The organism is Xenorhabdus entomophaga, assembly GCF_037996725.1.
In the GTDB taxonomy this organism is placed as follows: domain Bacteria; phylum Pseudomonadota; class Gammaproteobacteria; order Enterobacterales; family Enterobacteriaceae; genus Xenorhabdus; species Xenorhabdus khoisanae.
Genome location: NZ_JBBMXH010000018.1, coordinates 1 through 57,671 on the forward strand (window position 1 = coordinate 1; position 57,671 = coordinate 57,671).

A 57,671-nucleotide genomic window follows, 5' to 3' on the forward strand; every position below is an offset into this window, starting at 1 on the left:
GATAAGCATAACTCAGTCCTCTTTTTTGCCTTTTTGTTTCTGGAAAATCAAAACTCGCAAAATTTGGACTGAGTTTCTTTGACACTCCTACCATTTTGAAAAGTTATATATTCGTTGCATAGACTGTAAGACCTGACGGTCATGTTCTTCAGAAAGGTGAACGTGATGATTGAAAGAAATAGGTAATTCTTTTTCAGAATACCCGATAGCATTAAAATCTTCAGGTAAATTATTTAATTCAATAAATACCTTATTTGTATATATAAAACGCAACTCCTTATCTTTTACAGACCATGAGTCATGACTCTTATTCCACATATTTGTTAACTGAGGGGTTATTTGACTCATATATAACCTTAAATAATTATTAATATTCCTGTTATTTTCCAAGCCTTTGCTTTGTTAGTTTCACCCGCCCAGTGACATGGTTATCTGTAAGTCTTGGGATAACTCCAGTTCGAATGGGTTGCTGTAGGCAGGGTAACGAATTTATTTAAGATGGAATGTGAGAGGTGTTTGCTATCCATGTAACCGGTTTCATGGGGTATGAAAATGTGATCTTTGTTGCAATTTTTGATATTGCTATTACTGAAAAAACAAGAATGGACTGTTACGAATAGGAGATTTGATTTTTGGTATTATGTTTTTAGTTATCCTCTTAATCGGTGCTGATTATTATATTTCTAACCATTACACTTTGCTTGCAGTAAATCGCCGGCTCCATACTAAGACCAGCACCAATACCGTCAGCGGCAATCCGTGGAATATCAGGATCACGATGGAAGGTGGCAGCCAGACGTAGAATGGGGCGACCAGTAGCATACCTATCCCAAAGCCTGTCATCTGCAACAGCGTCAGCAAACTAAAAATCGGCAGGCGTAAGTTTTCCGGCTCGCTTTGTGCCCGTGAAATCAGGCTGACTTCCGCGATCCCATCACCCATGCCTGCCCAGATTGTAAATGTCAGTAGCCAGAATACGCTGCTTTGTTGAAAGGTGAGGATAAATCCGGTCGACATCAGAGCGACACCGATAAAGAACAGTTTTTCCATTCTCAAGAGGTTGCGGCTACGCAGCAGATAGCTAGTTAATCTCGCGCCACTAAATTTCCCTATCGCCCATGTCGCCAGCAATAATCCCATTGTGGTACTGGCATTATCAGGTGTCAGGAGTTTCGAAATGATGGGGAAACCAACGTTATGGGCGGCGCTGCCCAGTGTGTCGGCCAGGCTGAGAAACAGCATTCCTGCCAGCATGGGAGCACTGCGCAAACCAAGACGCAACTCGCGCCATTCGTTACCCAGTTCTCTTGATATTTTCTGCTCCGGTAAGGAGAGAAAACGCAGGGGCATAATCAGGATAGCCGCCAGTAGATAAGTGATGATATTGACAATGAAAACCATTTCATAACCACTGCTTGCGACCAGCAGCCCCGAGACGAGGCTACCAAATACAGCTCCTGTAGCAGCGACAGAGGTTAACCAGGAATTAGTTGAAATGCGTTGGGAGGCGTGTACCCAATAGGGCAGTTGGCTGTTTAACCCGATAGCAAACATTGAGTTGCCTAAGCCAATGCCGAAGGCAATCATCGGTAAGATCAGTAATTGCTGTGATGTGGGGATCACCAATAGCAGAGACAGCAAAATGACACGTACCAGATCAAAAAAGACCAGTGGCCATCTTCCCGCAAATCGTCTGAAAAATGGTGTTCCGATCAGGCTGGCGATGATGCCGCCAGCAACACGACAGGCAAGAAAAATACTGACGTGCATGACGCTATTACTGAGCAGGTAAACGTAGGTGGATAGCGCCACCATATTCAGGAATGCACCAAAATCAGAAACAAACCGGGCACTGACGATCAATAAGGCATTAAGGCTTGACCAACGCAAATTCAAACTATTTTCCTGACTTGACATTATTATTAGCTCTCTTGTTATTCAGGGAGTTGCCGGAAAGTCACCAGCAAGAGATCCCGAAATGCCGCATTTGTAGGAGATACTTGTCGAACATTGCTTGCTCGATGATAAAGTTGTTTATCATTTATTGCGAGTGTTTCAAGAAAGTGTCCCATTGCGGTGTGTAATAAAGGAGGCGCTTCATGGGCGGTGGCGTGAACTTCGGAAATCACGGGTTCAGTATTGTGGCTTTGGATAAAGTGCATAAAGATCCAATCCTGACCATCCTGATGAATTCCGGAAGTCGTCGGGCTTTCTTTACCCGCCTGCGCTTTTACACGAAATTGGTGAATATCAATCGCATAGTGATGTGCCTTTGTTAGTCGATCACCTAAAATCGCAATATCCGTTGTCAGGATGCTCTGCATAATCGGGTGAGTGATAAACGCCTCTTCCGCATAGCTGAGTTGATTGGCCCCTTTTTTGTATTCAATGTCATAAGTGATGGATGAACGATATTCTGTGTCCCGATTGAGTTGAAGTGGGGTTCCTGTGTCGGGATGATAATAATAGCGCAGGATGCGCCTTTCTCTATAGGTGTAATCTTTAAAGTTCTGATCTAATACCAATTGATTCCAATGTTCTTTAAATGTTCTTATTTCTTTTGGATCACAGGAAATAAATTCACTGAAATGAGGAATGTGGCAATAATGTTCATTTATCAAACGTGCAGATATAGTTGCAATTTGCATCTCTTGGCTACCTTATGGAACAGGAACAATAATAGGGTTAACGTGCTCAATCATTTCTTGGTGTAGGGCATGGGCATCGGAAGTATCGTCTACTTTTGCCCAGCATCTGAGCAGGTAATGTTCTTCGGTTTCTGCATTGATGTAGCAGTCTGCGGGTTGCGGAATGCATTCGATCACGTTTGGATGGTTTTTCATATGCTCAATGTTATTGATGCCTTGAAAATATCCGCTCTTTTCAGGGTACATGGCTAACATCGAATAATGTTGTTTAGCTGTTGTAGCGCGTTGTTGGGCAAGATTTATCCGTGTATCAATATCCTCTTCTTGCAAAAGAATGGAGAGATATAGCTGGTATGGATCTAATTCGGCAATATCACGGAAAGATGAATTCACAAACAATCCACCGAGACGTGGATTAATCTCAATAACGACCGGGCCATCGTTAGTCATTCGGAATTCAAGATGCGCAATGGCATAGTTCAACCCGACAGCTTTTATACAGGCTATAGCGTAGTCTCTGATCTGTTCCTGCTGTGAAGGAGAAAACGATACTGGCGGGCAAATCAGCAAGTTTTCCAGTACGGTGTTCTCTTTCTCAGTAAGGATGAGTTTTTCATTGATTAAAACCGGATGTACCATGTGCTGGCTGATGGCACATTCGACTGTGCCTTCTACACCCTCAAGGTATTCTTCCAATAGCAGGCTTTTGCCCGGTATGCTGATATGTTTTTCACCCTCTAAGGTGAAACATTCCTGTTTATCCCCCATAAAATCGATGTAAACCGAGTGAGCATAGTAAGTTGTCAATGCGTGATAGTGTGCTTTAAGTTCAGGCCAATCACGGCATTTTTTGATAAAAACGGAAGCTGCCCCAAAAGGAGGTTTTGCAATTAAGGGATAGCCAACTTTCTTGGCTTGTGAATAGAGTTCTTCTTCACTGTGACACAGCGCATGACGTATTGACCTAACGCCGTGCTTTTGCAGAGCCTGACGCATTAAAAATTTATTGTTGCAAGCTGCAATTGCGGAGGCTGACGCATTTGGTACGCCAATGTCTTGACAAACCTCTGCAACAATACAGCCAACTTGACCGTGAGTAGATGCTTGGCCCGCGTAACATAAAATACCGCGCAGGGTATAGGTTTGCTGCAAGGTGGTGACAAGAGCCTGTAAGGCTTCCTGTGTCAGTGATTCCAGATAGAAAACATCATCGCTATCTATGTATAGACGTTCTGTATGCTGGCGTCCTTGCAGCGCGGCTGTCAGGCAAGCCATCCCCATCTTTTTGGCTGCGGCAAAATGGGTTTCCCGATATCTATAGCGTGGAATTTTGGCATCATCGATATCAACAAACAAAATTGCGTTTTGTTTCATTTGGCACCCTTAAAATAAATAGGTTTTATAATTTGCTGAAAAATAATGGATAATTTAGTTATCCAACCATTCACATTGCTCGTCCTGCCAGTTGATAAAACGGTAATAACGTTTGCCATCGATAGTTTCAAAATGAGGCATCTCGTCTGGGCTAGTAAATAAAGGCACGGTGAATTTTCCTTTCATATGTGGCAGGACATATTCTGGTAAGGCGATGTTGGAAACTCGACGCTTGAGTTTGTTCATGATGGCGATGGCATCGTTAATTGACGCTTTATATTCCGATGAGCCGGGAGAGAAAGGCATAAAGTGGTAGAGATAGTAAGGTTTTACTCCCATGCGATACAGATCGATAAACAGTTTGTGGAGGATTTCTTCACTGTCATTGATGCCGCGCAGGAAAGGCATGTTAGAAAAAACAATCGGCACGACACTTTGAATGCGGCGTATGGCGGACTGAAATTCTTGGCTCAACTCAAATGGATGGCAAACATGAACACCAAAGGCATTGACGCGGTGTTTTTTCAACGTATCAATGAGAGCATCAGTAATTCTGTAAGGATTGAATGTCAGAGCACGGGAATGCACACGGATCAGCAGATCCTCTCTAATCTCTCGAATGGCAGCTAACGATTCATCTAGTTTGTTATCTGTCAGCATTAATGGATCGCCACCGCTCAGGATGACTTCTTCCACTGAAGGCGTATTTTTAATGTATTCGAGCGATTGTTGGAAAGAGCTGCGTCCGGCATTCGATTTGCCTGAATCAACTTTCAATGTTCTCAGGGCTTCAAAACAGAATTGGCAGTAAGAATTACAGGCGTTTACCATCCGTAAAATGACGCGATTGTCATATTTATGCTGGCAGATAGAGGTTTTCATCTCATCATTGAGTTCCCAATTTTCAGATTCGCCATCGTAACCATTGAGTTTTTCTTCTTTCCAGAACGGAATGACTTGCCGCCAGAGAGGGTTTGTTGTGATATCGCCAGATTGGTTGGTGGCTAAGATCCTGCTGAGATAGTAGGGGGTGATTTGTATTTTCTGGCCTTGCAAATTTTGTTGAATACGTTGAGTGATTTCTTCATTCCATCCGCCACAGGCAGTACGTAAGGATGCTTCATCACGTAATGCGTTTTTTTGTTGCCAGCGCCAGTCGAGCCAATTTTTATCAGAATTAAACAAGAGCTGCTGTGAATGGGGAACGACATTGATACTATTCATTATATACAATCTCAATATTTATTAGTGTTTAGTTAGTTTCTATTGTGTTGCATAGATAACAGACATAATAACCATGCCAATTAAATGGTTATCATTGTGTCGATTTTTAGTCAAATGAATCTCTGTTATTTGAGAGCTACAGAAGAATTTAAGAGATTGGTGTATTAAATATTGATTCTTATAATGAGTTTTTTGAATGTGTTAGGGGATTAAATGAAATATCTCAATAGTAAAATTTGGTAGGGTGAATATTGATATGGGGAGAATAATGGATGAATGTTTTTATTAAATATTCATCCATTATTAGAGATTATTTAGCCAGATATTTCTCGATATTATTTTGAATACCTGTCGCATCCAGACCCAAATCAGCGTGAAGCTCTTGCTGTGTTCCCTGCGGTATAAAATAATCCGGTAAGCCAAGGTTTAATACGGGAATCGGCCGTTTTTCCTGCATCAGAAGTTCGTTAACGCCACTGCCTGCACCGCCCATAATGGCGTTTTCTTCCAAAGTCACCAGTAAATCATGGCTGTCCGCCATATCCAGTACCAGCTCTTTATCCAGCGGTTTGACGAAACGCATATCGACAACTGTTGCATTCAGGTTTTCAGCCGCTTGCAATGCGTAGGGCAACAATGTACCAAAATTAAGGATCGCAATTCGCTCTCCCTGACGACGGAGCACGCCTTTACCTATCGGCAATGTTTCCAGTGGCTGAAGTTCGGCTCCAGTTCCTGCGCCGCGAGGGTAACGGACGGCTGTAGGGCCTTCTTGATAGTGATGTCCGGTATGCAGCATCTGGCGGCATTCGTTTTCATCGCTGGGGGCCATGATCACCATATTTGGGAGGCAACGCAGAAAGGATAGGTCGAATGCCCCCTGATGGGTTTGCCCATCTGCACCAACAATGCCGCCACGGTCGATGGCAAACAGCACTGGCAAATTCTGGATGGCAACATCGTGGATCACCTGATCATAAGCGCGTTGCAGGAAGGTGGAATAAATGGCAACAATAGGTTTGTAGCCACCGATAGCCAAGCCCGCGGCAAATGTGACGGAATGTTGCTCGGCAATCGCGACATCAAAATACTGTTCAGGATATTCACGGGAGAAACGTACCATGCCGGAACCTTCCCGCATGGCCGGTGTGATCGCCATCAGTTTTTTGTCATGGACGGCTTCTTCACACAGCCAGTCACCGAAGATTTTGGAAAATGTCGGACGAGTGTCCACACTTTTGGGCAGGGAACCCGTCTTTGGATCGAATTTGGGAACCGCATGCCAACTGATTGGGTCTTTTTCCGCCGGCGCATAACCACGGCCTTTTTTGGTCATGATATGCAGGAATTGCGGCCCTTTCAGTTCACGCATATTTTTTAAGGTTTGGGTCAGCGCCAGTACGTCATGTCCATCCACAGGCCCGATGTAGTTAAACCCAAGCTCTTCAAACAGCGTTCCCGGAACGACCATACCTTTAAGATGTTCTTCGGTTTTTTTCAGCAACTCTTTGATGGGGGGAAGGTTGGAAAAGACTTTTTTACCGCCTTCACGCAGCGTTGTATACAACTTGCCCGACAGCAATTGTGCCAGATGGTTATTCAACGCCCCGACGTTTTCAGAGATAGACATTTCATTGTCATTGAGAATAACCAGCATATCAGGGTCAATATCCCCTGCATGGTTCATGGCTTCAAAAGCCATGCCCGCCGTGATGGCGCCATCCCCGATCACACAAACGGTTTTGCGGCCTTTGCCTTCGTGTTTCGCCGCGATTGCCATACCTAGGCCGGCGCTGATTGAAGTGGATGAGTGGCCCACACATAAGGTGTCATATTCACTTTCATCCCGCCACGGGAAAGGGTGCAGACCATTTTTCTGGCGAATAGTATCAATGCGATCACGACGTCCGGTTAAAATTTTATGTGGGTAGGCCTGATGGCCTACATCCCAGACCAAATTGTCAAAGGGTGTTTTATAAACATAGTGAAGTGCGACGGTGAACTCGATAGCGCCAAGGCCGGAAGCAAAGTGACCACTGGAGCGGCTGACACTGTTCAGCAAAAATTGACGCAGTTCATCGCATAACTTTGGCAAAGTGTCTTTGGGTAGCAGGCGAAGCTCTTCTGGAGTCTCCGCCAATGCCAATGTTGGATATTTCGCTATATCAATGCTCATGCTATGCCTGTATAAAATGCTATACCCGTTGAAAGTTGAATATTAAGAACCCTATATTATCTGTGTGTAATTGCCGGGTTCACTCCATAATACGTTCTTATTGATTATTGGGTCTTTATATAACTAATGGCCATATTAATTGATCATTAATATGGCCTGTTTTTTAGCTGTTTCTTTCAATGATAAAACCAGCCAGTTCTTTTAAGGTTGTGGTGTTATATGACTGTTTTTCCAGCTCTGCGAGTGCAGCGATCGCTTCTTCATACAGAGCCCGGGCTTTTTTCTGGGCTTGTTCCAGACCCAATAAGGCAGGATAGGTGCTTTTGCCAAGTTGTTGGTCATTGCCTTGACGCTTGCCGATAATTTCAGTATTGCCAATGACATCCAAAATATCATCATGTACCTGAAATGCGAGGCCAATGGATTGGGCATATTGATCCAACAAAGGCAATACTTCGTGACCACGTTGTCCTGCACTATAAGCCCCTATTCGGGCGGCAGAACGTATCAATGCACCTGTTTTATGTCGGTGGATCTGCTCCAGTGAGGCAAGGTCGATCTGTTTACCTTCTGCTTCTAAATCCAGTGATTGTCCACCACACATCCCGGCAAAACCACCGGCACTTGCCAGTTCAGCGATCATGGCAAGGCGGTCAGATAAGGCAACATCCGGCATATCTTGTTTTGCCAAAATTTCAAAGGCCAGTGACTGTAAGGCATCTCCCGCCAGAATGGCCTGACTTTCACCAAATTTGATATGGCAGGTGGGCTGACCACGGCGTAAATCGTCGTTATCCATGGCGGGTAAATCATCATGGATCAATGAATAAGCATGGATACATTCTAATGCGAGGGCAGCGGCATCAAGACTCTCTTTAGGCAGACCGAACATTTCGCCCACACTGTAAACTAAAAATGGGCGTAGCCGTTTTCCACCCAATACCGCCCCGTGTTGCATTGCTGTGCCTAACGGGCTGTTTAAAAAGGGTAATGAAGAAAATGTCGCTATCAGCCTGTCATTGACATGTTGCTGACAAGCACGCAATTTTTCCTCAAAAGAGTGCTCTTCAAAAGGAGTCTCGTATTGTTCAGACATAAATTTACTCAGCATCGGACGAAAATTCATCAAGTGGCGATTGTGCGTCATGATTCAATAAAATTTGCACTCGTTGCTCCGCCTGCTGAAGAGTTTTCTGCCCCTGTCTTGCAAGTTGAATTCCGCGTTCAAATTCATTCAACGCATCTTCTAATGGGAGTTCCCCGGATTCCAGCCGAATAACAATTTCTTCCAGCTCTTTCAACGAGCTTTCAAATACTGGAGTTTGTTCGGTTTCTGATGTTTGATTTGCTTTAGACATAATGACTTAACGTATGGTTATTTAACGAATTACAGCAAAGCAAGTTCGCTACAGAATTGCAGAGTACCCTACTACACCAAGAAAAATAAATCATGTGTTACCACTGTTTTTTTTACAGTCGATATCGCGAGATGGTGTTATACTCTGCACCCTATCCAACTGAACACTTAAGAACCATCATGGACATTGTTTGTGATAGTTCAACATTGAATGACTACTATATCTTACTATGAAGTTTATCATTAAATTATTCCCAGAAATCACGATCAAGAGCCAAACTGTCCGTTTACGCTTTATTAAAATTCTTGCCAGCAATATCCGTAATGTGCTGAAAACATTTGGAGAAGGCATTGCTGTTGTTCGTCATTGGGATAATATCGAAGTTCGGGTCAAAAATGATAATCTCGGTGCAGAAATTTGTGACGCACTAACACGTATTCCGGGCATTCATCATATCCTGCAAGTAGAAGAGAGAGATTTTCGTGACTTGCATCATATCTTTGAACAAACTTACGAAACATATGGCCATTTGTTGCCCGGTAAAACGTTTTGTGTTCGTGCCAAGCGTCGCGGCAAACACAGTTTTACTTCCAATGAAGTTGAACGCTATGTTGGTGGTGGTTTGAATCAGCATATTGAATCCGCCAAAGTTAAGTTGACCCATCCTGATGTGACCGTCAATTTAGAAATTGATCAGGACAAATTGATTCTGGTTAAAGCCCGTCATGAAGGCATCGGCGGCTTCCCTATCGGTACACAGGAAGATGTGCTGTCACTGATTTCTGGAGGGTTTGATTCCGGCGTTTCCAGTTATATGTTGATGCGTCGTGGCTGCCGTGTACATTACTGTTTCTTTAATCTTGGCGGCTCTGCCCATGAAATTGGCGTGAAGCAGGTTGCTCATTATTTGTGGAACCGATTTGGGCGTTCCCATAAAGTCCGTTTTGTTGCTGTCGATTTTGAGCCTGTTGTCGCAGAAATTCTGGAAAAGGTTGAAGACGGGCAAATGGGCGTTGTGCTGAAAAGAATGATGGTCAGGGCGGCCTCTAAAGTTGCTGAGCGCTACGGTGTGCAGGCGATCGTCACGGGGGAGGCGTTGGGACAGGTTTCCAGTCAGACTTTGACTAATTTAAGGCTGATTGATAATGCTTCAGATACGTTGATCCTCCGCCCTCTGATTTCTCATGATAAAGAACACATTATTAAATTGGCTCGTGAAATTGGTACAGAAGATTTCGCACGCACGATGCCAGAGTTTTGTGGTGTGATTTCAAAAAGCCCAACCGTGAAAGCGGTTAAAGCCAAAATTGAAGCAGAAGAAAACAATTTTGATTTCGAGGTCTTGGAGCGGGCAGTGAGTGAAGCTCAGAATCTGGATATCCGCCAGATTGCAGAGCAAACCAGCGAGCAGGTTGTGGAAGTGGAAATGGTGATGGAATTTTCCTCCAATGATGTGTTGCTGGATATCCGCTCTCCAGATGAGCAGGATGATCGTCCGTTAAGCATGAATGATATTGAAATTCAGTCATTACCTTTTTATAAGCTGAGTACCCAGTTTGGCGATTTGCCGAAGGAAAAAACGTATTTGCTCTATTGTGAACGTGGCGTGATGAGCCGTTTACAGGCACTTTACCTGCGTGAGCAAGGTTTTGAAAACGTGAAAGTGTATCGGCCTTGATTTGAACTTAAAAACATTAGGCTGCTTTTATAACGTGCTTTATAAAGCAGCCTATGTAATGAGCTAATTACTGGTAATTATTAATACCGGGCGGTAATACAAGTTGAGCGGCAACTTCTGCCGCCTTCTCTTTCCCTTTTAATAACTCAATCAGTTTTAAGGCGAAGTCAAAGGCGGTAGCTGGCCCTTGGCTGGTCAGCAAATTAACCCTTTCATCGAAATAAACCCGCTTATCAATCCATTTTTCTGGTGCAATTTTATCTTGCATACCGGGATAGCCGGTCATGTTACCGATGGGAAAAAGTTGATGATATTCCAGCACAATAGCGGGAGATGCACAGATTGCCGCAATGATTTTCCCCTGGCTTTGTGCTATTCGAATCTTTTCCACTACCAGTAAACTGTCTCGAAAACATTCTGCACCTTTTAACCCTCCGGGCAGAACAACGGCATCAAAATCTTCGTCCACGACATCAACTAAAGGAACATCAGCAACGATTTTGACACCACGTGAACAGGTTAGTATGAGAGTACCCTCTGTTTCGGTGCTGGCCACAGTAACATCGATTCCAGCTCGAACAAGTAAATCAATTGTTGTGACTGCTTCTATTTCTTCACTGCCATGAGCCAGGCAAATAAGGGCTGAGGCGCTCATATTCTCCCTCCTTGCGTTTAATGTAATGATAAACAGCCATATTTTCTGTGACAGGCAGGCCGTGTGTACGCGCCCTACGCAATAAGAAACCGGTAATGTAGTCTATTTCTGTATGTCGTTGTGCACGTATATCTTGCAGCATGGATGAATAATTTTCGGATGTCTGCTCAATCACATTCATGACGTAATCAACGAGTGTCTGTTTGGTTGTATGGATACCATCATGTTCCATGACCCGGTGAATTTCATCACACAGTAATTGAATATGTGTAACGTGATGTTGTAGCTCACCATTTTTGCAATCATGGATTACTGTGAGTGGATTAATGACACAATTAACGGCAAGTTTCATCCAACTGATGGCATGTATTTCATTATGCCATGCCACATCAGGGAGCGCACAGTGCAAGATATCAGCCAATTCACTGAGTTTACTGGCATTAGCAGTCACTGAGCCAATGTGGGTAATACCCTGTGATTTGTGATAAACAATGCCATTTTTCCGATAGGCACCATGAGTAGTCACGCCAAGTAAAATCGGATTGGGAAGAGGCAAAAACTCTTCCAAAGTCCCCATGCCATTGTGTAATAACAAAATTGGGCAATGGGGAGAAAGTTTATCTACAAGGTTATTAAGCGCGTCAGAGACCTGCCACGCTTTTAAACAGACCAGAAGTAGTTTGCTTTCAGCGAGGTGCTTTTCGTCATTAGCCGGAAGTTGTTGATTAAAAGCCTGACCATTGAAATTTTCGATATGGACGGAAACAAAAGGTTGTGGAACCCTTAACCATCCCTGAACACAGAAATTCTGTTTGGATAAGGCGGCAAGCCACAGTTTACCTATAGCGCCACAGCCAAGAATCGTTATTTTCATATTTCTTCCTTGAGGGACGCTTGCATAGGGAACCTCGATGTTTAATTTGACGCTAACTGACCTCAAAACAGGGTAAAATTCCTAAAGATCGCTAAACCTCCCGAGTATAGATCTTTTGCCAATAATGGAAAGCGGTTATCATGCCGATTTGTTGATTAGTAGGAGGTGACGGGTAATGCCATCATTCGATATTGTTTCAGAAGTTGATATGCAGGAAGTGCGTAACGCAGTAGAAAACGCACAAAGAGAGTTAACCAATCGCTGGGATTTTCGCAACGTCAACGCGAGCTTTGAGTTAAACGAAAAGAACGAATCAGTCAAAATTGCGAGCGAATCTGATTTTCAGGTGAACCAATTGGTCGATATTCTGCGTGAAAAATTTGCGAAACGCGGAATTGATGGCTCTGTGCTCAATATTTCTGAAAATATGGTTCACAGCGGTAAAATATACAGTGTGGAGGCTACGCTGCTGCAAGGTATCGATACACCGTTAGCGAAGAAAATTGTGAAGCTGATTAAAGACAGTAAGCTGAAAGTACAAGCTCAGATTCAGGGTGAACAAGTGCGGGTAACAGGAAAAGCACGTGATGATCTGCAAAGTGTCATTGCATTGATTCGTGGTGCAGAGTTAGGGCAGCCTTTCCAGTTTACGAATTTCCGTGACTAATTTCCGCTATAGATGAGTTTTGGGACGAATTGACGCAATTTTTAAGGCTGATTTTTTGAAACACGACAAGAAATTGTGAATTTGTCCAATGGGAGAGGGCTATTCAACCCTCTCTCAATGCGTTATTCCTGAAACAGGATACCAGCTTAATTGCTCACTAATAACCTTTTCAATAATTACTAATCTTTCAAATAAAATAGCACGGTGTCATCACACGCCGTACTTTCACCGTACTTTTAAGTATAAATCTTGTGAATCGTAAACCCCACTTTGTTACGGATATAGCAAAGTTACGAACACAGCAAGTTATTCATGGGATGATACAATTTGCTCTAATTGTGCACGGTTGGTCAGTTTGGTATCGACTTTGACGTAGGCACTCAGCTCTTCTGGTACGATGACGATATCTTTTACGCCAGCCTGCGCCAATATCTTTTTCTCCAGACTATCCGGGGTGGGCAATTGTTCAGGCAGAATAAGTCTGATGCTACTGACATACGGAGGTTGCCGTAATGTGAGGCTGATAATAAACCAGAGCGTAGTCAGCGCTATCCCGCCCATAAATACCAATGATGCACCTTGCAGTTCATAAAGCATTCCACCGAGAATTCCTCCTAAAGCAACCCCAAGAAATTGGCTGGTAGAGTAGACTCCCATAGCAGTGCCTTTATAGCCCGCAGGGGCTTCTTTGCTGATAAGTGAAGGCAAAATGGCTTCCATGATATTAAATGCCAGAAAGAAGATTTGAATGCCAGCAAAGATCCCCCAAAGGTGTGACCCTTGCGACCATAAAACGACTTCTGCAATGAATAGCATACCGATGCAAAGTAAAAATACTTGTTTCATGCGACGTTTGGTTTCTGCGTAAATAATGAAAGGCAGAACGGCAACGAAAGAAATAAGTGTGGTAATTAAATACACTTTCCAGTGCTGTTGCGGGGGAAACCCCACTTTTTCCATGATAAGGGGCAGGGCAACGAAACTCGACATCAGTAAAGTATGTAGGCTGAGAATACCAAAGTTGAGTTTTAGTAATTGGGGATCAGAGAGTACGCGTTTAAAATTACCCCGGGCAAACCCAGATTCACGATTCAGAACATGTTTATGTGTATTTGGAACAGCGAATAGTGTGATTAAGATTCCACAACTGGCAAGGACTGCAATTGCCCAAAACAGGCCATTTAAGCCGATGTGGTGGGTAATGATAGGGCCGACGACAATAGCGAAGGCGAATGTAATGCCAAAGCTAATGCCGATAAATGCCATGGCTTTTGTTCGGTTCTGTTCGCGGGTCAGGTCAGAAAGCAATGCCATGATTGCAGCGGATATTGCCCCTGTGCCTTGTAAGGCGCGCCCAATGATAATGCCCCAGATAGAGTCACTAAGTGCTGCAATAATACTGCCTAATACAAAAATGAGTAGTCCACCGATGATTAAGGGCTTTCTGCCAATTTTGTCTGAAAGTAACCCAAATGGGATTTGGAATATTGCTTGTGTTAATCCGTAGATACCAATAGCAATTCCAATAAGTGCCTCTGTCGAATCATGTAGTTCTAAGCCATAGGTCGTCAGAACGGGTAAGACCATGAACATACCTAACATTCGCAGAGAGAAAACGGAACCTAAACCCCATGTCGCCCGACATTCAAGCGGAGTCATTTTATTATCGTTCATGGATACCTCAAAAAATCTGATATGACATTTGACTTAATTGGATGGGGCAAACTGAAAAGATATGTTTGCAGCCAAATAATTCGTCATTGAGTAAAGAGATAAAGGAAAGGGAAAGATGACAGGGCAATCCCTGTCATCTTTGATATTACCAGACGTAAGTTAGCAGGCTTTCTGGAGATGCTGATGAATCTACAGACATCATGACGCTTAATGACATGATAGCGACAATAGAAAACAGGAATAACTTACGGGCCCAAATACGGTCATTGGAGGTTTTATAACCTGACAATGCCATACCCAGCCACCAGATACTCACTGCAGCAGCTACGACGAGATACTTATAGCCCGCATAGCCACTAATAGTTAGCATCAGAGTAGCAACCATAAAGGCCAGAATATACAGAGTGATGTGGTTTTTCGCGACTGCAATACCTTTAATCACTGGCAATACTGGGATGTTGGCTGCTTGATAATCCTTGAACCGAAAAATAGCAATGGCATAAGAGTGGGGCATTTGCCACAAGCTGAAGATCAACAATAAAATCAACGCGCCTGTATCAAAATGTCCCGCTACTGCACAGTAACCAATCACGGGCGGTGCTGCGCCTGATAAGCTACCAACCAGCGTGCCATAAACAGATTTTCTTTTCATGTAGAGGCTATAAACCCCAACATAAACGATAAACCCGATGAGAGCTAACTGCATTGCTAAGGCATTGGCTGCTACATAGAGCAGCACTATGCCAGCAATACCTAACACTGAGGCGTAAATCAGGCTGATTTTCGGATCGATAAGCCCTTTCACAAGGACCCTCTCTTTTGTTCTTTCCATGATACGGTCGATATCGCGGTCGATATAGTTGTTGAATACACAACCTGATGCTACCACCAGCGATACCCCGACCATCGTTGCAAAGAACAAGGGGTAATCTATTACGCCCTTGGAAGCGAGTAGAAAACCACCAATCGCAGAAATTAGATTCCCGAAAATAATTCCTGGCTTGGTCACTTGCAGGTATTGCTTAATCATTCAAATCAACCCTTAATCAACCATCATATTGATGTTCAGGTTGTACATGATCCACAGAGAGCCAACAACAACAATAGCGATGACCAGTAATGTGAATATTAAAGCAACGAGGTTCCAACGCTCTTCAGACGATGTATTCATGTGCAGGAAGCAGATGAAATGAACAAAGATCTGAATAACCGCCATAACGACTACTGTTATCAGGATTGAGCTGTGTGAAGCAGTACCATCCATCACCATCCAGAATGGGATCACGGTCAGTATGACTGACAGAACAAAACCAATCATATAGGTTTTGAAACTACCGTGGCTGGCGCCGGAATGAGAAGTATTTGGATGACTCATTACATAGCTCCCATCAGATAAACGACAGTAAATACACAGATCCATACGACGTCGAGGAAGTGCCAGAACAAGCTCAGGCAGTTCAGACGCGTACGGTTGACATCAGTCAGGCCACGGCGTGAAACCTGAATCATCAGAATAATGTTCCAAACCAGACCGAAGGTTACGTGTAGGCCGTGAGTAGAAACCAGTGCAAAGAAAGCAGACAGGAATGCACTTTTATCAGGGCCAAAGCCTTCTGTGATCAGTTTATGGAACTCATACACTTCCATTGAAACGAAGCCAAGGCCAAACAGGAAGGTAACAAATAGCCACAGGTTAACTTGACCAACTTTACCTTTGTTCATGCTCAGCATGGCGAAACCGTAGGTGATACTGCTGAACAACAGCAGGAAGGTTTCAACCAGCACAAATGGCAGTTCAAAAATCTGTTTACCTGTTGGGCCGTCCGCAGTGCCGTTAACCAGCACTGCATAGGTAGCGAACAGACTTGCAAACAGAATCAAGTCACTCATCAGGTAGATCCAGAAACCAAATACTTTGTTGGCTCCTGTATCGTGGTGCCCATGAGCGTCATGGGCGGCTGTGTTATTAAGGGTTTGAGTCGACATTATTTCACACCTGCCTTTCTCAGTTCTTCGTAACGCTGACTTTCAACTTTCTCGACTTCAGCTACAGGAACGTAATAATCAACGTCTTCATCAAAGCTTTTCACGATGCAACTGATGATAATGCCAGCGAAACTTGCAATAGCCATCCACCAGATATGCCAGATCATCGCGAAGCCGAAGACCAGACAGAATGCACTGATGATCACGCCAGCGCCTGTATTTCTAGGCATATGAATTTCTTCATATTTAGCAGGACGCTTATATTCAATGCCTTTTTCTTTCATATCCCACCATGCATCACGAGTTTGGATGTGTGGAACTTCAGCAAAGTTATAGAACGGTGGGGGAGATGAAGTTGACCATTCCAGAGTACGGCCACCCCATGGATCACCAGTCAGGTCGAGGTTTTGGTTGCGATCACGGATACTAACGTAGAACTGGATAACCTGACACAGAATACCCAAGGCGATTAAGACAACACCACCAGCGGCAACCACCAGCAAAGGGTGGAATGCTGGGTTGATGTCTTGGCTCAGACGACGAGTCATACCCATGAAGCCCAGTGCATACAGCGGCATAAAGGCAACAAAGAAACCCGTGATCCAGAACCAGAATGCACGGACACCCCATTTTTCATTCAGAGTGAAACCAAATGCTTTCGGGAACCAGTAAGTTGTACCTGCGAAGCAACCGAATACCACACCGCCGATGATAACGTTATGGAAGTGAGCAATCAGGAACAGACTGTTGTGCAGAACGAAGTTCGCACCCGGTACTGCCAGCAGAACGCCGGTCATACCACCAATGGAGAAGGTGACCAGGAAGCCAACAGTCCACAGCATTGGGGTTTTGAATTCAATGCGACCACGGTACATGGTGAACAGCCAGTTGAAGATCTTAACCCCGGTCGGGATGGAGATAATCATCGTGGCGATACCAAAGAAGGCGTTAACATTCGCGCCGGAACCCATGGTAAAGAAGTGGTGCAGCCATACAATGAACGACAGGACGGTAATAACGATTGTCGCCCACACCAGTGAGGTATAACCAAACAGGCGTTTTTTCGAGAAGGTTGCAGTGACTTCTGAGAAGATACCAAAGACAGGCAGAACCAGAATGTAAACTTCAGGATGACCCCAAGCCCAAATCAGGTTGATGTACATCATCATGTTGCCGCCCATATCGTTGGTAAAGAAATGGGTGCCCAGATAACGATCCAGAGTTAACAGTGCAATAGTGACTGTCAGGATTGGGAACGCAGCAATGATCAGTACGTTAGTACACAGTGAAGCCCAGGTAAATACAGGGAGTTTCATCATGGACATACCGGGTGCGCGCATGCGCAGGATGGTCACGAAGAAGTTAACACCTGTCAGCAATGTACCTACACCGGAGAGCTGCAGACTCCATATCCAGTAATCGACCCCAACTCCCGAGTTATATTCCAGACCCGATAGCGGTGGATATGCCAGCCAACCTGTTTGTGCAAACTCACCTACCCCCAGAGAGATGTTGATCAGTGCGACACCGACAACAAATAACCAGAAGCTCAAGGAGTTCAGGAATGGGAATGCAACGTCGCGAGCCCCGATTTGCAGAGGAACCACGATGTTCATCAGACCGACAACAAAAGGCATCGCCATGAAGAAAATCATGATAACGCCGTGAGCGGTAAAGATCTGATCATAATGGTGCGGGGGCAGGAAGCCTGCTTCACCAGCGGAAGCGAGGGCTTGCTGTCCACGCATCATGATAGCATCAGCGAAGCCACGAACCATCATTACCATAGCAACGACGATATACATGACACCAATTTTCTTATGGTCAACGCTGGTTAACCATTCACTCCAGAGCCATTTCCATTTACGGAAATAAGTCAGGGAACCAGCAACAGCCAACCCCCCAAGCAGGATCCCCAGCAATGTCACCACAATAATGGGTTCATGTAATGGGACCGCATCCAGTGTTAATTTTCCCCACATGCCTTTATTCCTCAACACCTGAATGAGCCGGCTGACTCATATTCATATTATGACCCGCAGCTTCACCATGTTCTGTTTTGCCATGATTTGCCATGCCATGCATACCACCATGACCCATGTCACCCATGAATTTAGCAATGGTTTCTTGGAACAGTTTTGGTTTCACGCTTGAGAAGTATTCAACTGGGTTGTTTTGGCTTTGTTTAGCCAACTCATTGAATGCTTGCACGGTATCCAGGGTTTTAGGTGATGCTTTAACTTTCTGCACCCACTCTTCAAAACCTGCACGATCATCAGTTGCTGTTGCAGTAAATTTCATGCCTGAGAAGCCATGACCACTGTAACTTGCTGAGAATCCATCGTATTTACCTGATTCGTTAGCAATTAAGTGCAGTTTTGTCTGCATACCTGCCATTGCATAAATCTGGCCACCTAACTGTGGGATGAAGAAAGAGTTCATCACAGAGTCAGAAGTAATTTTGAAGTTAATTGGAACATCTTTCGGGAATGCAATTTCGTTTACGGTTGCAATACCCTGTTCCGGATAGATAAACAGCCATTTCCAGTCAAGGGAAATAACTTCGATCGTCACCGGTTTTACATCACTGTCCAATGGCTTATATGGATCGAGTTCATGAGTCGTTTTCCATGTAATCGTTGCCAAAGTGATGATAATCAAGATAGGCACTGTCCAGACGACAAGCTCAATTTTATTTGAGTGTGCCCAGTTTGGACGATAAGTTGCAGATTTGTTGGCTTCCCGGTAACGTAGAGCAAAAATAATTGCCATTACGATAGCAGGAATAACAACGATCAGCATCAAGCCAAACGCTGTTAGTATCAGCGTTTTTTGCTCGGCGCCGATCGCCCCTTTGGGATTCATCAATACCATATCGCAACCACTTAGCATTAAAGTGGCTGCGAGTAGTGACGATAACCCAATAGTTTTTTTGTATTTCATAAGTCTCATTGAGCGACCCCAGATAACAAAAGCTTTATTGTCGTTTCATCAGTGGGGGCATTCTACGGTATGGTTACCGGAGTGTAAACAATTGTAATAGAAGCAGGTTAGCTTGTAGGCTTTTTATGTTAGAGGGATCACATGTAGTGTGAGATTTAACAAAAAGTTAACTTCGGGTCGTTATTTTAACCAAGAAATCAAAATAGACAGTTATTTTAGATTAACGTTCTCTTTTTTAAAAGAAAAGATTGATAGAAATCAAAGGAAAAATGCCTAAAAATACTTTCCGGATAATAGGATAACTACTATTTATTGGACTCAATGAGCAGCCAGAGGCTGCCCATGGGTTAAATTAATATCTAGAAGTTATATTTTACACTATAAACAATACCATCCTGCCAGAAATCTTCTCCCAATTTGTTATCTGCATAACGGTATTGAATGCCGGTTGTAAAAGAAGGATGCGGAGTCCACCACAATGCGATAGCGCCATTCACGCCTTCGCGTCCGCCGTTGCCGTAGCGCTGATTGCGGTTCAGTTCAATTTCATTCCAGTTTGTAACGCTGAATTTTTGTTCCCAAAGGCTGAAATCGTACCCGGCAACCCAACCTACAACATAACCGTTGTTTCCTGAGTAGAAAGTTTGGTCAACATAGTGCAGTGCGACGAAAGGCTTGAACCAAAGTCCTGCAAGATTAGCGTTGTAGCCCAATCCGTAAAGTGTGTTGACTTCATGGAAGTTTCCGCCATTCGCTTTGCCTGGTAATGAATAGGTTCCATAGACGTGACCATAAAGGTTGAAACCGGTATCCCCCAAATAGAAGCGACCTGTTGTTTTGAAGGTATAACGTTGGTTATCACCTGGTTGAGCATTTTTACTGTTAAATGGGTTTTCTAAATCAGCGAAACCATAGAGTTCGCCCCAGTTAAAGCCTGCTCCACCTTCTAGTTCCAGATAAGCGAAATCATCTTTATGCGAGGTTTGCCCGGTTTTTTGTGTGGTGTGCTTGTTCCAGTCAAGGTAGTTCATGCTGACATTAGCAAACCCCCACTGGTATTCCGCACAAGCTGAAGCAGAAACCAAGGCAGTAGCAACTGCGGAGAGTGTTAAAATATGTCTTTTCATAAATTCCCTTTATATGCTTTTAAGGTGGTTAAAGATATTTCGAATAGTTCGAAATAAAATACGTTCAAATAATAATATTTGTTAGTTCGAATATAAATAATTCCATCCTGAAAAAGATGTTTTTTGAGTCACATAATGGTAGTTTTTTATTTTACTTGTGAAGTTTGTCACTAAAAAAAGCAACAGAAGACTGAACTTTGTTAGCCTTCTGTTGTAAGAGATAGGTGTAATAGCGTTGACTAACGAAAATTTGCCAGCGTATTTACTTGAGGAACATCCTAAGCGAGGTTAGTTCTTCTCAACGCCAAATAATCCAGAATTCCCCCCAGAACCAGACCAAAAGCCCCAATAGCCACGCCCCATGACAACATAGGCGATATCACATCACTGATATGATTAATATTTAGGAGATAGGCCTGAAAAGCTAAAGGTAAATAAATAGCTATATGACTAACAAGGAATATTAGAATGTTTAATATTAGCCAAACGACAAAGAGAAGGGCGGCACATATCATGGCAATAAAAGCTAATCGGTAATGATTGCCAAATAATGTCCGGGAAATAAAACCATCATTTTCCTGAGTGTAAATTAACGTCTTACGGCAGATGAGCAACAGTGCAAGCCCCGGTAATCCAATCACAACAGAGAACAGATAAAACATCGGCCAACCGTGTGCTTCCGCAAACCACCCTGCTACGGGGCCAACATAAACCCGACCAACTGCTGCTAATGCAGAAAGCAAAGCGAATTGTGTTGCTGAAAATGATTTATTGCACAGTGTCATCAATAGTGCGACAAATGCCGCTGTTCCCATACCGCCGCAGATATTTTCCAGAAAAACAGCCGCACCCATTGTATAGATGTCTTTAGGCGTCACAGCAAGTATCCAATATCCGAAGTTTGAAACGGTTTGCAGAATGCCAAATATCATCAAGGCACGGAACAAGCTCAATTTATGCATCAAATAGCCGCCGTACAATGCGCCGACAATGGTAGCAGCAAGTCCGAGCGTTTTATTGATCATGCCAACTTCAGCAGCATTGAAACCAACACCACGAATGAGGAAGGTAGTACTAAGTGAAAGAGCGAAAGCATCAGCCAGTTTATACAGCACAATCAATAACAGGATAAGCCAGGCATTATTTCGGCTGAAAAAATCAGACAAGGGTTCGAATACTGCCTGATGTAATGTTTTTGGCGGTGCATTACTGATTTCTGGTTCTTTGGCTATCAGAGTGGCATAAACACCAATCAGCATCAGACCTGCCATAATCCAATACATATTTTGCCAGCCGATATAGACAGTCATCAATAAAGCGAGCCCACCGGATACCAGCATAGCCAGCCTATACCCCAACACAGAAACAGCGGCCCCTGAACCTCGTTCTTCCTGTTTTAGTAAATCTGTTTTGTAGGCATCAAAAATAATGTCTTGGGAAGCTGAAAAAAATGCAACAGTAACAGCTAATGCAGCGAGCCACCATAAATGCTGGGATGGCTGAAGAAATCCCATCGCAGCAATACTGACAACCAATAAAAGTTGAGTAATGAGCATCCATCCCCGCCGACGCCCTAAAAATGAAAGGGAATATCGATCCATTGCGGGTGCCCAGAGAAATTTAAAAACATAGGCTTGACCAACCAAAGTGAAAAAACCGATAGTTCGTATATCGATATTTTCGACAGTCATCCATGCTTGTAATGTTCCTGCTGTGAGTGCAAGAGGCAGACCTGAGGCAAAGCCCAGTAATAGAAGGGTCAGATATTTGCGTAATACAGATAGGTTTAAATAACTATGGTTAGTCATGAGCCTTCCAAAAACTTTCTGCATATTATCTGATTTTCCAGAGTCAGGCAGAAAGTCTATTTATTATACGGTTAGCGAACGTTTTGTTTAATGAAGGTGCTGACTGAGGAGTCCTGAGCCATGTCTGCGATCACATCAGATAAGACAGTATTTACGGCGTCAGCAATTTTTGCGTTTGTTGCACTCAATGGCCCTTGGACATTGTAGCTAGTACGATAGTTTTTAATCTGTTTACTACCGTCCTGAGCATAAACAACAATGGAGATCTCTGCTTTTGCTGAAATATCATGACGCAGGCTGCCTTCTTTTACGTTGGCATAGAGCTGATTTACAATGACTTGCAAATTGGCATTAGAGGGAGAGCCAATCATATAGCCGCGAGCTACCATTTGCTTTTCCAGTGCTTCTTGAAGTAAAAAGCGTAAGTCGCGGGAAGGGACTAACGTGACTAATCGTGCATCGCGATTAATTTGGGCCAGGGCTTGAGATTGACGATGGTCGACCCCACTAATATTGATTGTAATCGCTTTCATCGTTGGGTCTGCTGGTGGCAGGGTAATTTTAGGCTGAATAGCCAGTGTATTACCTGAGTCTGCACAGCCAGATAAACCAGTTAAAAAGAAAAGCGTAATCAATGGAATAAATATTTTCTTTAGCATTTAGGTTTTCTCAATTCAAGATTCGAGTATCCGACATATTAATACAGTAGTATAAACAGCCGTAATCATAGCATTGCCATTGGTGACGGCATATCCCTGATGATTGAAACTCAGGGAGAAATACCGCAAGACAATTCTGTTAAAGAGATTTGGTTATCCCCGAAGTTATAAATTATGGGAAATAAACTAGAATCAATGATGTGGTTGATAAATAACCTTTGGTGATTAAGGAGAATGAGATGGTTCGTCAGGAAATAGAAACAAAGTTACGGGCGGCATTTAAGCCTTCTCATCTGGAAGTGATCGATGAAAGTTATCGTCACAATGTGCCAGCAGGTTCTGAAAGCCATTTTAAAGTTATTGTGGTAAGCAATGAGTTTGTTGAACAAAGAATGCTCAGCCGCCACCGCTCGGTATATAGTATTTTGGTTAAAGAGCTGGAAGAAGGCGTACATGCTTTGGCACTTCATACTTATACGGAAAAGGAATGGGCAGAATTGGGAGATACAGTTTTGGTTTCCCCAGCGTGTCGTGGAGGAAGTACAACGACATCAAGCTTATGATTTTTATCGATAATCCAATAGCCTGTCTGGTTTTATTTTATTAATCTGGATTTAATTTTAGATGGCAGCCTTCGGGCTGTATTTTTGTTTATATAAATATTGCATAAACAGTATCGTGACGGAGTCATTGAGTAACGTTTATCACATAAGTCAACGAATCATGCATGCTTTTGTCTGCAATTCTCGACTCATACTGTCTGCGTCGCTATAATGCTGCGTCTAAATTTTTAGAATGGTTTCGGGACGCTTCTGATCACAGGGATTCTCGGTTATTAAATGCGACCGCCCCGGTTCTTAAAGAGTGCTGCAATCCGCTTTTTTAAGCATTGCAGTCATTCTGAAGTTGACCGAGCACTATGATTTTTTTGAGGTAACAAGATGCAAGTTTCTGTTGAAACCACTCAAGGCCTTGGGCGTCGTGTGTCAATCACCGTTCCTGCTGCCGATATCGAAAAAGCAGTTAGCAGTGAACTGGTTAATGTAGCAAAGAAAGTCCGTATTGATGGCTTCCGTAAAGGCAAAGTGCCAATGAAGATCGTTGAGCAGCGTTATGGCGCTTCTGTTCTTCAGGATGTTCTGGGTGATCTGATGCAAAGTAATTTCATCAATGCGATCATTGAGCAGAAAATTAATCCAGCAGGCGCTCCAAGCTACAAACCAGAACAGTTCAAAAATGGAGAAGACTTCACTTATGCAGTTGAGTTTGAAGTTTATCCAGAAATCGAACTGAAAGGTCTGGAAGAAATTGAAGTTGAAAAACCTGTCGTTGAAGTTAAAGACGCAGACGTTGACACCATGCTGGATACCCTGCGTAAGCAGCAGGCGAACTGGAAAGAAACTGATGAAGCAGCAACTGCGGAAGATCGCGTAACTGTTGATTTCACTGGTTCTATTGATGGTGAAGAGTTCGAAGGCGGTAAATCAGCTGATTTCGTTCTGGCAATGGGCCAGGGCCGTATGATTCTTGGTTTTGAAGATGGAGTCGTTGGTCACAAAGCAGGTGAAGAATTTACTATCGATGTGACTTTCCCAGAAGAGTACCATGCAGAAAACCTGAAAGGTAAAGCTGCGAAGTTTGCGATCAACTTGAAGAAAGTTGAACAACGTGAACTGCCAGAACTGACTGAAGAGTTCATCAATCGTTTTGGTATCGCGGATGGCACTGTTGAAGGTCTGCGTACTGAAGTTCGTAAGAACATGGAACGTGAACTGAAAAATGCTGTTCGTAACCGCATCAAAACTCAGGTTCTTGATGGTCTGGTTAAGGCTAACGAAATTGACGTTCCGGCGGCAGTTGTTGACGGTGAAATTGATGTACTTCGTCGTCAGGCAGCTCAGCGTTTTGGCGGCAATGAAACACAAGCACTGGAACTGCCACGTGAACTGTTCGAAGAGCAGGCAAAGCGTCGCGTTGTTGTTGGCTTGCTGTTAGGTGAAGTTATCAGCAGTAATGAGCTGAAAGTCGAAGAAGAGCGTGTTAACGCACTGATCGAAGAGATGGCTGCTGCTTATGAAGATCCAAAAGAAGTTGTTGAATACTACAGCAAAAACAAAGAAATGATGAACAACATTCGCAACATTGCTCTGGAAGAGCAGGCTGTTGAACTTGTTCTGAGTAAAGCTAAAATTTCTGAAAAAGAAACTGGCTTCAATGATCTTATGAACCAAAATCAACTGGCATAAGTTTCATTTATTGATTGCCTGAGATGATGAAATCTCACTCTCAATGAAGTAAACCCGCAGGCTTAGCTTGCGGGTTTTTTTTATTTTTCTTGAAAAAAACAGATTTAACCTCATATCCTTTCTTACTATTATGTAAGAGCTTACTACTTTTTAGAGGGGAAAAGCCCCTTGTTAGTTAACTTTGGATCATGGTCATCATCGCTTATCTCAAGTAGAATCAGTTATGAATGGCACCAGCGTGAGTTCTATTAGGAGACGGAAATGTCATACAGTGGCAAGCAAGATCAATATGCACCTAACATGTCTTTGGTGCCGATGGTGGTTGAACAAACAGCGCGTGGGGAGCGTGCATTTGATATTTACTCCCGCTTATTAAAAGACCGTATTATTTTTCTGACAGGGCCAGTTGAAGATCATATGGCGAACTTGGTTGCCGCCCAAATGTTATTCTTGGAAGCAGAAAACCCAGAAAAAGATATTCATTTATATATCAACTCGCCGGGTGGGGTTATTACTGCTGGTATGTCTATTTACGACACGATGCAATTTATCAAGCCAGATGTGAGTACCATTTGTATGGGACAGGCCTGCTCAATGGGGGCATTTCTGTTGACTGCTGGAGCAAAAGGCAAGCGTTTTTGTCTGCCGAACTCCAGGGTTATGATCCACCAGCCATTAGGTGGTTTCCAGGGGCAGGCAACTGATATTGAAATCCATGCACAAGAAATACTCAAGGTTAAAGCCCGTATGAATGAATTAATGGCAAAACATACAGGGCAACCACTTGATAAGATCGCTGTGGACACAGAACGTGACCGTTTCTTATCAGCTGCAGAGGCCGTAGAATACGGACTGGTTGATAGTATATTCACCCAGCGCAACTAATTTATTGACAATTACTTTATTACTCCGGCGCTAGTCTTTTCTGGGCGCTTCTTTATGTTGACGTTAAACTAGGCGGAGTAATGACAGCGTTTTTTCTGTTATGCCAGATAAGCTGGGATAACAGCTCATAAAGTGAGGTTGACTGATGACAGATAAGCGCAAAGACGGTTCAGGAAAGCTGCTGTATTGCTCTTTCTGCGGAAAAAGCCAACATGAAGTCCGGAAATTAATCGCCGGCCCGTCAGTGTATATCTGCGATGAATGTGTCGATTTATGTAATGATATCATTCGCGAAGAAATTAAAGAGCTAGTACCACATCGTGAGCGTAGCACATTGCCTACTCCTCATGAAATTCGTCAACATCTGGATGACTATGTCATTGGTCAGGAAGCGGCGAAAAAAGTATTAGCAGTGGCTGTTTATAACCATTACAAGAGGCTGCGTAATGGGGATAACAATAATGGTGTGGAATTAGGCAAAAGCAACATTTTGCTGGTTGGCCCGACAGGTAGCGGTAAAACTCTGCTGGCTGAGACACTTGCCCGCTATTTGGATGTACCATTTACTATGGCTGACGCCACGACATTGACTGAAGCAGGTTATGTCGGGGAAGACGTAGAAAATATTATCCAGAAACTTCTGCAAAAATGCGACTACGACGTGCAGAAAGCACAACGTGGTATCGTTTATATTGATGAAATAGATAAGATTTCTCGTAAATCTGACAATCCTTCAATTACTCGTGACGTATCCGGTGAAGGGGTTCAGCAGGCCTTATTGAAACTGATAGAAGGCACTGTCGCAGCGGTTCCGCCTCAAGGTGGCCGTAAGCATCCACAACAAGAATTTTTGCAGGTTGATACTTCCAAGATCTTGTTTATCTGCGGTGGTGCGTTTGCAGGTTTGGACAAAGTTGTCAGCCAGCGTTTGAATGTCAGTTCAGGTATTGGTTTTAGTGCTACAGTTAGAGGTGAATCGGAGAAAGCAACAGAAGGTGAGTTGCTGTCTCAGGTTCAGCCGGAAGATTTGATCAAGTTTGGTTTAATTCCTGAATTCATTGGTCGTTTGCCGGTTGTGGCGACACTGACTGAACTCAATGAAGAAGCACTGATTCAGATCCTGCAAGAGCCAAAAAATGCGCTGACTAAACAGTATCAGGCTCTGTTTAATCTGGAAGGTGTTGAACTGGAGTTCAGAAAAGAAGCACTGACTGCCATCGCGAAAAAGGCAATGGCGCGTAAAACGGGTGCTCGTGGTCTTCGTTCAATTGTTGAAAGTGTTTTGCTGGATACAATGTATGACCTGCCATCAATGGAACACGTAGATAAAGTGGTCGTTGATGAATCGGTTGTTGAAGAGAAATCCGCCCCATTATTGATATATAGCAAGCCGGATGCCCAAGTTTCTGGCGAGTGAAGAAAATAGGGTAGGGAATGCCGATTATCAATACGCATTGAAAAAACAAAAATGAGGGATTTTCCCTCATTTTGTTTTTTGCAGATATAGGCTATTGAATGTCAGATTCTTGTCCCCATATATTTTGTATTCTTTGAAGTGAAACTCGTGAAAACCGTGTTTCACGAGATTCCTAAAAACTGGCGAAAGCTGTACCCAATAGATTTTGAGTTGCACCGTGGTGGCAGGTAAATGAATCCCAGAGAGCATAACGAATTGTGTGACCGGGGTAAATGAACGCAGCTAGCAAAGAGACAGCTTGAAAGTGAAGGGTATAAATGAAGAGAGAGCTCTATGAATCCTGAGCGTTCCGAACGCATAGAAATCCCTGTATTGCCTTTGCGCGATGTAGTGGTTTACCCACATATGGTGATCCCTCTGTTTGTTGGGCGTGAGAAGTCGATTCATTGCCTGGAAGCAGCAATGGATCATGACAAACAGGTCATGCTGGTCGCGCAAAAAGAAGCATCTACTGATGAGCCGGGAGTCAATGATCTTTTCTCCGTAGGTACAGTGGCTTCTATTTTACAGATGTTAAAATTGCCAGACGGCACAGTAAAAGTTCTGGTTGAAGGTTTGCAGCGTGCTCGCATTACTACACTGACGGATAATAGCGAGTATTTTTATGCGAAAGTTGAATATCTTGAATCCCCTGACGTTGATGAACGTGAACAAGAAGTTCTGGTAAGAACCGCCATCAATCAGTTTGAAGGCTATGTCAAACTGAATAAAAAGATCCCGCCAGAAGTATTGACATCGTTGCACAGTATTGAAGATGCAGCAAAATTAGCAGATACCATCGCTGCGCATATGCCTTTGAAAATCAATGACAAACAGGCTGTTTTAGAAATGTCTGATGTTGTTGAGCGCATTGAGTATCTGATCGCAATGATGGAATCAGAAATCGATCTTCTACAGGTAGAAAAACGTATCCGCAATCGCGTTAAAAAACAGATGGAAAAAAGCCAGCGCGAGTACTACCTGAATGAGCAAATGAAAGCGATCCAGAAAGAATTAGGTGAGATGGACGATGCGCCTGATGAATATGAGACGCTAAAGCGCAAGATCGAAGATGCGAAAATGCCAAAAGAGGCGCGCGAAAAAGCAGAAGCTGAATTGCAGAAATTAAAAATTATGTCTCCAATGTCGGCAGAAGCAACGGTTATACGTAGTTATATTGACTGGATGGTGCAGGTTCCTTGGGTTGCACGCAGCAAGGTCAAAAAAGATTTAGTGAAAGCTCAGGAAGTACTAGATATAGACCATTATGGTCTTGAGCGCGTCAAAGAGCGTATTCTTGAATATCTCGCGGTACAAAGCCGTGTCAGCAAGATCAGGGGACCAATACTTTGTTTGGTTGGGCCTCCAGGTGTTGGTAAAACTTCATTGGGTCGTTCCATTGCACGGGCAATCGGACGCAAATATGTGCGTATGGCGTTAGGTGGCGTGCATGATGAAGCAGAGATCCGTGGGCATCGCCGCACCTATATTGGCTCCATGCCGGGCAAATTAATTCAGAAAATGTCCAAAATTGGAGTGAAAAACCCGCTGTTCTTATTGGATGAGATCGACAAAATGTCATCTGATGTGCGTGGTGATCCGGCTGCAGCCTTGTTGGAAGTGCTTGATCCTGAGCAGAATGTGACGTTTAACGATCATTACCTTGAAGTGGATTATGATCTGTCTGATGTTATGTTTGTGGCAACGTCTAACTCCATGAATATTCCGGCCCCATTGTTGGATCGTATGGAAGTCATTCGTCTGTCCGGTTATACAGAAGACGAAAAACTGAACATTGCCAAGCGCCATCTTCTGCCAAAACAGATCGAACGCAATGCTTTGAAAAAAGGCGAGTTAACCATTGATGATGGTGCAATCCTCGGCATTATCCGTTATTACACCCGTGAGGCTGGCGTTCGTAGTCTGGAGCGTGAAATCTCTAAATTGTGTCGTAAAGCCGTTAAAGCATTATTGATGGATAAGAAGATTAAGCACATTGAAATCAATGCAGATAACTTGAAAGATTATCTGGGCGTGCAGCGTGTTGATTACGGTCGTGCTGATACAGAAAACCGTGTTGGTCAGGTGACCGGTCTTGCATGGACAGAAGTCGGTGGTGATCTGCTGACGGTTGAAACAGCCAGTGTGCCGGGTAAAGGTAAATTGACCTATACCGGTTCATTAGGTGAAGTGATGCAGGAATCCATTCAGGCAGCATTAACAGTGGTTCGGGCTCGTGCAGATAAGCTGGGCATCAGTTCTGACTTCCATGAAAAACGGGATATTCACGTCCACGTACCTGAAGGTGCAACGCCAAAAGATGGCCCGAGTGCGGGTATTGCCATGTGCACAGCATTAGTGTCTTGCCTGACAGGTAATCCTGTTCGTGCTGCTGTGGCGATGACGGGTGAAATTACTTTACGCGGTTTAGTTCTGCCAATTGGTGGTTTGAAAGAGAAATTACTGGCAGCGCATCGTGGGGGAGTTAAAACCGTCATCATTCCAGATGAAAATAAACGGGATCTGGAAGAAATACCACAGAACGTGATCCAAGATTTGGAAATCCATCCAGTTAAACGTATAGAAGATGTTTTAGCTATCGCTTTGCAGGAACCTGCATTTGGTGCAGAAGTGGTATCACTAAAATAGTACAAAGATAGCGAACTAACTCAAGAACTGTATATAAAATATAGGCTGGCAAGTAAATTGAGACTTGCCAGCTTTTTTTGTGTCATTAAGTTAGTTTAGTCTAATTATCTGATTAAATATTTTGCTGTTCCATGATTTCTTGCTAATACTGGAAAGGATTGGTATGACGGCATGACTGTCGTGTTATCCGTTATAAATCGGTTTTTGTTACGTTAGTAAAACTAAATGGGGATGATAAGAGTGAATAAGTCACAATTGATCGATAAAATTGCTGCTGATGTGAATATTTCTAAGGCAGCAGCCGGACGTGTAGTAGATGCCTTCATTTCTTCAGTATCTGATGCATTGAAAGACGGTGATGATGTCGCTTTGATAGGGTTCGGAACGTTTACTGTGCGTGAGCGTGCCGCTCGTACGGGACGTAACCCTCAGACAGGCAAGGAAATCAAAATTGCAGCAGCAAAAGTACCTGCTTTCCGTTCCGGAAAGGGGCTGAAAGATGCTGTCAACGGCTAATGAGTGAGAAACTTGCTCCTCGCCTTTGCCATAGCAGTAAACTTAAACTGACTAGGCAATGTTGATAGGTTAGAATATAAGCGCATCAATCAATTGGTGCGCTTTTTTTCTCTTAGCGTTTGAATTGTCGTAATATGACAGTTTCTTTTTCACTAAAGCGGAGTTTTACGTCTTTATGATGGACAACCTACGCACGGCGGCAAATGGCCCTGTGCTTAAAATTGTGTTGGCTCTAATTATTTTGACCTTTCTGGTGACAGGGCTAACAGGCTACCTGTCAGGCGAAAATGGTAGCTATGCTGCCAAGGTGAATGGCCAAAGTATTAGTCGTGCTCAACTGGAGCAAGCATTCCAACAAGAAAAAAATGCTATGCAAGAGAGGCTGGGAGATGGATTCTCAACTTTGCTGAGTAATGAACAGGCCGTACAACAGCTTAGACGCGAATCATTAGATCGCCTCATCAATGCTACCTTGATTGAACAATACGCGCATAAGCTGGGTTTATCAGCAAGTGATGAGCAAGTCGCACAGGAGATACGTAACCTACCTTTTCTTCAAACTGACAGTAAATTTGATAACAATAAATATCAGGATTATTTGAATTGGCTGGCTCGTTCAAATATGAGTCCTGATGTCTTTGCTGAGCAGGTTCGTCAAGAGCTGATTAATCGCCAATTAGAGCAGGTGTTAATAGGTTCTGAAATTGCATTGCCGACAGAAGTCAAAGAAGAAATCGCGCTTCTTTTTCAAGAAAGAACAGTACGTTTTGCGACTCTTGAATTGAAATCAATTGAAGCACAGCAAAAAGTCACCGATGAAGAACTGAAAAACTACTATACTGCGAACAGCAAACATTTCACTGTGCCAGAAAAAGTAAAAGTCAGCTACATCAAGATGGATGCTGCGGATGAGCTGAAAAATATCACCGTATCTGATGCTGATATTGAAAAATATTATCAAAACAATCTGTCAAAATACACTAAGTCTGAACAGAAGAAGTTCAGTTTTATTCAATTGGCTTCAGACTCTGATGCTAAAGCGGTTTTGGATGAATTAAATAAAGGGGCTGATTTCAGTCAATTGGCATCCGAAAAATCGACAGATAAATTTTCTGCCCAAAAGGGTGGTGATCTCGGCTGGATGGAGGAAAGTTCTCTGCTTAATGAGATTAAGTCAGCCAATTTGACACAGAAAGGGCAACTTTCTGGTGTCGTTAAATTATCCAATGGATATGCGATCTTCCGTTTGGACGATATCAAGCCTCAGGTTGTCAAATCATTGGAAGATGTCCGTCCGGAAATAGAAAAAATCGTTAAGCAGGAAAAAGCGGTTGATGCATTTTATGCGTTACAGAGAAAAGTAAGTGATGCCGCAGCCAATGATAATGAATCTTTGGCAGCAGCAGAGAAAGCAGCAGGTTATCAGGCTGTAACCACTGACTGGTTTGATCGTGACCATATCCCGGCTGATATTAACTTCAGTCAAGTTGTTCAGGCTATTTTCTCTGGCAATTTGATTGATGATAAAGGGACAACAGGCATTAACTCTGATGTCATTTCTGTTGAGGGTGACAGAGCCTTTATTGTGCGTGTTGATGATGTGAAACCTGAAACTGTTCAGCCGTTCGATCAGGCTAAAACTGAAGTTGCTGAATTGGTAAAACGCCAAAAAGCAGAGAAACAACTTCAGGTTGATAGTGAAAAATTGCTGGCTGCGCTGAAAGAAGGTAAAGGTGAACAGGCATTGAAAGCAGCAGGAATTCAGTTTGCTGAACCTACTGTGATAAAACGCATATCACAAAACGATCAGGCTACTGATGTGGCATTCACTCTGCCTCACCCTAAAGATGGTAAGGCTGAATATGGATTAGCTCAAGATGGGCTTGGTAACACAGTATTTATCCAATTGGATAAAGTTGTTCCAGGGTCTATTACAGATGAGCAGATTAAACAATATATGCCAGCTTATCAGAGTCAAACAGGTAATATTATGCTGCAATCATTAATAATTAATTTGCGTGATGATGCAGATATTAAGCTGGGTCAACTCGAATAAAATTGCGAAGTTACTCACAACTGTTTTTGCAAAATAGCAATTGAAAAAGGCCACTTTCGTGGCCTTTCGCATATTTAAATCTTACCTATTGTCTGGAAATATTGTTATGGCAATCTCTCCTGCGTCAACAAAACATGGAGGGATTTATATGAAATATTTAAGGATATTATTCAGTTCGCTCGTTATGGCTTTGTGTATCAACATACCATTATCTCATGCCGGCACCGTGAATGAAGCTACCGATAAAGTAGCGAAACAACCCGTTAGTCAGCAGAAGGCGGCTATTAATAACAATGAATCGCAAGAGGAAGGAAAACAAGGCTCAAGCCAGCAAATACAAGGAAAAGGAACTCTTAACATCAATACGGCAAGTGCTGAAGAATTCGCGAAAGAACTCAACGGCGTTGGCGCTAAAAAAGCACAGGCGATTGTTGAATATCGTGAAAAATATGGCCCATTTACGGCAATAGAACAATTACAGGAAGTTCAAGGTATCGGACCTATGTTTATGGAAAAGAATAGAAGTAAATTAACTTACTGAGTGTTAAGCCCTCTTGTAAGGCCTTAATAATTTTATATTGTAAGTTTATCAAGAGGGCTGTGATGCTGATCAAGAATAATTCATCAAATACTATTGTAATTAAATTGTTTTGCTATTGTTAAGTTCTATCTGGTCGGATGAGTTTAAAGGAAAACATAGCAATGAGCACGATTATAAAAGTCAGGGGCTACCATATTGATATTTTCCAGCATGTTAACAACGCACGTTATTTGGAATTTATGGAAGCAGCACGTTGGGATTTGCTGACTGAAGATGACACACTGGAATGGCTAAACAGTAAGAATATTGGTTTTATTGTGGTAAATATCAATATTAATTATCGTCATCCAGCAGTGATTACAGATGAGCTGGAAGTAAACTCTTCCATGCGGGAATTAGGTAATAGAAGCGGCATCTTTTTTCAGGAAATTATACGCAGGAGTGATAATAAAGTGATTGCTGATGCCTTAACAACGTTTGTCTGTATTGATTTAAAAACTCAAAAACCGCTTGTTTTAGAAGGCGAGTTACGAGAAAAAATGGAATCTTATAAGAGATAACACAACGAAATGAGAGGTTCAATGAACCTCTCTCTGATAAGTGTTAATTAAATAAAACGGTCTGATTAACCCAGATGTGTTTTAGATTTCATATCTGCCATAGTGGATTGGGCATTGTTTAAATAATTATCTAATCCCTTGGCCCGGAGATGGCAAGCCGCGCACTCACCGCATCCATCACCTTGAATACCATTATAACAAGTGAGGGTTTGGTTACGGACGAAATCCAGTTTTTCATAATAAGCAGCCAGTGCCCAAGTTTCAGCTTTGTTTAACCACATTAGGGGCGTTTCGAAACGGATATCACGGGCAATACCAAGGCTGACCGCTTTATTTAGTGCTTTGACAAATTCGTCACGGCAATCTGGATAACCTGAAAAATCAGTTTCACAAACACCCGTAATAACCGCTTCAGCTTCGACTTGATAGGCATAAATTGCCGCCAGAGTTAAAAACAGAATGTTACGACCAGGCACAAAAGTATTTGGGAGGCCATTTTTTTCACTTTCACTGAAATCTGGCACGGGAATGTTATCTCTCGTCAGGCTGCTGATTGCGAGCTCATTCAGTAAAGTAACATCCAGTACCTTGTGGGCAGCCGCACCTAATTCTTCGCTGATACGACAAGCTACATCAATTTCAGCACGGTGACGCTGCCCATAATCAAAAGTGACACAGTGAACTTCGTCATATTGACGGAGTGCCTGAATTAAACAAGTGGTGGAATCTTGCCCACCACTGAATACAACAACGGCTCGTTTCATGATACCTACCTCTGTAAATTGAAGGAGATATGTTACTCATAACCGTTTAATTTGGGTAGTTGTGTTCGATACTGTGTGAGATCACCGATATTATTGTGAACCCATTCTGGGTTGTAATACGTATCGAGATAACGTTCTCCGCTATCACAGAGTAACGTCACAATTGCGCCCTGTTGATTGTTGTCATGCATTTGTTTGGCGAGCTGCAAAGCACCCCAAACGTTGGTTCCTGTTGATGCCCCCGTTTTTCTACCAAGTAATTTTTCAAGCCAATAAATGGTAGCAATAGTCGCAGGATCAGGAACTTGGATCATGTCATCAATAACAGTAGGAATAAAAGAAGGCTCTACACGTGGGCGGCCAATACCTTCGATTTTACTGCCAGTAGTTCCAAGAATATTGCGGCGATTCTGGCGGTAACAATCGTAGAAAACGGAGTTTTCTGGGTCAACAACGATTAATTTAGTGTCATATCCCTGATAGCGGATATAGCGGCCAAGTGTTGCTGATGTACCACCTGTTCCTGCACTCATAACGATGTAAGCCGGTTCAGGAAATGGCTCCAGTTTCATGTGACGGAAAATGCTTTCTGCAATGTTATTGTTGCCTCGCCAATCAGTAGCTCGTTCGGCATAGGTAAATTGATCCATGAAATGACCATTTAGCTCTTTTGCCAGACGTTCTGACTCCTGATAAATCATGGCTGAATGTTCCACAAAATGGCATTTACCACCGTAGAACTCAATTTCCTGAATTTTGCGTTTAGCTGTGCAGGAAGGCATTACAGCAATAAAAGGCAAACCGAGTAATCGGGCAAAGTAAGCTTCCGAAACAGCGGTACTGCCGGATGAAGCTTCAATAATTGGAGTTCCTTCCTTAATCCAGCCATTAGTGAGTGCATAAAGGAATAGGGAGCGTGCAAGCCGGTGTTTTAGGCTACCCGTAGGGTGAGTACTCTCATCTTTGAGGTAAAGATGGATATCCGAAAACATGGGGAGGTTGAGACGTATCAGATGGGTATCTGCGCTGCGTTGATAATCAGCCTGAATAGCTCTTATGGCATTTTTAGCCCATAAAGACGACATAAAATTGACCCTGAATAATAATACCGTAGTGGTATATAGATTACCCTTACATTTAGAGAAATAGATTATTATTTTTCTGAGTTTATCCGTTATATTTGGGAAATATTTCTACAGGATTTAGATATGCTAGATAAAATAGACCGTAAGCTACTGGAACTGCTCCAACAGGACTGTAGTCTATCCCTGAATGCGCTGGCTGAAGCTGTTAATCTGACTTCCACACCTTGCTGGAAACGCCTTAAGCGACTGGAAGATGAAGGGTATATTGTTGGAAAAGTGGCATTGATAAATGGCGCTAAACTTGGGCTTAGTCTGACTGTGATAGTGATGATTAAGACTCAGCAACATAACAGTGAGTGGTATGAACAGTTTGTGTCTTTTATCAGAGAGATGCCGGAAGTTTTAACATTTTATCGCATGGCGGGCGAATATGACTACCTAATGCATGTAGAAGTTGTTGATATGAAAAGTTATGATCGATTTTATAAACGCATGGTGAATGGGATTTCTGGTTTGATTGATGTAAGTTCCAACTTTGCTATGGAGAAGATAAAATATACAACGGCGTTGCCGATACCAGATTCAGTAACATGAAGTCGCCTTTGGTAGGCAGACGTTAATTCTTTTCATTTTTTACCTTGGGAATAGGTGTGTGAGATTATTTTCACAATTAAGCTGGTATTTTATTAGTGAATGGCGGCGTTATTTAGGCGCTGTTGTTTTTCTCATCATAATTGCGGTGCTACAGCTGATTCCTCCACGATTGGTCGGAATTATTGTTGACGGTATTAGTGCAAAAACAATGTCATCCAGCCAGCTGCTAATTTGGTTGGGGCTGATGATGCTGATCGCGGTAGCAATCTATGGATTGAGGTATGTCTGGCGTGTGTGGCTGTTTGGGGCCTCTTATCGGCTGGCGGTTAAATTGCGCAGTGATTTCTATCTGCGACTGAGTAGCCAAAATCCTGAGTTTTATTTGCGTCATCGAACAGGCGACCTTATGGCTCGCGCAACAAATGATGTTGATAGAGTTGTTTTTGCGGCAGGTGAGGGAGTACTTACTTTAGTTGATGCGCTAGTGATGGGATGTGCTGTCCTAATCGTAATGAGTGTGCAAATCAGCTGGCAATTAACGTTATTATCATTACTGCCCATGCCTATCATGGCATTTGCAATTAAGCATTATGGCAATCAGCTTCATCACCGCTTTAAATCTGCGCAAGGTGCATTCTCTGCCCTGAATAACCACGCACAAGAAAGTTTAACCAGCATTCGCATGATAAAAGCGTTTGGCTTGGAAAAGCTGCAATCCAATCAGTTTGAAGAAGTGGCTATTGATGCTGGGCGTAAAAATATGCATGTAGCACGTGTGGATGCCCGTTTTGACCCCACGATTTTTATCACCATTGCTGTTGCAAACCTCTTGGCCGTAGGGGGAGGAAGCTGGATGGTTGTGCACGGTTCCATGACCCTTGGTGAACTGACCAGCTTTGTTATGTATCTGGGATTGATGATTTGGCCAATGTTGGCATTGGCGTGGATGTTTAATATTGTTGAGAGAGGCAGTGCTGCGTATACACGTATCCGCAGTCTGTTGCAGGAGCCACTAGTGATTGAAGATGGAGCTTTGTCTTTATCTCCAGGACGGGGAACCTTGCAGGCAAACATTAACTCTTTTATTTATCCCAAAAATGATAAGCCTGTCTTAGGGAATATCCATTTCAAGTTGGAGCCCGGGCAATTACTCGGGTTGTGTGGCCCAACGGGTGCAGGAAAGAGTACGTTGCTGGCTTTATTACAGCGACAATTTGATGTCACTGATGGAGAGATTCTTTTTCAATCTCAGAATATCTCTTCTCTCAGAATGGAAGAGTGGTGTTCACGATTGGCTATCGTGAACCAGACGCCTTTTCTGTTTTCAGACACGGTTGCCGGTAATATTGCGTTAGGTCGGCCAGATGCAACCCAAGAACAAATAGAAGAAGTTGCTCGCTTGGCAAATGTACATGATGATATTTTGCGATTGCCTCAAGGTTATCAGACTGAAGTAGGTGAACGTGGCGTCATGCTTTCTGGTGGGCAAAAACAGCGTATATCCATCGCAAGAGCCTTGTTGTTGGATACTGAGATTTTGATTCTTGATGATGCACTGTCGGCGGTTGATGGGCATACAGAACACCAAATCATGAAAAATCTCAGCCAATGGCGGCAGCATCGCACCATTATTATCAGTGCACATCGACTGTCTGCATTAACGGAAGCAGATAATATTTTGGTTATGCAACATGGCACGATTGCGCAGCAGGGGCAGCATAAGCAACTTATCGCTCAATCAGGTTGGTATTTTGATATGTACCATTACCAACAATTAGAAGCCGCATTGGATGGGGAAAATGACTAATACTCATATGCGCAAGCTCTGGCCATCATTAAGGCGCTTGCTCTCTTACAGTAAAAATTATCGAAAACCAATGCTAATTGCTGTACTGATGTTATGGATTGCCGCATTGGCAGAGGTGAGCGGGCCACTGCTTGTAAGCTATTTTATTGACAACATGGTCGCAACGGGAAACTTGCCGCTTGATACAGTCATTAGTCTTGCAGCCTTATTTTTAGTCTTACAACTTGTTTCGGCTGCTTTGCATTATTATCAGACTTTATTTTTTAATCAGGCATCAGTGGGAATAGTCCAGCAACTTCGCACTGATGTTATGAACTCGGCATTACGTCAGCCATTAAGTGCTTTCGATACTCAGCCTGTGGGTCAATTGATATCCCGTGTAACAAATGATACTGAAGTTATTAATGATCTGTTTGTAAATGTGATCCCTACTGTATTTCGCAGCATTGCATTGATTGGAGCTATGCTGATAGCTATGTTTATTCTGGATTGGCGCATGGCATGTGTTGCGATCGTAATATTTCCGGCTGTATTGCTGGTAATGGTAATTTATCAGCAATACAGCACTCCAATTGTGAGAAGGGTTCGTGGCTACTTGGCTGACATTAATGATGGTTTTAATGAAGCCATTAATGGAATGACCGTAATTCAGCAGTTTCGTCAGCAAGCTCGTTTTGGTGAAAAAATGCTGGCTACCAACCGAGCGCATTATCAGGCTCGTATGCAGGCATTACGGTTAGATGGCATCTTATTGCGGCCATTATTGAGCTTTTTTTCTACCGCAGTATTGTGCGGTTTGCTTTTTCTGTTTGGGCTGAAAGGATCCGAAATCATTGGCGTAGGTGTATTGTACGCCTTTATCAACTATCTTGGCCGATTGAATGAACCGTTGATTGAATTGACCGCACAACAGTCAGTATTACAGCAGGCTATAATTTCAGGAGAGCGGGTTTTTGAACTTATGGATAGTCCCCAGCAGCAGTATGGGGGGGATCTGGAAGCGTTGGCTAGCGGAAGGATTGATATTGAAAATCTGAATTTTGCCTATCGAAGTGACAAGCGTGTCTTGAGTGATATTAACCTACATGTTCCCCCACATGGATTCGTGGCTTTGGTTGGACATACGGGAAGCGGTAAAAGTACTCTGGCAAATTTGATTATGGGGTACTATCCGTGGCAGGACGGTGAAATTTATCTTGATGGGCGTCCGGTATCTTCGCTTTCTCATACTGTATTACGTAATGGTGTGGCGATGGTACAGCAAGACCCTGTGGTTCTGGCTGCTTCATTTTTCGACAATGTCACGTTAGGGCGGGATATTAGTGAAGAGAAAATTTGGGAAGTGCTGGAAATGGTTCAATTAGCCGAGTTTGTCCATAGCTTACCAGATGGTTTAAATTCAGTATTGGGGGAACAGGGAAATACCCTTTCCGCAGGGCAAAAACAGCTATTGGCAATGGCTAGGGTTCTAGTGCAAACGCCACAGATCCTTATTTTGGATGAGGCAACCGCGAATATTGATTCGGGAACGGAGCAATCAGTGCAGAAAGCGCTAGGGGTAATCCGTAAACAAACAACGCTGGTAGTTATTGCTCACCGTCTTTCAACCATTATTGAAGCTGATTCCATACTCGTGCTGCATCGTGGTGCAATCGTCGAACAAGGACGACACCAACAGCTACTGGCACAACGTGGGCGCTACTATCAAATGTACCAACTCCAACAGGTTGGTGAGATCTTGAATGAGACTGTGCCCGCTTAATGTGCATATGGGGAGCGGATGTGTTTGCTGCTCCCCTTTCTTATCCCTTCCTTAGAGATGTTCTTCAGTAATATGTTGATTAAATATTATTTTTAACTTTTGGCATATCCCTTGCAAACAACCCTGTGTAAACACAGCAAATACAAATACAGCAAAAAGTGGGGGAAATATGAAGTTAATTACCATCATCATAAAGCCATTTAAGCTGGACGAAGTGAGAGAAGCGCTTGCTGATATAGGAGTGCAAGGTATGACTATCACAGAAGTAAAAGGATTTGGACGCCAAAAAGGTCATTCTGAGCTTTATCGAGGAGCTGAATATAACGTTAACTTTTTGCCCAAAGTTAAGATTGATATTGCTATCAATGATGAACGGGTTGAGGAGATTGTCGATATTATTCAGCAGACTGCATTCACGGGAAAAATGGGGGACGGAAAGATTTTTATCTTTGAGTTACAGCATGCCGTTCGTATCAGGACGGGTGAAACGAACGACTCAGCACTGTAAATAGGAGGAGAAAAATGAACAAGAAACTCTTATCCATAGTTGGCCTTGCAGTCAGTTTTCCTTCATTCGCTTTTGCTGCGGAAAAAACGCTTGATAAGGCTGATACAGTATTTATGTTTATAAATACTGTATTGGTACTTTTTATGACGATACCCGGAATTGCTCTGTTCTATGGAGGGCTATTGCGCCGCAAAAATGTTTTGTCATTGATGTCACAGGTGATTGTCAGTTTTTCATTGGTTTGTGTGCTTTGGGTTGTTTACGGTTACAGCATGACTTTTGAGGCGGGTAACCGTTTTTGGGGTGGATTAGATCAAGTCATGCTGAAAAATATATCTATAACTGACCTGAATGGGGGATTCTATAAATTAATTCATGTTGTTTTTCAGGGGGCATTTGCTTGTATCACTGTAGCTTTAGTGGTGGGAGCCTTATGCGAGAGAATCCGTTTTTCAGCATTATTGATTTTTAGCGTGTTATGGCTGACGGTATCGTATATCCCGATGGCACATATGGTGTGGGGAGGAGGTTGGCTTGCTGAGGATGGCGCTTTGGATTTCGCTGGTGGGACGGTTGTTCATATTAATGCGGCAGCGGCAGGGCTGGTTGGCGCTTATCTACTGGGAAAGCGTTCAGGATTTGGACGAGAGGCGTTTAAACCCCATAACTTACCAATGACTTTTATTGGAATGGCTATCCTTTATATCGGCTGGTTTGGGTTCAATGTGGGGTCCGCTGGTGCAGTAAATGCCATTGCAGCACTGGCACTCGTGAACACTGTAATAGCAACAGCGGGGGCGGTATTATCGTGGGTTATTTCTGAGTGGTTATTTCGTCAGAAACCTTCACTTTTGGGAGCATGTTCAGGGTGTATTTCAGGTTTAGTGATAATTACGCCTGCTGCGGCAACGGTTGGTATCGGTGGTGCGCTGATTATGGGACTGATTGCAGGTGTTGCTGGTTTGTGGGGAGTGGTCATACTGAAACGGTGGTTGCGTGCAGATGATGTCTGTGATGTGTTTGGTGTGCATGGAGTATGTGGCATCATCGGTTGTTTATTGACCAGTGTTTTTACCGCGTCCATTTTAGGTGGAACAGGATTCCCTGAGGGAATGACAATGTTACGGCAGTTCGGTATTCAGATGATTAGTATATTAGTTTGTATTATTTGGTCATCGTTGGCTGCTTATATTTCATTTAAGATCGCCGATAAACTGGTTGGATTACGCATTAGTATTGAATCAGAAAGGGAAGGGTTGGATATTACTTCACATGGTGAAAGTGCTTATAACTGATCATACTTTTCTTCTTTGAACACTGTGTGCCGTGCCGCAATAACAGAGAATAACAACAGGACAACACCAATGGCACAGTACTTATTTCTTTTCTGTTATTACGGCATACAGTGTGTATTTAATTCATTCATTACAGCTTTCTGATGACTCCTTCTTGAACCGTAGAAGCGATGAGAGCACCTTGACGGGTATAAATATGCCCGCGCACAAAACCACGAGCTCCTGATGCTGATGGACTTTCGATCGCATAGAGCAACCAATCATTCATACTAAAAGGGCGGTGATACCACATTGAATGGTCAATTGTGGCTACTTGCATATTACGTCCCATAAATTCTACGCCATGGGGCTGTAATGATGTCGGTAGGAAATTGAAGTCTGAAGCATATCCGAGTAAGCAGCTGTGAATGAATGGGTCTTCCGGCATTTTCCCATTGCTGCGGAACCAAACATAACGAACAGGGGCTTTGGGGGAGTGATTAGGTAAGATGTGAGGTTTGATTATTTTCATTTCCAGAGGTGGTGTAGAAAAAGCATTTTTTAGTTTGGCGGGAAGTGAGTCAGCCATTTTTTTTGCTATTTCTTCTTGGGATTCTAACTCTTCTGGAGGGGGAACGACAGGCATGGTGTTCTGGTGTTCAAAACTTTCTTCATGACTTTGGAAAGAGGCCGTCATATAGAAAATAGGGTGACCATATTGTATTGCACTGACACGACGAGCACTAAAACTTTTCCCATCACGCAATATTTCGACATCATAAACGATCGGCTTACTACTATCTCCCGGGCGTAAAAAATAGCTATGGAAAGAGTGAATCATTCTATCATCAGTAACGGTTTGTTTTGCTGCATATAGCGCTTGGCCTATCACTTGTCCGCCAAAAACTTGAGGAAATCCCAAATCCTCGCTTTGCCCTCGATAAATTCCATCTTCTATCTTTTCCAGATGTATTAAGTTAATTAAATTTTGTAATGCCTGGCTCATAACATCCTTTGCTTTTTAAGCGTGTAAAAAATGGATAAACGATGATTACAGATAATAAATTTTAAATTATTCGAAAATCAATTCATAAAATTGTAAATAAAATTTATGAATATGTTTTTTATTCTGGAGATGAATTATCACGTTCAATTTTATCAATGCTTGTCAGATAATGCGAATAATATTGTTTTTCTGGTTTATTTGTTGATTTGTATGGCTATTTTTTGTTTTGAAGGACGTGAAAAGAAAGGGGGTATTTTAGTTAATTTGATATTTTAAATTATTGGCTTTTTGTATGATACAGAAGTGATTTATTGGGCTTGCTTAATGTATTTGCTTATTCTTCTATCTGTATATAGGAAATGTGCCACATTTGTGTCTATTTGGTTATTTTTACACCTGAGAGTGCAATAAATAAGCATTCAAATAAAGTTTCCTTGCTATTTCATGATGTATGAAAGATAATGTCGACCGCTTCGCAGTTGGAAGCGAATATCAATGAGGGCTCTGTTGGTTCTCCCGCAACGCTAACTTGTTAACTTGGTCAGGTCTGGAAAGAAGCAGCCATAGCAGGGGATGTGTGTGCCGGGATGTCGCTGGCAGGGCCCTCACCAGTTTTAAGCTCATCATTGACTTTATGCCGTCAGCCGATAATCGCTACCGGCTTTGGTCACTTCCTATCTGATCACTTCAGTTTAGCGGACAAATTTCCAAACAGACGATGGGATCTTATCATAGAGTTTATTCATGGTAAGTTCGGCTAAACGGTGGTCAGCAGCGGAGTAGAACAGTTCAAGTTCATCATCCGAAAGCTCATATTTATTTTTTTCAATTACGCGTTCCAGTGTTTCAATAGAAGTGCATTTTCTCAAACGCATCAGATAGTCAGTTTTAGTCATAGTCGCCTTATCTTATTTGGTATAAAAAATAGTTAGAAATATATTTATTAGGTTTTGCTTAAAGAAGCATTCAAATCATGTAACAGAATGTTAGTTAAGTGTTCGTTTGTTCTTTGCCATTTTGTAAGTTCAAGAAAGCTTATCTTATCACTTCCAAATAAATTATATGTTTCATCCAGATACTCATCAATTAAGGTACTAAGATCGTAGTTATCTGCGTATTTAATTTTAAAACTCCAGACGAAAGCTGCAATGTGTTCGATCAATTCGTTTAATTTTAAGCTTTTTTCGGAACTTAGATCATGAATCCAATGATTGTCAGTGCGATTCAGGACTGAAAGTGCCTTGTGAATTAAATTTTCACATAAATATTTTAATTCAGCAATATCGTGTCTTCTTGGTGAATATTCATCCATAATCACCTCCGTAAACAAGGCGCAGCTTATTTGAACTAAGGATTATACATGCTATTTATTATAGTCATTCTTTTAGAATGAAGCCTATCAAAACATGATTATTATTTATTAATATTAAAGCCCTATATTACGTATCTGACCAACTAGGGTTTTTAAAGAAGACTAATTTACGCTTAATTATGACAAAAATGCTTAGTTCTAGCAAAGCCTGATTTTTGGCGATAGCTTAACAGTCTACTATAAAGGATAGTCATATCTGCATATGCTGTTAAATATATTGAAATAAACTAATACAGTAGATGCTGTAGCAATAGCACAGAAGTCATTATAGGCGATTGTGTTGCGACTTTCAAAATCAATATAGCGCTATTATTACATATGTCACCATCGAGATGGAACACTTTTTACCGTTAAAGGTGTTATCAGAAGAAAAACAAGCAAGGTTACCAATTTATCTTCTATTTATTATAAAAAACAAAAAGATGCCGATTTTAAACATAACTCGGATTTCATAAGTGTTTATTTTGATTAGATTATGGGTGTGTTTTAACGTAAATATTGTAAGGTTGATGGTTTGTTGTGTGAACTGATTCCGTTTCATTTAAAAAGGCCACACAAGTGGCCTTTTTAACATAGTTGAGTTGAATTTAGTGATGGGTTGAGATCTGTTCAATCTCCTCACTTTTCTTTGTAAATCGACGCTTAATGACAACGAAAAATACTGGAACGAAATAGATTGCCAGTGATGTAGCTGCAATCATGCCACCCAGTACCCCGGTTCCTACGGCATTTTGTGCTCCTGACCCTGCGCCATTGCTCAGTACCAGAGGCATAACCCCAAGCATAAAGGCCAGAGAGGTCATTAGGATTGGGCGCAGGCGCATTCTGACAGCATCTAAAGTTGCTTCTATTAATCCCTTTCCTTCCTTCTCTATCAGATCCTTAGCGAATTCTACAATAAGGATGGCGTTCTTCGCGGATAATCCGATAGTCGTCAACAAGCCAACCTTAAAGTAAACGTCATTGCCCAGGCCACGCATCGATGTTGCTAACAATGCACCAATAATCCCGAGAGGAACGACCAGCATTACTGAAAATGGCACAGACCAGCTTTCATAAAGAGCTGCCAGACAAAGGAAGACAACAATCAATGACAGCGCATATAGAGCCGGGGCCTGATTACCAGACAAGCGTTCCTGATAAGACATTCCAGTCCAGTCATAGCCAATGCCGGGTGGTAATTGTGATGCCAGTTGCTCCATCAGAACCATTGCGTCACCGGTACTTTTACCTGAAGCTGCTTCACCCACGATTTCCATGGAAGGGAGGCCGTTATAGCGTTCCAGACGTGGAGAACCATAAACCCAAGGTTCTTTCGATGTGTCTATGAATGCAGAAAACGGCACCATTTGGCTAAGATAGTTACGGACATATAAGTTGCTGATATCACTCGGTAACATGCGGTAGTGTGCATCAGCCTGGATATAGACTTTTTTCACACGACCTCGATCAATAAAGTCATTGATATAAGTACCACCAAACATCGTACTTAATGTTGTGTTGATATTGGTGGTAGATACAGCCAATGCTTCCGCTTTTTCCTTATCGATATGGATCCGGTATTGCTGCGAGTCATTCTGTCCATTAGGACGAACGCTCGTGAGCATATCTGGATGTTGTGCGACCATACCAAGTAATTGATTACGTGCTGCTGTCAGTGCCTCATGCCCCAGGTTTCCTTTGTCAATCAATTGGAAGTCAAAACCACTGGCAGAGCCCAGCTCTACAATTGAAGGAATATTAAATGCAAAGACAATAGCTTCCTTGATTTGAGCAAAATTCTCGTTTGCTCGCGCTACAATGGCTGGAACCTTATCTTTTTCGTCTTTACGCAATTCCCAATCTTTTAAGCTGACAAATGCCAGACCGGTATTTTGCCCCTGACCACCGAAACCAAAGCCGTTAACTGTAAACGCAGATTTAACAACATCTTTTTCTTCGGTATAGAAATAGTCATTGATTTGATCCAATACTTTCTGCGTCTGTTCCTGAGTGGAGCCTGGTGGTAATTGAACCATTGCCAATAAGACGCCTTGATCTTCTTCTGGCAGGAAGGAGGATGGCATGCGGTCAAACATCCAGGCCATACCGCCTATTAATACGACATAGATCACCAGATAACGCCCGGTAGCACGCAACATCCGCCCAACACTATCGGTATAATGATGGGTGCACTTTTCAAACATGCGGTTAAACCAGCCAAAGAAACCTTTCTGAGAGCCATGGCTGCCTTTAGCAACAGGTTTGAGCATGGTGGCACATAGTGCAGGAGTCAGAATTAAGGCTACCAGCACAGACAGCACCATTGCTGAAACAATGGTGATTGAGAACTGACGGTAAATTGCCCCTGTCGCTCCTCCGAAGAATGCCATTGGTACAAATACCGCGGACAGTACCAGTGCAATACCGACAAGTGCCCCTTGAATTTGCCCCATCGATTTTTTGGTGGCTTCTTTCGGTGACAGACCTTCTTCCTGCATCACACGTTCGACGTTTTCCACCACAACAATGGCATCATCCACGAGCAAGCCGATAGCAAGCACCATGGCAAACATGGTCAATGTATTGATGGAATAGCCAAATGCAGCAAGAATGGCAAATGTGCCAAGCAATACAACCGGAACCGCGATGGTTGGAATCAAGGTTGCGCGGAAGTTTTGCAGGAACAGATACATGACGACAAACACTAGCAAAATGGCTTCTGCCAATGTTTTTACCACTTCGAAAATAGAAATTTTAACGAATGGAGTTGTGTCATAGGGATATACAACCGTCAACCCATGTGGGAAGAAAGGCGACATCTCAGCCAGTGCTTTCTTGACTGCTTTTGAGGTATCTAATGCGTTAGCGCCTGTCGCGAGTTTAATACCGATCCCCGCTGAAGGTTTGCCATTGAACCGACCAATCATACTGTAACTTTCAGCGCCTAACTCAACGGTGGCGACATCACTTAAGTTAATGTGCGAACCATCGGGATTCACACGCAGCAAAATATTGCTGAACTCTTCCGCCGAATTCAGACGAGTTTGTGCGATGATTGAGGCATTTAAGCGCTGACCCGGAATGGCAGGGGTTCCGCCTAATTGCCCGGCTGCAACCTGATTATTCTGAGCTTTAATCGCACTAATGACATCACTGATGGTCATTTTATAGTTGAGCAATTTGTCAGGGTTGAGCCAGATACGCATGGCATACTGTGTACCAAACAGTGCTGTTTCCCCTACACCAGTAACACGGCTCAAGGAGTCTTTGACATTGGCACCAACATAGTCTGCAATATCATCTTGAGTCATGGAACCATCTTCAGAAAGGAAACCTGCCACCATCAAAAACGAACTGGTGGTTTTATCAACACTGATCCCTTGTTGCTGAACTTCTTGAGGTAACAAGGGCATTGCCAATTGCAATTTATTCTGAACTTGTACTTGCGCGACATCTGGATCCGTGTTCGCTTCAAAGGTCAGCGTGATATTCATCTGACCGGCTGAATCGCTGCTGGAAGACATATACACCAGGTTATCGATACCATTCATGTTCTGTTCAATAACCTGTGTTACAGTATTCTGCAATGTTGTCGCGTCAGCTCCGGGGTAAGCCGTTGAAATAGAAATCGCAGGTGGCGCAATTGCGGGATATTGCTCCACAGGTAATTTCATGATTGCCAGCAGGCCAGATAGCATGGTGATAATCGCAATTACCCATGCAAAGATTGGCCGCTCGATAAAAAACTTAGGCATGAATCACCTACTCCTTATTGAGGCTTTTTTGCAGGCTCAGCTTGATCAGCTGTAGGTTTGGCGTTCAGATCAGTTTCTGTTGGCTTAACCGTTATTCCTGGCATTATTTTTTGTAACCCTGTAACGATTACTCTATCCCCAGCTTTCAAACCTTCTTTTACCAGCCACTTGTTACCGAGTGCCTGAGCAGCATTGATATTGCGCAATTCTACTTTGTTATCTTTATCAACAACCAATGTGGTTGCCTGGCCGCGAGGTGTTCTGGTAATTGCTTGCTGAGGAACCAAAATCGCATTTTGGCGCACACCTTCTTCTAACTTGGTACGGACGAACATACCCGGGAGTAATTCTTCATTTGGGTTTGGGAAAACAGCACGCATAGTAATAGAGCCTGTTGATTCATCAACCGTAACATCTGAAAACTCAAGGTAGCCTTCTTGGCTGTACTCTCGGCCTGCGTCAGTAATTAGACGGATTTTGTTTTTCTTACTCTTTTGCTGAACAGTTCCTCTTGCAACTTCATTTTTAAGCCGTAGATAGTCATCACTTGATTGGGTGATATCAACGTAGATAGGATCCAATTGCTGAACGGTTGTCAAAGCGGTTGGCTGCCCTGCTGAAACCAATGCCCCTTCTGTGACGGTGGATTTACCCGCGCGACCAGAGATAGGGGAAGTGACTCTGGTATATGCCAAATTGATTCTGGCACTTTCCAGCGCCGCTTGAGAGGACTGAACATCTGCGTTTGCCTGTTCGTACTCAGAAGTTGCTTTATCAAACTCCTGTTTACTCACATATTGTGTTCCTAACAAAGACTTATAACGTTCAACAGTTAAGTGAGATACGTTGGCATTGGCTTGTGCTCTGGCCAGACTCGCTTTGGCTTTATTGTATTCTGCCTGATAGGTTGCTGGATCTATTTGGTATAACGACTCTCCAGCGGTAATATCACTTCCTTCTTTATAGTTACGTTTCAGAATAATGCCGCTGACTTGAGGCCGAACTTCTGCAACACGGTAGGCTGTTGTACGGCCTGGCAACTCCGCGATGACTGTAAGAGGTTCTGCTTTCAGCGTTACGATACCCACTTCAGGAACATGCTGGCCAGTAGTCCCTTGCTGTGTATTTTGATTGTCATTACATCCTGAAAGAATGAAACTGCCTGAAAGTACCAGTAATATGGCCAGAGGCAAAACTCCCCTGTTTTTTCGCATAAGTAAACCTCAATTTTTCAATGTCGATTCTCTAATCTAATGGTGAAATCATTACTTTATTGATTAAGGGTGCTATAGTACAAACATACATGAATGTATGTAAATCAGCTTAAGTCAAAAACAAAGTTTATGGCGCGAAAATGGCACGAAAAACTAAACAACAAGCACAACAAACTCGTCAGCAAATCATTGAAGCCGCGATAAAGATTTTTTCTGAGCGTGGTGTTTCCGGTACCTCATTATCTGATATCGCAATTGCAGCAGGCGTAACGCGCGGAGCAATTTACTGGCACTTTAAAAATAAAACGGATCTACTTTCTATTGTTTGCAAAATGCCAGCGCATAAAATAAACGAGTTAGAGAAAGAGTATCAAACAAAATACCCTAATAATCCACTCCTTGCATTGAGATCTTTATTGATTTCTATGTTAAGAATGATGATTGATGATTTCCAAATCCGCCAGTTAATGGAAATTTTCTTCCACAAATGTGAGTTCGTTGGAGAAATGTCTTTATTAGCTGAAGAGCTTAGGGAGACATGTATTTCTGATTACCAGAAGATTGAAAAAGTATTGTCGGATTGCATTCAATCAGGAGAGTTGCCCTATGATCTTGACCTCAGGCGTTCTGCTATCATGTTGAGGGCATTTATGGCGGGGTTACTGGAAAATTGGTTATTCTCACCGGACAGTTTTAATATTCAAGAACAATCTGCACATTTGGTGGATAGCCTCATTGATACACTTAAACATAGTCACCACCTGCGATGCAGTGAGAAAAATACACACTGAATACAGGAATAACAAAAATAAATGTTAATGGAATCCATTCTGATTATCGCCAATGGGGCGGCATATGGTAATGAGTCTCTTTTTAATGCGTTGAGACTGTCCATTGCTCTTAAAGAGCATGAACCCCACAACGAACTGAAATTGTTCCTGATGTCTGATGCTGTTGTTGCTGGTTTGGCCGGGCAGGCCCCTAAAGAGGGCTATAATCTAAAACAGATGCTGGAAATTTTGACAGCACAGAATGTCGAAGTTAAATTGTGCAAAACCTGTACGGATGCCAGAGGAATTAGTGAACTGGTATTGGTTGATGGTGTAGAAATTGGTACGTTGAGCGAATTGGCTCAGTGGACATTGGCTGCATCGAAAGTGTTATCATTTTAAAATTAACGCCTCAGGAAGTGCGAAATCAGAAATACCGCCGATGTTTCTGATCGTTAGCACTATCATTCCATTATCTGCAATTGACGAGTAGATGAGTTCATGGTTTCTGTTAACCGATACTTGGGTGTTTTGCTCAATAAGAGGGACTTGTGCAACAAACTCCCGGATAGACTATTTTTTCGCTTTGTTTTGATGTTGGCGTTACTTTTTCTCCTGTCATCGTTCTTTTCTCCGGCGAATGCGGCTTTCAGTAGTGATGTTCCAACCCGTACTGATATTCAAAATCAGCTTAATCTCCTGACAGAACGTAAAGAGCATACGGTTGAGGAAAAGGTATCAATAGCTGACTTGGAAAAAGCCCTTTCTTTCTTTGATAAGATAGATTGGGTGAAGCAGGAATCCAATATACTGAAAAAAAATCAGCAAGAAGCCCCGCAAAAATCACGCCAGGTTATGACTGAATTGGAAAACCTGAGAAATAACGCTGAGAAAAATGAAAATGAGTATAAACAGGTGTTGGGAACATTATCCCTGAAACAGCTTGAATCGAAACTGAACAACACTCTGTATAGTTTGCAGCGGGCACAAGAAAATCTTGCCAACTACAATAGCCAGTTAATCGGGCTGCAAACACAACCAGAACGTGCGCAAAACGTACTATTCCGCAATGTGCAAAGATTGCAGCAAATTCGTAATCAACTCAATAACGCATTGACTGAACAACAGGAATCAAGCCGTACCCAGACGGAATTGTTGTTGGTAGAACAATTTTTCTTGATGCAGCAGAATGATCTTCAAAGGGCATCTTTACAGGCGAATACGCAGCTACAGTCACTCTTACAGCAGCAACGGGATTACACGACATTTCAAATTGGGCAATTGGAACGTTATGTCCAATTCATTCAAGATGTGGTGAGTGGCAAGCGCCTGATCCTTTCTGAAGAAAAAGCCAAAGAAGCACAAACGCAAGACGGAAAAAATTCACATATTCAGGATAATCCGCTGATTCAAGAGGAAATCGATAACAACCGTGAACTCAGTGAACGGCTGGTTGCTGCAACCCGTGATAATAATCAATTGGTGCAGAAAAACATTCGCGTCAAAAATTATCTGGATAGAGTTATTCAGTCTGAGAGGAATCTAAAAGAGCAGATCAAGGTGTTACGTGGCAGCTTGTTACTATCGCGTATTTTGTTTCAGGAGCAGTTGAAAGTACCTCAAGATGTACTGACGAAGGATTTACCGACAAAAATTGCTGATTTACGCCTGGAACAATTTGAAATCACTCAGGAACGAGAACAGCTTTATCAAGACAATTCTTATGTCGCTGATTTATTGAAAGATAACCACAATAGAATAGAGAACGAATCCCCTGAGATGCTGGAAGAAGTCCATAATGCCATCAACCAAATTCTGGATGTTCGCCGTGAGCTTTTGGATCAACTCAATAATCAGTTGGGAAATCAGATTACTCATGCCATCAACTTACAGACGGATCAGCAGCAATTGTCGGATGTTACCAAATCGCTGGAACAAACGCTTGTCCAGCAAATCTTCTGGGTAAACAGCAATAAGCCGATGAATTTGGCCTGGCTGAAATCCCTGCCTGAGCAGGTTCAAGAAGAGCTGAGCAATCTGAATATTCATTTGACGTTGAGTGACCTGATTATAGGCTTGAAGAATTCCATTCATTTTGTTATTCCGCTTTTGCTGGTTGGTTTGTTTTTGCGCTGGCAAACTAAAGGCATTAATGAGCAATTACAGAAAATTGCTGATGAAGTGGGGCAGTTCCGTCGTGATAGCCAGTTACATACTCCACTGGCACTGATCTTGACACTGATAAAAACATTACCGCTCGCTTTTATTGTGCTGGCGGTGGGTTATTGGTATTCGAAATCAGGTGATGATTTAGGTGATTTGATTTGGGGATTTTCCCGTCAATTAGCACTATTTTGGATTATGTTCAGTTGTAGTTACCAGATTCTGGCTAAAGGTGGGATTGGAGAACAACATTTTTCTTTGAACAGAGCTGATTGCGCGTTATTCCGCAAAAATCTCGCCCGCTTGTCAATTGCGGTGTTGCCTATTTTGTTCTGGATAACCTTGGGCGTCAAGCATCCCCTTCGGCTGTCTGATGATGTTATTGGTCAATGCACTGTATTGATTTGTCTGTTTTTTGTCTTTCTTTTTGTCTTTCCTTTCTGCCGTCGGGTATGGCGTGAAAAAAGTGCGCACATGATTCGCACCATAGTGGTGACAATATTAACGTTTGCACCGTTGATTTTGATGGTGTTGATGGTATCAGGCTATTTCTACACAACCTTGCGTTTGGCAGAACGTTGGCTCTATAGCCTGTATCTGCTGTTTCTCTGGCATATCAGTTATCAGGCTTGTTTACGGGGATTGGGTATTGCCGCCCGCGGCATTGCTTATCGACGTGCAGTTGCCCGACGTCAATCTTTGGCAAAAGAAGGCGCTGAAGGGGAAGTGATTGAAGAACCGCCAATGGCCTTGGATCTCATTAACCAGCAATCATTGCGTTTGACCAGTATGGTGTTGTTTTTGATCTTTTTAGGTGCATTTTATTGGATTTGGTCTGATCTGGTGACCGTATTTTCTTACCTTGATGGGGTCAATTTGTGGCAATACAGCACAACAACAGAGTTGGGCAACGTACTGAAATACGTGACCTTGAAGGATTTAGCATTGTCGATAGCCATGCTGGTGATTGCATGGGTCATGATGAGAAACTTACCCGGATTATTGGAAGTGTTAGTACTATCCCGATTGCAGTTACAGCAAGGTTCTTCATATGCCATTAAGACGACACTCACTTATCTGATCATTGGGGTCGGGGGGATAACTGCATTAGGAACATTGGGCGTTTCCTGGAATAAATTGCAATGGTTGGCAGCCGCTCTTTCAGTTGGTTTAGGTTTTGGTTTACAGGAAATCTTTGCCAACTTTGTCTCAGGTTTGATCATTTTGTTTGAACGCCCAGTCCGTATTGGAGATACGGTAACAATAGGAACTTACTCTGGATCAGTCAGTAAGATCCGTATTCGTGCGACGACGATCACAGATTTTGACCGCAAAGAAGTGATCATTCCCAATCGGGCATTTGTGACGGAACGTCTTATCAACTGGACACTTTCTGATACCGTTACGCGAATTATCATTAAGGTTGGCGTTGCATATGGCTCCGATCTGGATAAAGTGAAAGAAGTTTTGTTAAAAGCGGCGAATGATAATTCACGCGTGATGAACGAACCAGGGCCGCAAGTTTACTTCATGAGTTTCGGTGCCAGTACTCTGGATCATGAATTAAGGCTCTATGTGCGAGAATTAGGTGATCGCAGCCGTACTGTGGATGAAGTTAATCGCAGCATCGATAAATTATGTCGGGAAAATGATATCAATATTGCGTTTAACCAGTTGGAAGTTTATTTACATAATGGGCAGGGTGAGAGTCTGCAAGAAGTCGATAAGCAACTGAACATCGGGAACCGTCATTCAGATGGAAAATTTTCTTCCGGCGACAAACCATTCCTGCCTTAGTTTATTTTCTGGTTAAGCCATTTTTTAAAAATGGAGCCTGATGGAATAAAAAATGAAATAAGTATAAATCTTGCTTATTCTTCAGGTCGTAGAGATTGTTGTTCCAGTTTTCCCTGAAAATCACGTTTGACGATCTCCAAGGCTGCGAGAGCGATATCTGGAGGAATTCCGTTGCATTCAAGCAAATAAATGAGATCGACCGCGAGCTGTACTTCAGGTGATGATTGTTCGAGAGTCATAAATGGATATTCCCTTTGTGGCTAATCTAAATTTTCCTGTTTTTCGATCGATTTTTCGATGCGCATCAAGGCTTGGCGACAACGGGCTAATCTTCCCGCCAGAGCGGCGATTTCTTTTTGTAGCTTATACTTATCAGTAAGCGTATTTTGCTTATTTAACTGTAATTCTCGGTCATCAATCATCGCGATTAAACGGCGCTCATAATCTTGATGTTCAGCCAGGCGTTGATAAAGATCTTTTTCTTGTGATCTGCGTTCAAACTTATCTTCTTGTTTTCGTAGTGCTTGGGTTGATATTTCGCGTTTTAATGCTTCTATTTGTGTCACTAAACGTTCAGAAAGAAATTTAACTTGCTCAATACGGCCATCGTTTACACAGGTTTTTAATTGCGCCATATTCTGTTTGATTTCTAGCATATAGCCACCAAGTTTATTGCTGTGATGATGGAATAGCGTTTGATCAAAACGAGGAATAGAAAAAGGTGTATCAGACAGTAAGGTGAGATCTTTTTCCAGCATACTGATTTGTTTTTCAAGTGCACTTAATAAATTTTGTATGCCCATCAGCACCCCGTTATTGTTAATAATCTATTAGTAAAAGTCGACGTAACATCGGCCTATTGTTTTGGGTAGTAATAACATCTAATGTGATAAATGCAAAGCTTGACCTAAATCAACAAAATATAGGCTGTTATTTGCTTTGCAGTTGCTTTTTCCCAGTAGTTTGAATAGATTTTACCGTTTTCGTTTTTTATAACTGGCTGGCATCGATTATGACCGCTAACGCACAACAACTCCAATTTATTAAAGATAGTATTGAAACGATCCCTGATTATCCAAAAGCAGGCATACTTTTTCGTGACATTACCACATTGCTGGATAATCCTGCTGCCTACCAAGCTACGATAGATCTGTTGGTGGAGCGTTATCAGGGAAAAGGCATCACGAAAATTGTTGGTACTGAAGCTCGTGGTTTCTTATTTGGTGCTCCTGTCGCACTGCGTTTGGGTGTGGGTTTTGTTCCTGTCCGCAAAAAAGGCAAACTACCGCGTGAGACGTTAAGTGAAACTTACGATCTGGAATATGGCACTGATACATTGGAAATTCATAAAAGCAGCATCAATGAAGAAGACAAAGTTCTTGTTGTTGATGATCTTCTTGCAACGGGTGGCACCATTGAAGCAACTGTAAGCCTGATCCGCCGTTTGGGTGGTGAAGTGTCTGAAGCTGCTTTTATCATTGGGTTACCAGACTTAGGTGGCGTTGAGCGTTTGAAAAAGCAGGGCATTAATAGCTACGCTATCATTGAATTCTCTGGCCACTGATTGTTCCGATTTTTGCATTATTAGTACATCAGCCTCGCCGTTCATGGTGAGGCTGTGCTAGCATGATAGACAGTCATGTTCAATTTCTCCGGTATTCATGAGCTATCAGGTACTTGCCCGTAAGTGGCGCCCACAAATATTTTCTGATGTTGTTGGTCAGCAACATGTGCTGACTGCACTGGCGAATGGTCTTGAGCACCATCGCCTCCATCACGCTTATCTTTTTTCCGGCACTCGAGGTGTAGGTAAAACCACGATCGCACGTCTGCTGGCAAAAGGACTGAATTGCGAAACGGGTATTACAAAAACTCCATGTGGTCAGTGTGCCAACTGTCTTGAAATTGAACAGGGGCGATTTGTCGATCTGATTGAAATCGATGCCGCTTCCCGAACAAAAGTAGAAGATACCCGCGAGTTGCTGGACAATGTTCAGTATGCCCCTGCCCGAGGTCGTTTCAAGGTTTATCTTATTGACGAAGTTCACATGCTTTCCCGACATAGCTTCAACGCTCTGCTGAAGACGTTGGAAGAGCCGCCTGAACATGTGAAATTCCTTTTGGCAACGACAGATCCACAGAAATTGCCAGTGACTATTCTTTCACGCTGCTTGCAATTCCATCTGAAAGCGCTTGATGTGAACCAGATTAGTCGCCAGTTAGAACACGTCCTGCATGAAGAGCAGATAGAGAGCGATACCCGTGCCCGTCAGCTTCTTGCGCGAGCGGCAGATGGCAGTCTGCGTGATGCCTTGAGTTTAACAGATCAGGCCATTGCGCTTGGTGGTGGAAAACTGACATCAGATATCGTCAGCCAGATGCTGGGAACACTGAATGATGATCAACCGTTGGCGATAATTGAATCGCTCATTCGTGCTGATGGGCAACACGTGATGGCTTTGGTTGAACAAGTGGCATCTCGAGGTGTGGATTGGGAAAATTTGCTGATCGAAATGTTGGCACAATTACACCACATTGCCATGCTCCAGTTATTGCCGCAGCAACCTGAAAGTGAACCTTCTTCAACGGAAGGGCGCTTGCGTCTGCTGGCAAGGTCAATTTCTCCGACCGATTTACAGCTGTATTATCAGACACTATTGGTGGGTCGCAAAGAACTCCCTTATGCACCAGAGCGTCGGATGGGTGTCGAAATGGCACTATTGCGGGCTTTGGCATTCCATCCTAAAACTGTCATTGATGAAACACCGTTATCTACTGTGGAAATCCCTGTATTGCCAGCAGGTGTTACACCAGCAGCACCGCCTGTAACCCCGTTTTCCCCAAAAAATGAGGAAAATGGACGAGACGAACAGAGAGCGCCTCAATCAACAGGCACGACATCCACAACGAACAGCCCAACAGCAAAATTATTGCAAGCAAGGGATTCGCTGACTCGTCAGGGAAATATCCCACCAAAAAAGCCTGAGCCGGCAGAGTCTGCAAGGGCAAAGCCGGCAAGTTCGGCGCTGGAACGCTTGGTGGCCGTTGCTGAACAACGGCCTCAATCTTATATCCCTAAAGTGCAAGAGACTAAACCGGTAAGGAAAGAGGCATATCGTTGGCGGGCAACTAATGTTGAAGAAAAACAGCAGTCAGTCACGACACCAAAAGCGATAAAAGCAGCGCTAGAGCATGAGAAGACCGCAGAATTAGCAGAGAAGTTGGCTATTGAATCGAAAGAGATAGATTCATGGGCCGCGGAAATTGATAAACTGCATATTCCTAAGTTGGTTCAGCAGGTAGCGCTGAATGCGTTTAAGGAACAGATTGGTGAAAATCGACTCTGTCTGCATTTACGTTCAAAACAGCGCCATCTTAATTCGGCGTCAGCACAGAAATCGTTGAGCGAAGCGTTAAGTGAGTTGCATGGAAAACCTATTGAACTCAGTATCGTTGAAGATGATAATCCTGCGGTAAAAACGCCTTTGGAGTGGCGACAAGCCATTTATGAGGAAAAATTGGCACAAGCGCGCCAATCTATTATTTCGGATAGAACGATTCAAACACTTCAGCAGTTATTCGATGCAGAATTGGATGAAGAAAGTATCCGGCCTGTTTAACCGCCGCAGTGTACCTTATTATGCTGTGGCTATAGCGAAGAGAGAGAATTATGTTTGGTAAAGGTGGTTTGGGCAATTTGATGAAACAGGCCCAGCAGATGCAAGAAAAAATGCAGAAAATGCAGGAAGAAGTTGCAAGTCTGGAAGTGACGGGTGAATCTGGCGCGGGTCTGGTTAAAGTGACTATTAATGGTGCGCACAACTGCCGCCGTGTTGAAATCGATCCAAGCCTGATGGACGATGACAAAGATATGCTGGAAGATCTGATTGCCGCTGCTTTCAATGATGCGGCTCGCCGTATTGAAGAAACCCAGAAAGAAAAAATGGCAAGTGTTTCCAGTGGAATGCAATTACCGCCTGGCTTTAAGATGCCATTCTAATGCAAACCAGCCCTCTTCTTGAATCGCTGATGGAGGCACTACGCTGTTTACCTGGTGT

At 42.9% G+C, this 57,671-nt stretch carries 51 protein-coding genes and 1 other RNA gene (1 of these 52 running past the window's edge); 24 read left to right on the forward strand and 28 right to left on the reverse strand.

Translation table 11 applies throughout. From position 1 onward, the window contains the following. Positions 1–87: 87 nt before the first annotated feature. From AAC854_RS05710 to xseB, 8 genes are all read right to left on the reverse strand, one after another. Complete coding sequence (locus AAC854_RS05710) at positions 88–348, reverse strand: PAS domain-containing protein (protein WP_340616264.1); 261 nt, start codon at positions 346–348, stop codon at positions 88–90. A gap of 342 nt (positions 349–690) precedes the next feature. Continuing rightward, positions 691–1,917 (reverse strand): MFS transporter, encoded by a 1,227-nt coding sequence (locus tag AAC854_RS05715; RefSeq protein ID WP_340616265.1) that lies wholly within the window; start codon positions 1,915–1,917, stop codon positions 691–693. Positions 1,918–1,934: 17 nt separating this feature from the next. Further along, positions 1,935–2,648, reverse strand: coding sequence for a 2OG-Fe dioxygenase family protein (locus AAC854_RS05720; protein WP_340616266.1), 714 nt, complete (start codon positions 2,646–2,648; stop codon positions 1,935–1,937). A 12-nt stretch (positions 2,649–2,660) separates the two neighbouring features. Next, on the reverse strand, positions 2,661–4,022 hold the full coding sequence (locus tag AAC854_RS05725; RefSeq protein ID WP_340616267.1) for an ATP-grasp domain-containing protein: 1,362 nt from the start codon (positions 4,020–4,022) through the stop codon (positions 2,661–2,663). A 54-nt stretch (positions 4,023–4,076) separates the two neighbouring features. Further along, positions 4,077–5,246 carry a KamA family radical SAM protein gene (locus AAC854_RS05730; protein ID WP_340616268.1) on the reverse strand — a complete coding sequence of 390 codons (1,170 nt, stop codon included), beginning with the start codon at positions 5,244–5,246 and terminating at the stop codon, positions 4,077–4,079. Positions 5,247–5,556: 310 nt separating this feature from the next. After that, positions 5,557–7,422: a 1-deoxy-D-xylulose-5-phosphate synthase gene (gene dxs, locus AAC854_RS05735; RefSeq protein WP_340616269.1), complete on the reverse strand. Its 1,866-nt coding sequence runs from the start codon at positions 7,420–7,422 to the stop codon at positions 5,557–5,559. A gap of 163 nt (positions 7,423–7,585) precedes the next feature. Beyond that, a complete protein-coding gene (ispA, locus tag AAC854_RS05740) occupies positions 7,586–8,518 on the reverse strand; it encodes a (2E,6E)-farnesyl diphosphate synthase (protein ID WP_340616270.1) in 933 nt (310 codons plus the stop codon). Positions 8,519–8,522: 4 nt separating this feature from the next. Continuing rightward, the gene (gene xseB, locus AAC854_RS05745; protein WP_047962145.1) at positions 8,523–8,780 is read right to left on the reverse strand and encodes an exodeoxyribonuclease VII small subunit; all 258 of its coding nucleotides are present in this window, start codon (positions 8,778–8,780) and stop codon (positions 8,523–8,525) included. 229 nt (positions 8,781–9,009) lie between these two features. Between xseB and thiI the strand changes: the two genes are divergently transcribed. Then, on the forward strand, positions 9,010–10,458 hold the full coding sequence (thiI, locus tag AAC854_RS05750; RefSeq protein ID WP_340616271.1) for a tRNA uracil 4-sulfurtransferase ThiI: 1,449 nt from the start codon (positions 9,010–9,012) through the stop codon (positions 10,456–10,458). A gap of 67 nt (positions 10,459–10,525) precedes the next feature. Here the strand turns inward: thiI and yajL are convergent, their stop codons facing one another. Continuing rightward, complete coding sequence (yajL, locus tag AAC854_RS05755; RefSeq protein ID WP_340616272.1) at positions 10,526–11,113, reverse strand: protein deglycase YajL; 588 nt, start codon at positions 11,111–11,113, stop codon at positions 10,526–10,528. Beyond that, on the reverse strand, positions 11,073–11,987 hold the full coding sequence (panE, locus tag AAC854_RS05760) for a 2-dehydropantoate 2-reductase (protein ID WP_340616273.1): 915 nt from the start codon (positions 11,985–11,987) through the stop codon (positions 11,073–11,075). The genes yajL and panE overlap by 41 nt, the downstream gene beginning before the upstream one ends. A 175-nt stretch (positions 11,988–12,162) precedes the next feature. Here panE and AAC854_RS05765 point away from each other — a divergent pair, with 175 nt between their 5' ends. Next, complete coding sequence (locus tag AAC854_RS05765; RefSeq protein ID WP_340616274.1) at positions 12,163–12,654, forward strand: YajQ family cyclic di-GMP-binding protein; 492 nt, start codon at positions 12,163–12,165, stop codon at positions 12,652–12,654. Between the two features lie 306 nt (positions 12,655–12,960). Here the strand turns inward: AAC854_RS05765 and AAC854_RS05770 are convergent, their stop codons facing one another. The 9 genes from AAC854_RS05770 to AAC854_RS05810 form a co-directional block, all read right to left on the reverse strand. Further along, the gene (locus AAC854_RS05770; RefSeq protein WP_340616275.1) at positions 12,961–14,328 is read right to left on the reverse strand and encodes an MFS transporter; all 1,368 of its coding nucleotides are present in this window, start codon (positions 14,326–14,328) and stop codon (positions 12,961–12,963) included. 145 nt (positions 14,329–14,473) lie between these two features. Further along, positions 14,474–15,358, reverse strand: coding sequence for a heme o synthase (gene cyoE, locus AAC854_RS05775; RefSeq protein WP_340616276.1), 885 nt, complete (start codon positions 15,356–15,358; stop codon positions 14,474–14,476). Between the two features lie 12 nt (positions 15,359–15,370). Then, complete coding sequence (locus AAC854_RS05780) at positions 15,371–15,703, reverse strand: cytochrome o ubiquinol oxidase subunit IV (protein ID WP_047962152.1); 333 nt, start codon at positions 15,701–15,703, stop codon at positions 15,371–15,373. Next, positions 15,703–16,314 (reverse strand): cytochrome o ubiquinol oxidase subunit III, encoded by a 612-nt coding sequence (locus tag AAC854_RS05785; RefSeq protein WP_340616277.1) that lies wholly within the window; start codon positions 16,312–16,314, stop codon positions 15,703–15,705. Before AAC854_RS05785 ends, AAC854_RS05780 begins: the two co-directional genes overlap by 1 nt. Beyond that, positions 16,314–18,296 (reverse strand): cytochrome o ubiquinol oxidase subunit I, encoded by a 1,983-nt coding sequence (cyoB, locus tag AAC854_RS05790; RefSeq protein WP_340616278.1) that lies wholly within the window; start codon positions 18,294–18,296, stop codon positions 16,314–16,316. The genes AAC854_RS05785 and cyoB overlap by 1 nt, the downstream gene beginning before the upstream one ends. A 4-nt stretch (positions 18,297–18,300) precedes the next feature. Continuing rightward, positions 18,301–19,266, reverse strand: coding sequence for a cytochrome o ubiquinol oxidase subunit II (cyoA, locus tag AAC854_RS05795; RefSeq protein WP_340616279.1), 966 nt, complete (start codon positions 19,264–19,266; stop codon positions 18,301–18,303). Positions 19,267–19,616: 350 nt separating this feature from the next. Continuing rightward, positions 19,617–20,384: a nucleoside-specific channel-forming Tsx family protein gene (locus AAC854_RS05800; protein ID WP_340616280.1), complete on the reverse strand. Its 768-nt coding sequence runs from the start codon at positions 20,382–20,384 to the stop codon at positions 19,617–19,619. A 278-nt stretch (positions 20,385–20,662) separates the two neighbouring features. Next, a complete protein-coding gene (ampG, locus tag AAC854_RS05805; protein WP_340616281.1) occupies positions 20,663–22,192 on the reverse strand; it encodes a muropeptide MFS transporter AmpG in 1,530 nt (509 codons plus the stop codon). Positions 22,193–22,263: 71 nt separating this feature from the next. Then, on the reverse strand, positions 22,264–22,851 hold the full coding sequence (locus AAC854_RS05810; RefSeq protein WP_340616282.1) for a lipoprotein: 588 nt from the start codon (positions 22,849–22,851) through the stop codon (positions 22,264–22,266). A 239-nt stretch (positions 22,852–23,090) separates the two neighbouring features. On the opposite strand from AAC854_RS05810, the gene bolA reads away from it, so the two are divergent. The 9 genes from bolA (at position 23,091) to AAC854_RS05855 (ending at position 33,760) form a co-directional block, all read left to right on the forward strand. Beyond that, positions 23,091–23,414 (forward strand): transcriptional regulator BolA, encoded by a 324-nt coding sequence (gene bolA, locus AAC854_RS05815; RefSeq protein WP_340616283.1) that lies wholly within the window; start codon positions 23,091–23,093, stop codon positions 23,412–23,414. 378 nt (positions 23,415–23,792) lie between these two features. After that, on the forward strand, positions 23,793–25,097 hold the full coding sequence (gene tig, locus AAC854_RS05820) for a trigger factor (RefSeq protein ID WP_340616284.1): 1,305 nt from the start codon (positions 23,793–23,795) through the stop codon (positions 25,095–25,097). Between the two features lie 261 nt (positions 25,098–25,358). Next, positions 25,359–25,982, forward strand: a complete 624-nt coding sequence (clpP, locus tag AAC854_RS05825) for an ATP-dependent Clp endopeptidase proteolytic subunit ClpP (protein WP_340616285.1) — start codon at positions 25,359–25,361, stop codon at positions 25,980–25,982. A 145-nt stretch (positions 25,983–26,127) separates the two neighbouring features. Continuing rightward, the gene (gene clpX, locus AAC854_RS05830; RefSeq protein ID WP_340616286.1) at positions 26,128–27,399 is read left to right on the forward strand and encodes an ATP-dependent protease ATP-binding subunit ClpX; all 1,272 of its coding nucleotides are present in this window, start codon (positions 26,128–26,130) and stop codon (positions 27,397–27,399) included. 333 nt (positions 27,400–27,732) lie between these two features. Further along, positions 27,733–30,087 carry an endopeptidase La gene (lon, locus tag AAC854_RS05835; protein ID WP_340616287.1) on the forward strand — a complete coding sequence of 785 codons (2,355 nt, stop codon included), beginning with the start codon at positions 27,733–27,735 and terminating at the stop codon, positions 30,085–30,087. 240 nt (positions 30,088–30,327) lie between these two features. Then, positions 30,328–30,603: a nucleoid-associated protein HU-beta gene (gene hupB, locus AAC854_RS05840; RefSeq protein ID WP_479715123.1), complete on the forward strand. Its 276-nt coding sequence runs from the start codon at positions 30,328–30,330 to the stop codon at positions 30,601–30,603. 175 nt (positions 30,604–30,778) lie between these two features. After that, positions 30,779–32,659: a peptidylprolyl isomerase gene (gene ppiD / locus AAC854_RS05845; RefSeq protein WP_340616288.1), complete on the forward strand. Its 1,881-nt coding sequence runs from the start codon at positions 30,779–30,781 to the stop codon at positions 32,657–32,659. Positions 32,660–32,765: 106 nt separating this feature from the next. Continuing rightward, positions 32,766–33,200 (forward strand): ComEA family DNA-binding protein, encoded by a 435-nt coding sequence (locus tag AAC854_RS05850; RefSeq protein ID WP_422824054.1) that lies wholly within the window; start codon positions 32,766–32,768, stop codon positions 33,198–33,200. A 161-nt stretch (positions 33,201–33,361) separates the two neighbouring features. After that, positions 33,362–33,760 (forward strand): acyl-CoA thioesterase, encoded by a 399-nt coding sequence (locus AAC854_RS05855; RefSeq protein ID WP_340616289.1) that lies wholly within the window; start codon positions 33,362–33,364, stop codon positions 33,758–33,760. A 65-nt stretch (positions 33,761–33,825) separates the two neighbouring features. Here AAC854_RS05855 and queC read toward each other — a convergent pair whose 3' ends face one another. Both queC and AAC854_RS05865 read right to left on the reverse strand, forming a co-directional pair. Then, entirely contained in the window at positions 33,826–34,524 is a 699-nt protein-coding gene (queC, locus tag AAC854_RS05860) for a 7-cyano-7-deazaguanine synthase QueC (protein ID WP_340616290.1), read from the reverse strand. 32 nt (positions 34,525–34,556) lie between these two features. Then, a complete protein-coding gene (locus tag AAC854_RS05865) occupies positions 34,557–35,609 on the reverse strand; it encodes a PLP-dependent cysteine synthase family protein (protein WP_340616291.1) in 1,053 nt (350 codons plus the stop codon). Between the two features lie 123 nt (positions 35,610–35,732). Between AAC854_RS05865 and AAC854_RS05870 the strand changes: the two genes are divergently transcribed. The 5 genes from AAC854_RS05870 to amtB all read left to right on the forward strand — a co-directional run bounded on the left by AAC854_RS05870 (position 35,733) and on the right by amtB (position 41,575). Next, positions 35,733–36,203: an Lrp/AsnC family transcriptional regulator gene (locus tag AAC854_RS05870; protein ID WP_340616292.1), complete on the forward strand. Its 471-nt coding sequence runs from the start codon at positions 35,733–35,735 to the stop codon at positions 36,201–36,203. A gap of 58 nt (positions 36,204–36,261) precedes the next feature. Continuing rightward, positions 36,262–38,010 carry a SmdA family multidrug ABC transporter permease/ATP-binding protein gene (locus tag AAC854_RS05875; protein ID WP_340616293.1) on the forward strand — a complete coding sequence of 583 codons (1,749 nt, stop codon included), beginning with the start codon at positions 36,262–36,264 and terminating at the stop codon, positions 38,008–38,010. Next, on the forward strand, positions 37,994–39,772 hold the full coding sequence (locus tag AAC854_RS05880) for a SmdB family multidrug efflux ABC transporter permease/ATP-binding protein (RefSeq protein ID WP_340616294.1): 1,779 nt from the start codon (positions 37,994–37,996) through the stop codon (positions 39,770–39,772). Before AAC854_RS05875 ends, AAC854_RS05880 begins: the two co-directional genes overlap by 17 nt. 169 nt (positions 39,773–39,941) lie before the next feature. Next, positions 39,942–40,280, forward strand: a complete 339-nt coding sequence (gene glnK / locus AAC854_RS05885) for a P-II family nitrogen regulator (RefSeq protein ID WP_340616295.1) — start codon at positions 39,942–39,944, stop codon at positions 40,278–40,280. A gap of 14 nt (positions 40,281–40,294) precedes the next feature. Further along, positions 40,295–41,575: an ammonium transporter AmtB gene (gene amtB, locus AAC854_RS05890; protein WP_340616296.1), complete on the forward strand. Its 1,281-nt coding sequence runs from the start codon at positions 40,295–40,297 to the stop codon at positions 41,573–41,575. 130 nt (positions 41,576–41,705) lie between these two features. Here the strand turns inward: amtB and tesB are convergent, their stop codons facing one another. Continuing rightward, positions 41,706–42,560: an acyl-CoA thioesterase II gene (tesB, locus tag AAC854_RS05895; protein WP_340616297.1), complete on the reverse strand. Its 855-nt coding sequence runs from the start codon at positions 42,558–42,560 to the stop codon at positions 41,706–41,708. A 505-nt stretch (positions 42,561–43,065) separates the two neighbouring features. Between tesB and ffs the strand changes: the two genes are divergently transcribed. Beyond that, positions 43,066–43,162: signal recognition particle sRNA small type (gene ffs, locus AAC854_RS05900), an RNA gene on the forward strand. 90 nt (positions 43,163–43,252) lie between these two features. On the opposite strand, the gene AAC854_RS05905 is transcribed toward ffs, so the two are convergent. The 4 genes from AAC854_RS05905 to AAC854_RS05920 form a co-directional block, all read right to left on the reverse strand. After that, complete coding sequence (locus tag AAC854_RS05905) at positions 43,253–43,456, reverse strand: HHA domain-containing protein (RefSeq protein WP_010845060.1); 204 nt, start codon at positions 43,454–43,456, stop codon at positions 43,253–43,255. Positions 43,457–43,503: 47 nt separating this feature from the next. Further along, the gene (gene tomB / locus AAC854_RS05910) at positions 43,504–43,872 is read right to left on the reverse strand and encodes an Hha toxicity modulator TomB (protein WP_340616298.1); all 369 of its coding nucleotides are present in this window, start codon (positions 43,870–43,872) and stop codon (positions 43,504–43,506) included. A gap of 647 nt (positions 43,873–44,519) precedes the next feature. Then, on the reverse strand, positions 44,520–47,669 hold the full coding sequence (locus tag AAC854_RS05915) for an efflux RND transporter permease subunit (RefSeq protein ID WP_340616299.1): 3,150 nt from the start codon (positions 47,667–47,669) through the stop codon (positions 44,520–44,522). A 14-nt stretch (positions 47,670–47,683) separates the two neighbouring features. Next, positions 47,684–48,883: an efflux RND transporter periplasmic adaptor subunit gene (locus AAC854_RS05920; protein ID WP_340616300.1), complete on the reverse strand. Its 1,200-nt coding sequence runs from the start codon at positions 48,881–48,883 to the stop codon at positions 47,684–47,686. A gap of 140 nt (positions 48,884–49,023) precedes the next feature. Between AAC854_RS05920 and acrR the strand changes: the two genes are divergently transcribed. From acrR to mscK, 3 genes are all read left to right on the forward strand, one after another. Next, positions 49,024–49,674: a multidrug efflux transporter transcriptional repressor AcrR gene (gene acrR / locus AAC854_RS05925; RefSeq protein ID WP_340616301.1), complete on the forward strand. Its 651-nt coding sequence runs from the start codon at positions 49,024–49,026 to the stop codon at positions 49,672–49,674. Between the two features lie 27 nt (positions 49,675–49,701). Then, positions 49,702–50,055 (forward strand): DsrE/DsrF/TusD sulfur relay family protein, encoded by a 354-nt coding sequence (locus AAC854_RS05930; protein ID WP_340616309.1) that lies wholly within the window; start codon positions 49,702–49,704, stop codon positions 50,053–50,055. A 192-nt stretch (positions 50,056–50,247) separates the two neighbouring features. Further along, positions 50,248–53,613 (forward strand): mechanosensitive channel MscK, encoded by a 3,366-nt coding sequence (mscK, locus tag AAC854_RS05935; RefSeq protein ID WP_340616310.1) that lies wholly within the window; start codon positions 50,248–50,250, stop codon positions 53,611–53,613. 74 nt (positions 53,614–53,687) lie between these two features. On the opposite strand, the gene rsmS is transcribed toward mscK, so the two are convergent. Continuing rightward, positions 53,688–53,852, reverse strand: coding sequence for a pleiotropic regulatory protein RsmS (gene rsmS / locus AAC854_RS05940; RefSeq protein WP_340616302.1), 165 nt, complete (start codon positions 53,850–53,852; stop codon positions 53,688–53,690). A gap of 21 nt (positions 53,853–53,873) precedes the next feature. Further along, a complete protein-coding gene (gene priC / locus AAC854_RS05945; protein ID WP_340616303.1) occupies positions 53,874–54,416 on the reverse strand; it encodes a primosomal replication protein PriC in 543 nt (180 codons plus the stop codon). 209 nt (positions 54,417–54,625) lie between these two features. Between priC and apt the strand changes: the two genes are divergently transcribed. The 4 genes from apt to recR form a co-directional block, all read left to right on the forward strand. Continuing rightward, positions 54,626–55,177 carry an adenine phosphoribosyltransferase gene (gene apt / locus AAC854_RS05950; RefSeq protein ID WP_340616304.1) on the forward strand — a complete coding sequence of 184 codons (552 nt, stop codon included), beginning with the start codon at positions 54,626–54,628 and terminating at the stop codon, positions 55,175–55,177. Positions 55,178–55,274: 97 nt separating this feature from the next. Next, positions 55,275–57,233 carry a DNA polymerase III subunit gamma/tau gene (gene dnaX, locus AAC854_RS05955; protein WP_340616305.1) on the forward strand — a complete coding sequence of 653 codons (1,959 nt, stop codon included), beginning with the start codon at positions 55,275–55,277 and terminating at the stop codon, positions 57,231–57,233. A 50-nt stretch (positions 57,234–57,283) separates the two neighbouring features. Beyond that, positions 57,284–57,613, forward strand: coding sequence for a YbaB/EbfC family nucleoid-associated protein (locus AAC854_RS05960; RefSeq protein ID WP_047963933.1), 330 nt, complete (start codon positions 57,284–57,286; stop codon positions 57,611–57,613). After that, positions 57,613–57,671, forward strand: partial view of a recombination mediator RecR gene (gene recR, locus AAC854_RS05965; protein ID WP_340616306.1) — the 5' portion only. Its footprint extends 550 nt past the window's final position; only the first 59 of its 609 coding nucleotides appear in the window; it begins with the start codon at positions 57,613–57,615; the stop codon falls past the right edge of the window. Before AAC854_RS05960 ends, recR begins: the two co-directional genes overlap by 1 nt.

What these genes read in the sequence shown, in the direction of transcription:
- tesB (WP_340616297.1), bottom strand. Translation starts at nt 42,560, where the DNA reads ATGAGCCAGGCATTACAAAATTTAATTAACTTAATACATCTGGAAAAG.
- xseB (WP_047962145.1), bottom strand. Translation starts at nt 8,780, where the DNA reads ATGTCTAAAGCAAATCAAACATCAGAAACCGAACAAACTCCAGTATTT.
- yajL (WP_340616272.1), bottom strand. Translation starts at nt 11,113, where the DNA reads ATGAGCGCCTCAGCCCTTATTTGCCTGGCTCATGGCAGTGAAGAAATA.
- bolA (WP_340616283.1), top strand. Translation starts at nt 23,091, where the DNA reads ATGGTTCGTCAGGAAATAGAAACAAAGTTACGGGCGGCATTTAAGCCT.
- acrR (WP_340616301.1), top strand. Translation starts at nt 49,024, where the DNA reads ATGGCACGAAAAACTAAACAACAAGCACAACAAACTCGTCAGCAAATC.
- AAC854_RS05720 (WP_340616266.1), bottom strand. Translation starts at nt 2,648, where the DNA reads ATGCAAATTGCAACTATATCTGCACGTTTGATAAATGAACATTATTGC.
- dxs (WP_340616269.1), bottom strand. Translation starts at nt 7,422, where the DNA reads ATGAGCATTGATATAGCGAAATATCCAACATTGGCATTGGCGGAGACT.
- AAC854_RS05780 (WP_047962152.1), bottom strand. Translation starts at nt 15,703, where the DNA reads ATGAGTCATCCAAATACTTCTCATTCCGGCGCCAGCCACGGTAGTTTC.
- AAC854_RS05880 (WP_340616294.1), top strand. Translation starts at nt 37,994, where the DNA reads ATGGGGAAAATGACTAATACTCATATGCGCAAGCTCTGGCCATCATTA.
- AAC854_RS05850 (WP_422824054.1), top strand. Translation starts at nt 32,766, where the DNA reads ATGGCAATCTCTCCTGCGTCAACAAAACATGGAGGGATTTATATGAAA.
- glnK (WP_340616295.1), top strand. Translation starts at nt 39,942, where the DNA reads ATGAAGTTAATTACCATCATCATAAAGCCATTTAAGCTGGACGAAGTG.
- AAC854_RS05960 (WP_047963933.1), top strand. Translation starts at nt 57,284, where the DNA reads ATGTTTGGTAAAGGTGGTTTGGGCAATTTGATGAAACAGGCCCAGCAG.
- AAC854_RS05715 (WP_340616265.1), bottom strand. Translation starts at nt 1,917, where the DNA reads ATGTCAAGTCAGGAAAATAGTTTGAATTTGCGTTGGTCAAGCCTTAAT.
- AAC854_RS05725 (WP_340616267.1), bottom strand. Translation starts at nt 4,022, where the DNA reads ATGAAACAAAACGCAATTTTGTTTGTTGATATCGATGATGCCAAAATT.
- lon (WP_340616287.1), top strand. Translation starts at nt 27,733, where the DNA reads ATGAATCCTGAGCGTTCCGAACGCATAGAAATCCCTGTATTGCCTTTG.
- tomB (WP_340616298.1), bottom strand. Translation starts at nt 43,872, where the DNA reads ATGGATGAATATTCACCAAGAAGACACGATATTGCTGAATTAAAATAT.
- clpX (WP_340616286.1), top strand. Translation starts at nt 26,128, where the DNA reads ATGACAGATAAGCGCAAAGACGGTTCAGGAAAGCTGCTGTATTGCTCT.
- AAC854_RS05905 (WP_010845060.1), bottom strand. Translation starts at nt 43,456, where the DNA reads ATGACTAAAACTGACTATCTGATGCGTTTGAGAAAATGCACTTCTATT.
- AAC854_RS05870 (WP_340616292.1), top strand. Translation starts at nt 35,733, where the DNA reads ATGCTAGATAAAATAGACCGTAAGCTACTGGAACTGCTCCAACAGGAC.
- cyoA (WP_340616279.1), bottom strand. Translation starts at nt 19,266, where the DNA reads ATGAGACTTATGAAATACAAAAAAACTATTGGGTTATCGTCACTACTC.
- AAC854_RS05770 (WP_340616275.1), bottom strand. Translation starts at nt 14,328, where the DNA reads ATGAACGATAATAAAATGACTCCGCTTGAATGTCGGGCGACATGGGGT.
- AAC854_RS05920 (WP_340616300.1), bottom strand. Translation starts at nt 48,883, where the DNA reads ATGCGAAAAAACAGGGGAGTTTTGCCTCTGGCCATATTACTGGTACTT.
- apt (WP_340616304.1), top strand. Translation starts at nt 54,626, where the DNA reads ATGACCGCTAACGCACAACAACTCCAATTTATTAAAGATAGTATTGAA.
- ampG (WP_340616281.1), bottom strand. Translation starts at nt 22,192, where the DNA reads ATGACTAACCATAGTTATTTAAACCTATCTGTATTACGCAAATATCTG.
- clpP (WP_340616285.1), top strand. Translation starts at nt 25,359, where the DNA reads ATGTCATACAGTGGCAAGCAAGATCAATATGCACCTAACATGTCTTTG.
- AAC854_RS05930 (WP_340616309.1), top strand. Translation starts at nt 49,702, where the DNA reads ATGGAATCCATTCTGATTATCGCCAATGGGGCGGCATATGGTAATGAG.
- rsmS (WP_340616302.1), bottom strand. Translation starts at nt 53,852, where the DNA reads ATGACTCTCGAACAATCATCACCTGAAGTACAGCTCGCGGTCGATCTC.
- thiI (WP_340616271.1), top strand. Translation starts at nt 9,010, where the DNA reads ATGAAGTTTATCATTAAATTATTCCCAGAAATCACGATCAAGAGCCAA.
- AAC854_RS05810 (WP_340616282.1), bottom strand. Translation starts at nt 22,851, where the DNA reads ATGCTAAAGAAAATATTTATTCCATTGATTACGCTTTTCTTTTTAACT.
- AAC854_RS05915 (WP_340616299.1), bottom strand. Translation starts at nt 47,669, where the DNA reads ATGCCTAAGTTTTTTATCGAGCGGCCAATCTTTGCATGGGTAATTGCG.
- AAC854_RS05710 (WP_340616264.1), bottom strand. Translation starts at nt 348, where the DNA reads ATGAGTCAAATAACCCCTCAGTTAACAAATATGTGGAATAAGAGTCAT.
- AAC854_RS05855 (WP_340616289.1), top strand. Translation starts at nt 33,362, where the DNA reads ATGAGCACGATTATAAAAGTCAGGGGCTACCATATTGATATTTTCCAG.
- ispA (WP_340616270.1), bottom strand. Translation starts at nt 8,518, where the DNA reads ATGTCTGAACAATACGAGACTCCTTTTGAAGAGCACTCTTTTGAGGAA.
- AAC854_RS05730 (WP_340616268.1), bottom strand. Translation starts at nt 5,246, where the DNA reads ATGAATAGTATCAATGTCGTTCCCCATTCACAGCAGCTCTTGTTTAAT.
- panE (WP_340616273.1), bottom strand. Translation starts at nt 11,987, where the DNA reads ATGAAAATAACGATTCTTGGCTGTGGCGCTATAGGTAAACTGTGGCTT.
- AAC854_RS05865 (WP_340616291.1), bottom strand. Translation starts at nt 35,609, where the DNA reads ATGTCGTCTTTATGGGCTAAAAATGCCATAAGAGCTATTCAGGCTGAT.
- tig (WP_340616284.1), top strand. Translation starts at nt 23,793, where the DNA reads ATGCAAGTTTCTGTTGAAACCACTCAAGGCCTTGGGCGTCGTGTGTCA.
- cyoB (WP_340616278.1), bottom strand. Translation starts at nt 18,296, where the DNA reads ATGTGGGGAAAATTAACACTGGATGCGGTCCCATTACATGAACCCATT.
- priC (WP_340616303.1), bottom strand. Translation starts at nt 54,416, where the DNA reads ATGGGCATACAAAATTTATTAAGTGCACTTGAAAAACAAATCAGTATG.
- AAC854_RS05785 (WP_340616277.1), bottom strand. Translation starts at nt 16,314, where the DNA reads ATGTCGACTCAAACCCTTAATAACACAGCCGCCCATGACGCTCATGGG.
- ppiD (WP_340616288.1), top strand. Translation starts at nt 30,779, where the DNA reads ATGATGGACAACCTACGCACGGCGGCAAATGGCCCTGTGCTTAAAATT.
- AAC854_RS05800 (WP_340616280.1), bottom strand. Translation starts at nt 20,384, where the DNA reads ATGAAAAGACATATTTTAACACTCTCCGCAGTTGCTACTGCCTTGGTT.
- queC (WP_340616290.1), bottom strand. Translation starts at nt 34,524, where the DNA reads ATGAAACGAGCCGTTGTTGTATTCAGTGGTGGGCAAGATTCCACCACT.
- cyoE (WP_340616276.1), bottom strand. Translation starts at nt 15,358, where the DNA reads ATGATTAAGCAATACCTGCAAGTGACCAAGCCAGGAATTATTTTCGGG.
- dnaX (WP_340616305.1), top strand. Translation starts at nt 55,275, where the DNA reads ATGAGCTATCAGGTACTTGCCCGTAAGTGGCGCCCACAAATATTTTCT.
- amtB (WP_340616296.1), top strand. Translation starts at nt 40,295, where the DNA reads ATGAACAAGAAACTCTTATCCATAGTTGGCCTTGCAGTCAGTTTTCCT.
- mscK (WP_340616310.1), top strand. Translation starts at nt 50,248, where the DNA reads ATGTTGGCGTTACTTTTTCTCCTGTCATCGTTCTTTTCTCCGGCGAAT.
- AAC854_RS05765 (WP_340616274.1), top strand. Translation starts at nt 12,163, where the DNA reads ATGCCATCATTCGATATTGTTTCAGAAGTTGATATGCAGGAAGTGCGT.